This window comes from bacterium (assembly GCA_029210965.1).
Lineage (GTDB): Bacteria > BMS3Abin14 > BMS3Abin14 > BMS3Abin14 > BMS3Abin14 > JALHUC01.
Window position 1 is genome coordinate 1 of record JARGFZ010000021.1, and the last position, 46,361, is coordinate 46,361.

Here is a 46,361-nt window from a genome sequence, read left to right on the forward strand (position 1 = left end):
GATACCCGCCAACGGAAAAAATGACCCCTCCCGCACCCCGACCCGGGACTGAACAAAACCAATCTCGGATTTCGGGTTTCCCTTTCCCTTGACACTCTATGGCGTTGCTGAGATATTCGATTATTAAATGATTTCAGGGCTTTGATCGCTATTTTCAGGACATTTACCAGGCAAACTAACCGCCACTTGGAGAATTTTCCCGACAAAATGCCTCACCAGACAAAAAACTCCCTCGTAACCATCATCCTTGCGGCCGGGAAAGGGACCCGGATGAAAACCTCCCTTCCCAAGGTGCTGCACACCCTGAGAGGCCGTCCCCTCCTTGAAGCTGTACTTGACACTGCGGCGAACCTGGGGCCGGGGAAGGTGATCGTTATCTCAGGGCATGGAGCTGACACCGTCAGGTCGACGGTGGGGGAAAGGGCCGGCAATCACGAGGTGGTCATCCAGGAACCCCAGTTAGGCACAGGTCACGCGGTTTTCCAATGCCTTGATATGCTTACCGGTTTTGAGGGTACAGTCCTGGTCCTGTCCGGAGACGTACCGAACCTGAAGCCGGAAACGGTAAAAGACCTGGCTCGATCAAGGATCGAGGCCGGATCGGACATCAGTATTCTTACCGGGCACCTTGACAACCCTTCAGGTTACGGCAGGATCATCCGCACTCCTGATGGAAAAATTATTGAGATTCGTGAACAGAGGGATCTTTCCGAAGACCAGGAGAGCATAAAGGAAGTGAACCTGGGAGTGTATGCCTTTGACGCGGCCTTTCTCACCAGGGAACTTCCAAACTTGAGCAGCGACAACGCCCAGGGGGAATACTACCTGACCGATCTTGCCAAAACGGCCGCCCAGGCAGGCAACGGGGCCGCTTCGCACACTACGGGGAACCATTCCGAAGCCCTGGGTATCAATACCCTTCGAGAACTGTCTGGAATGGAGATGGAAATGAACCGGAAATACTTGAATGAGCTCATGGATTCAGGGGTCCGCATCATTGACCCTGATCGGACCTGGATCGACGACACAGTGCGCATCGAGCCCGATGCTGTGATACACCCCACGGTGTTTCTCTATGGCCACACAAAAATAGGGGCCGGAACAGTTATCAACCCCGGGGCTGTCATCACAGATTCCACTGTCGGCCGGGGGGTCCTTATCAAGCCCTACTGCGTGATCACAGGTTCCACCATTGACGACAGTGCCGAGGTGGGACCTTTTGCACATATGCGGCCCGGGTCTGAGATCAGAACATCCGGCAAGATAGGCAACTTCGTTGAAACGAAGCAGGCGGTCATCGGGGTGGGAAGCAAGGTCTCCCACCTGTCCTACGTCGGGGACGCCGAACTTGGCCCTGGAGTCAACATCGGTGCCGGATGCGTTACCTGTAACTATGACGGGTTTAACAAGTACAAAACGGTCATCGAGGAAGGGGTATTCGTCGGGAGCGGCACTATGATGGTGGCCCCCATAACCCTGGGCAAAGGATCCCTTATCGCCGCGGGATCGACATTGACCCAGGATGTACCTCCAGACTCCCTCGCCATCGCCCGCAGCCAGCAATCGGTCAGGGAAGGGTGGGCAGCTGCAAGGCGTGAAAAGCTCACCAGCAAGAGCAAGAAGGAGAAGAACTGATGTGCGGTATCGTTGGATACATCGGGCCTGGAAATGCCACCGACATTCTCCTTGAGGGACTACGCCGACTCGAGTATCGGGGTTACGACTCCGCCGGGATCGCCGTTATCAGTGGTGGGGAGCTGGACATCAGACGAAGCGTAGGCAAGATCATCAACCTGGATGGGGTTATCCGCGACGCTCCACTCAAAGGCTCTACCGGCGTGGGACACACACGCTGGGCAACCCACGGTAAACCAAGTGAAGAGAACGCCCACCCTCACCGGGACTGCTCTGGCAGGATCGTAGTGGTTCACAACGGGATCATAGAAAACTACCGCGCACTGAGGCAGGATCTGTTAAAGAACGGGCATAAAATGGTTTCCGAAACTGACACCGAAGTCATTGTTCACCTCGTGGAAACCCACTACGCTGGCGACCTGGTGGAAGCGGTCAGAAATACCCTCCGGAAACTGGAGGGGGTCTACGCCCTTACCGTCATGCACGCGGATCACCCAAACATGCTCGTAGCGGCGCGCAGCGGCCCCCCCCTTGTCATCGGTCTGGGGGAGGGAGAGATGTTCGTTGCCTCAGATATCCCGGCGGTATTGCATCACACGCGGCAATTCCTGTATCTGGAGGATGGTCAGATAGCAACGGTCACCGCTGAAGCTGTACTTGTAACAGATCTGGATGGAGCCGGGATCACCATGGAGGCGGTCACTGTTCCCTGGGACCCGATCCTCGCCGAAAAAGGTGGTTACAAGCACTTCATGCACAAGGAGATCCACGAGCAGCCGCAAGCCCTGGCCGACACCCTCAGAGGACGATTCTTCGAGGAAGATGGTAATATCGCCCTCGACGACATCGACTTCAAAGACCAGTTCATTGAAGAGATGGAAAGGTGCATCATTGTCGCCTGCGGCACCTCCTGGCATGCCGGGCTTGTAGGTCAGTTCCTTATTGAGGAGCTTGCCGGGATTCCCACCTCGGTGGATTACGGATCGGAGTTCAGGTACCGGAACCCCATTGTCGGGGACCGGACACTGGCAATTGCCATCTCCCAATCGGGTGAAACAGCAGACACCCTGGCCGCGGTGCGGGAGTGCCGGGAAAAAGGCGCTTCCATCCTCTCCATCTGCAACGTGGTGGGCAGCATGATAACCAGGGAATCGGACGCCGTTCTTTACACCCACGCCGGTCCTGAGATCGGGGTAGCTTCCACAAAGGCGTTCACAACTCAGCTCGTGTGCCTCCTTCTCTTCGCCATCTACCTCGGGCGTCGACGCGGTGTTCTCAGCCCTGCCAGAACTGGCAGTATCATGGACTCCCTATTCTCCCTTCCCCACCAGGTGGAGAGCATCGTTGAGGGGGAATCGGCCATCGAGGAACTTGCCAGCCTTTTTTACCATCACACCGACTTCCTGTACCTGGGCCGTGGCATTCACTATCCCATAGCCCTTGAGGGTGCCCTCAAGCTCAAGGAGATCAGCTACATCCACGCGGAGGGCTATCCGGCAGGGGAGATGAAGCATGGACCTATCGCCCTCATCGACGAGGGCATGCCGGTGCTCTTCATTGCGACCCGCGACCGGGTCTACGAAAAGGTCATTTCCAATATGGAGGAGGTCAAGGCCAGGGGAGGTAAGGTCATTGCCGTGACTGACCATCTCGAGGAGAGCCTCAGGGAGTGTGCAGACCACCTGATCCACATCCCGGCTACCGATCCCCTGATAACCCCGATCCTTGCGACCATTCCTCTGCAGCTGCTGGCCTACCACATCGCTGTCCTCAAGGGTACTGATGTGGACCAGCCAAGGAACCTGGCCAAGAGTGTTACAGTGGAGTAGTAATGGACCCAGCTGAACCAGAAATCGTCAAGATCAGGAAAACCATCCGGAAGCGTATTCACGACGTCGTCTTCGCCGAGGACACGGTCCTTATCACCCTCTCCATCATCATCGGATTTCTGGCTGGCCTGGGAGCCTGGGCTTTCCTGGAACTCATCAATATATTCAGGCTTTCCTGGAGTCACTGGGGAGGCTACACAGGTTACATCCCGGGAGATATAAGCAGCATCCTTATCCCCTTTATTCCTGCCCTTGGCGGCTTGCTGCTGGGACCTTTGGGAGCCATCTTCCCCACTGAAGCCAAAGGTCACGGAGTTCCGGAGGTCATGGAATCGGTCATCAGGCAGGGCGGGGTACTCAAACCACGAACAATCTTTATCCGTGGCATAGCCTCGGCCATCACCATCGGAACGGGCGGTTCCGCGGGACGTGAAGGACCTATCGCCCAGATCGGCGCCGCAATTGGATCCTGGGTCGCCCAGGTGTTCAAAATGCCATCCAACAACGTCCGCACTTTGCTCGGCTGCGGCGCTGCCGGAGGCATCGCAGCGGCTTTCAACGCTCCTATCGCCGGAGCCCTGTTTGCCTTTGAGATCGTCCTGGGGGACTGGCACATAACAACCTTCACACCAGTGATCATGTCGTCGGTTATTGCCACCACCACATCAAGGTGGCTCCACGGCGGCAAGGCAATCTTCGATGTTCCCTATTATCAGCTGGTCAATCCGGTAGAGATCATCTTCTACGTTATCCTGGGCCTTCTATCGGGGCTGGTCGCTCTACTGTTCATACACTCCATGGATAAGGTCGAGCACTTCTTCGAGAAACAGATCCCTGTCCACCCGTGGCTGAAACCGGCCCTGGGTGGTCTCCTGGTAGGTTTCATCGGCCTGGGTTTCCCCCAGATCTTCAGCAACGGGTACGAGCCCATGGGCAAGGCCCTGAGCGGGGAGATGATCCTCTGGCTGATGTTCAGTCTCGTCTTCCTGAAGATCATTGCCACCTCCCTGACCCTCGGTTCCGGGGGGTCAGGAGGCATTTTTGCGCCTGCCCTTTACATAGGGGCCATGCTGGGGGGGGCTTTCGGAACCGTCATCAACATGCTGTTCCCCTTCATGACCGCGAAACCGGGGGCTTACGCCCTTGTGGGGATGGGAGCCGTCCTGGCGGCCGCGGCCCACGCGCCCCTGACAAACATCCTGCTTCTGTTCGAATTGACGGGTGACTATCACATCATCCTGCCCATCATGGTAGCGTGCATCATGAGCACCCTTACCATACGTGCGCTCTCGCCCCACAGCATCTTTTCCATCGGACTTCACAAAAAAGGGATCACCATCGAGGCGGGCAAAGAGGTCAATGTCCTTCAAAGCCTTAAGGTCAAAGACGCCATGGCCACGGACGATCTGGAGGTCCTCCCCGAAGATATGTCTTTCAGAGATATCCTTCGCCACATCACGTTGAGCAACCATTCGAACTTCCCTATGATAAACAAGGAAGGACATCTGACCGGGGTCATTTCCTTTCAGGAAATACGTAAGCATGTTTTTGATCCCGATCTGGAGCAGCTGGTAATCGCCAGGGATCTGGCCATACTCTCAATTCCCACAGTCACCCCCTCCGACAACCTCAAAGACGCTCTTTCCCGGATAGCTCTCGGCAACATCAAACAGCTTCCGGTGGTAGATACGAAAGATTCCAGAAAACTTGTCGGTATCCTTACCCGCAGCGATATTATTGGTGCATACAACCGGGCTATCTCCAGATATGAAGACAACGGGTAAGCTCCCCTTCTCCCTCGAAGGCCTCAACCGGAACCAGCAGGAAGCCGTCACCAGATCGGAAGGCCCCCTGCTGGTCCTGGCAGGTGCCGGAAGCGGCAAGACCCGGGTCATCACCTACCGGATCGCTTACCTTCTCCAGGAACGGAAGGTACCGCCCTACGCCATCCTGGCCGTCACTTTTACCAACAAGGCGGCAGGGGAGATGAGAGAGCGCGTCATCGGCCTCACCGGCAAGGAAGGGCGCTCTGTGTGGATATCAACCTTCCATTCAGCGTGTGTGAGGATCTTGCGCCAGCACATCGAAAAACTGGGGATCAGCCGCCACTTTTCCATCTTCGACGACAACGATTCCACAAGAGTCATCAAGGACGTTCTGGCCGAGATGAATATCGACGCCAGGGTCCTGCCTCCACGCCGGGTTTCCTACCTCATCGGCCGGGCCAAGAACGCCCTCGTCGAACCGGACCATATGGCTGAACAGGGGGAGGTGAACCGGGATCACCTTATGGATAAGATCGTGCAGGCCTACAGGATGTACGAGGAACGCCTGCGCAACTCCCAGGCTCTGGACTTTGATGATCTGCTCTATTTTACGTGGAGGCTCTTCGAGGAGAAACCGGAGGTCCTTCAATCCTACGAGAACCTTCTCCACTACCTCCTTGTAGACGAATACCAGGACACCAACCGCGCCCAGTATCAGATCATCCGTCAACTATCCGCCAAGCACAGAAACCTGTGCGTCGTGGGTGACGACGACCAGAGCATCTATCGCTGGCGTGGTGCGGACATCACCAATATCCTGGACTTTGAAAAGGACTTCCCGGAGGCCCATGTGGTCACCCTCGGTGAAAACTACAGGTCCACAGGTAACATCCTGAGTGCCGCATCCAGCCTCATCTCCAAAAACACCGGGCGCAAGGAAAAAGAGCTTCTCGCCATCCGGCCCGATGGGCAGAAGGTAAGCGCGTACGCCGGTATGGATGAACGTGAGGAGGGTGATTTCATCGCCGCCTCCATTCTCGAACTCATTCGGCATGAGAACTTCACTTTCAAGGATTTTTCCGTCTTTTACAGGATCAACGCCCAATCCAGGGCTATAGAAGACAGTTTTCTCAGGATGAACGTACCCTACACCATCGTGGGAGGGGTTCGCTTTTACGACCGCAAGGAGATCAGGGACCTTATATCTTACCTTCGCTTGATCCTGAACCCGGCAGACTGGGGCAGTTTCGAACGCATTGTCAACGCCCCCACCAGAGGGATCGGAAAGACTTCCCTGGAAAAGATCAGAAAGGCCGGGTCCGGCAACCTTTCCCCCGAGGAGGCGATACAGGCCGCCCTTAAGAGTGGAGCTGTGAAGGGTAAAGCGGCCCGAGGTGCGGGAGATCTTCTGGAAGCCCTCGTGATGCTGAGAAATAAGCTTTCCATCAAAATACCACTGGACGAGTTCGTCGTGGCTGTTCTGGACGAAACCGGATACCTGCGGGCACTTCAAGCTCAAGCCACTGACGAAGCCCGCAACCGGGTAGAGAATCTCCATGAGTTTCTCGTGGTAGTAGACGACTTTATTTCCAGTGACCTTTCAGACCAGAAGAATCCCCTTGAGCTACTGGCTTCCTTCCTGGATCAGATATCTCTTGTGGCCGATATCGACAGCCTTAAAGATGAGGGCTCCTCGGTGACCCTGATGACTCTGCATACAGCCAAAGGGCTGGAATTTCCCATCGTGTTCATGGCTGGAATGGAGGAGGACCTCCTGCCTCACTACCGCGCCCAGGGGGAACCGGCTGAAATGGAAGAGGAAAGACGCCTTTGCTATGTAGGTATGACCCGGGCCAAGGAGCGTCTATTCCTTACCATGGCACGCAGGAGGAGACTCTTCGGGCAGTATGACAACACATCTCCTTCCCGTTTCTTTGCCGAGCTTCCCCCTGAAAATGTCGAGCTTCACAGAGACACAACCCATTCTATCCATGGTATTGCTGACACTTTCAGTTCCATCCCCGCTCCTCCCGGCCAGAAAGTGGCCATAGGAGACTTCACCTACGTCCCGGAACCGGTGGAGGGTGAAGACGGCCTGAGGCCGGGAATGCAGGTACGCCATCCCATGTTCGGTACCGGCCAGGTCATGATAGTGGAAGGGTCTGGTGGCGACGCGAGGATAACGGTCTATTTCCCCAGAGGTGGAAAGAAGAAGCTCATCGCAAAGTATGCGAATCTGGAAATTGTGATGGATTGAGGATTCAGGATTGAAGATTCAGTATTAACTTCGCTTGTTCCGGTTAAAGACAATTTCGTCCAGCGCTTTCCAATGCTCAATTCGGAATTCGGAATCATCATTTGCTCCCCACCTTGACATATATACGGTAGGTCTTTTATATAAGGAGTACCTTGTTCCATATGACCTGATCACCATCACCCTTGTCGGGTTGCCAGGAGTGTCTAGTTGAAAAAAATCCGATCCATCAACCTGCTTGTTTTCATCGCCTTTATGCTGTCCATATCTGTCGGTGTCTACGCTCAGGAGGAGGATCGCCCTGACTTCTCCCTGATCGAGTACAAGAGCGGGCAACAGCAATCCTTCAAGGACATCCTCACAACCAGGGTCAATATCATGGTTGTCACATCTACAACTTGCGGTTCCTGCATCAGTGAACTCAAAGCCATGGACTGGATCCGGGCTAAATACAAGGGAGATCTCTCCGTGACAGCAGTCTTCATCGATCGCGGCGGGGAGTTAAGGGTCTACCGGTACCTCGAATACTACAAGTTCGACCTGGAAAGATTCCTGGTAGATCCGGGAGGAGCGGTTCCCTCCAGATTCAATGCCCCGACCGTTCCCACCATGATAATGTTTGACAAGAAGGGAAATGAACGCTTCCGGAAAGTTGGATTTTCCGCGGGGGACGAAAGCCTCATCATCGCCCAGGCCGAGGAGATCATGTTCGGGAAGAAACCGGACACAGGACGCCCCTCGACTGGGCTCGGGACAGGCAGGACGCAGGACGCAGTAAAAACAGATGATACGGCGCAGGGAGTTCCGGATGTGAGGAAGACGACGGGGTGCGCGAGTACAGGATAGAATGTAGAACCCAGAATGCAGAACACAGAAGGAAACAACGAAACCGGCTCAGGCCGGTTTTTTCTTAGGACCTATTCTACGTTCTACATTCCACATTCTACATTCCACATTCTACATTCCGCATTCCGGCTATAACCCGGAATATGGGTTAAACACCTCCATCCTCCTGTCGGTGGCGTTTCCTCCCGCAACCAGCACCCTTCCATCAGGAAGAAGGGTCGCTGTGTGTCCCACCCTGGAGACCTTCATAGTCCAGGGTAACAGGGTAGACTCGCCGGTGGTCAGATCGAGGAGCTCGGCTGAGCGGGAAGCCTCAGCAGTAGGTCCACCTCCAACAATAAGCACTTCATTAGTATTTATTAAAGTCGCTGTATGATTTGCTCTAGGAAAATGTAGGGCATCCTCAAATACAGTCAGTTTTAGATTAATTAAATCGATCACATTGATATCAGAAAGGTATCCAGTCTGTCCTAGACCACCAACCACTACCATCGATTGATTGTCTATATTTGCTAGTGCACTTTTTATTCTACCCACAGGCAGATAAGTTCCACCCATTGCCGACTTTGTTAACAAATCAAAGACTTTTAACTCATCCACATAGGACGAATTCGCATATCCACCGAGGCATATCATTCGTACATTATTAACACTGCACATTACATCCTGTCGTTCACTGTCCAAACTAATAAAAGGAAGAATAGATTCAGTAAATGGAATCTGTGCCATATCAAGCTCATAGCTATTTACCTGCCAACTGTCTTTAACAACCGTATCAAATCCCCCAACCAAAATTATTTCTTTATCATTTAATATGGGGAAATAGTCTGTTCTAAAGCTTGCCAAACTCTTCGGAACCACTATTTCATTTCCCAGATCCACCACCTCATAAAGGTTGTCCTCCACAGCGGAGGCGCCCTTGAACACGAACAGCTGGTTCCCCACCTCATCGTGCAACACAGTGGCCTCACCCCTGGTGTAGGCCAAGCTGGCGGCATAGGCGCTGGAGATAAAACCTTCCACCGAGGAAGCCACAGCTTCGATTGTTCCGGTACCCGTATTTCCCCCAAGGACATAGATAATCCCATTGGCAAAGACCGCCGAATGGTTCTGCCGCGTATATAGAAGTGTGCCCGCATCCGAAAAACCGTTGGCTTTCTGCAGGGATACCGTCGAACCCACGCCCGACACACTTCCCTCCATGATCACCTGGCCGGCCGTAAGGGCCTGAACCGTTATGTTGTCTGTTCCGTCCGCATTAAAAGATGCGCTGTGTCCGGCGTAAGGGAAATCCTCGTACTGAACCTGTGCCCCGCCGTAAAGGAACCTGATGGTCCCTATATAAGGTGTCGATGAGGTTGCCCCGAGAGCGCCCATATCGATGGCGGACTCCCAATCCACCGGCAACTGGAGGTTGATGCTGACAACCTTGTCCTGACCTGTGCCACAGGCAGCACACAGAAAAATGATCACTGCCAGGAAAAACATGGCTGCATTTCGCTCTTTTACCATGTAGCCTCGATCCTTGTACTCCCGCCGGACTCGGAGGCGGCTGCGGCGCCCACAAGAAGAAGGATACCTATGGCTAAAGCATACCTGGTCCAGATCCTGGGCCCTTCACCGGCATTTGATCCTTCCGGCAGATCCTCGCTATAAGCCGGCAGGCTGAAAGGAGCGCCGGCCATGGTGCGGCTGTGGTCCCACTTTTGGCGCACAGGTTCGAGGACCCTGGCAACCTTGAGCGCTCCCGACTCCCTTGTGTCGCCAGCTTCCCACAAAACGATGTGGTCTACAGAACGACCTTCACGGTCAATGAGCCAGATTCTCAGGACATTTCCATCCGGGTCCGGAATGAGGAGGTAATCCACATTCAGCTTCTCTGCCAGAAGGATCATGTACGATCTGTCCCCTGCTCTCAATCTCTGGAGGAAGAAACTGTCCGGGTCATCTTCGGGTCCGGTGGGGAGCAGCTGAAAGCGGACATTGGCAGGTTCGAACCGTTCCGCATCGAGGGTCAGGCTCCACGGTTCATACCCCGGTGCCATCGCCTCGATAAAATGCCTTCCCGGCAGGAGTAAATACCCTGTATCAGGAACCATCCTTCCTGGTTCCCTTCCCCCCACCTTGACAGACGCGTCGGCAGGGCTTCCGTCCACAAACAGAGACACCTGTGCACCGTTAAGAAGCTTTCTCCTGATCCCGTTAAAGATATTTATTGTCTCCGGGGAGTATCTTTCCGAGGGTAATTCTCGTGTTGGCTCAAGGGCCGCTGCCTTTTTAAAACTGTTAATGTAGCTTTTATCACCGGCAGCACGAGCCGCAATACCACTTAGCACCTGGACCTCAAACATGAGATGGGTTCTGAAACCGCTGTCACCCGGGGTGGACAGGAGTTCTTCCGCCTGGTTCAGGACCTGGGTGGCACTGTCGTAGTTAAACTGATAGTAAAACGCCCACGCTTCCTCGATGAGAACCTGTGTCCTGTCCAGAGTGATCCTGTCTGCCGTCCTGTAGGCCGAACGAACGGCCTGCCCCGCCTGACGCCACTCCAGGAGGACTTTGAGGACCTCCTCCCTCCCTTTTACAAGCAGAAGCGGGTCCAGATAAACCTCACTCCGGATCCCATCCCATGCCGCCCGCATTTCCGCCATGGGCATGGGAGGTTCCAGAACCGCCAGTTTACCTGGAACCAGGGAAACAGCTCCGGCTATGGAGGTCTGAAACATTGTCACCGCAAGGATGACAGCCAGTCTTCTAGTGAAGGGTGCGCGGGTCATCATGGGATCTTTTTTCATGGAATGTTTTACTACGCAAGGAAGCTGCCAATCTTTCTTCCTCTTCCTCTCTTTCCCACTGCATCACGGTCCGCATTCCCTGGACCTTCTTTCGAAACCAGGTGATCAGGAACAGAAGCGTGATCAGCCCCCAGATCGTTGCGGTACTGGTAAAAACCGGGATCCAGGTGGCCTTGACCCTGGCGTACTGGTCAAAGCCTGCCAGCAGCTCGGCCATGGACATGTCGAATGCAGCCGCCGTTCCTCCGTTGATCCCACCTCTTTGTAAGGACTCTGACACAAGGCGGGCGACAGCATCCTCCCCGAACCGCTTCGAAATGTATTTAATAAACAGATAGCTGCGAGCATAGGCGGCACCTGCTCGCGATGCCTGGTTGGGGAAGGTGAATTCCAGATCTCTGAAATCAGGGGTCGCGCCTGTTGCCTGAGCCCATCCCAGCTGCACGAGCCTGGACAGGTTCATTTCACCGGAAACGTAAGTGGCTACCCCCTCCTGGAACCACCGGGACAAACGGATATCGTGTCTTGACTCAGCGTCGCCGAGCAGCAGATGAGCCATTTCGTGCTGCAAGATAGACCAGTACCTGCTCCCACCGGATCCCATGGCGCCCGGAGTCATGATGAGAACCATACCCAGTCCCGGATAGGTGAGCGCCCCCGCCCATTCGGGTGCAGGTTTCGTTGTGGGCTGAAGTTTGACGAACTCATCCCTGCTTCCGGCTAAAACGATGGAATAACTTCCCAACCATGGAAGTCCCAGAAACTCCGAGGTGTCCGTGAGGAAGGTCCCGGCACGTTCCAGAACCTGATTCGCCAGGACATCCGAAGGTCCGCGAAAACGCACCGTCAATCGGGGATCCGAAACAGATTTCCATCCTGAATCCTCACCGGCCGCAACAGCTGCACCTGACTGAAATAAGGACAGGCACAACAGGACCGAGGTCAGGATGTGTTGGAAGGTTTTCATGTCAGGCGTTCCCTGAGGTCCTGGAGTTCTACCCCCTCGAACTCCAGCACCTTGGATCGCCCTTTTTCACCGGATACAATGCGGATGCGGCTCCTGGGTACGCCGGTTTTTTTAGCCAATAGCCTGATCAGTGAACTGTTGGCAGCTCCTTCTACTGGTGGTGAAGTCAAACGTACCACCAGGACATCCTCCTTCCAGCCTTCCACTAACTCCCTGGATGCCCTGGGCTTGACTTTGACGCTGATCCTGGCCGATGAAATATCATTCACCGCCCGGACTCTCAGGGCGCCTCGAAAACGACCATGAGAGCCGGGAAAGGTTGGAGGGAATGTTCGGAGGGTGTCAGAAGAAACTTGTGTTCACCGGGACTCAGGGGGAAGGAGGTCACGCTTTCGAAGATCTGGCCCTCTTCCTCAAAGGTAAAGGGGACAGGCACCTCATCCACAGTCGCAAGGATATCAAGAGGGTTCAAGCCTTGGTCGGCCTGATCAGGTACGAACCGGGCAATGATCTGCCATTGCCATTGAGGTGGGCCTGCGTTTTTCCGAATCATGAGAAATTCGGTGTTTAAAACCTTCCACTGACTAAAGATATTGTCCTGGATGGGGGGCATGATACCGGGGGCCGCCACATTCAGGCACGACCACAGCGCTCCGCTAACCAGCAAGGCACCCAGGGCAAATAAAAGGCGGCGATGACGTGCAGCCATGAGAGTGGAACCGGATCTTACCCGGTCACTCCTTATCTTTGCTGACAAGGTACTTAACCTTCTCTTCCTTGCCAATCTCGGCTTCCAGAGCCTCCGTGGTGACTTCCAGCATCTTCAGGTGACTCTGTGCCGCCGCTTTTACTGCAACCTCAAACTGGGCACGTATCCTTTTAACCTCTACGATCTGATCGCTGATCTTAGCCAATTTCCGATGAGAATCCTCGACCGTTTTCTCGGCTTTGAGTTCAGCCTCCTTGAGGATGATCTCCGCCTCTTTCCTGGCAGAGACCTTCATGTCCTCGGTGATCTTCTGGGCTGTCATCATTGTTTCCATGAGGGTCTGCTCGCGCTGCTTGAGTTCCTCATACTGGTTGGAAAGGCGCGCCAGCTTTTCTTTTAGCTTCCCGTTCTCCCTGATGAGTTCTTCGAACTCTGATGCTGCCATCTCAAGGAAGTTCTCCACCTCCCGGGGATCGAGACCCTTGAGCTTGGTTCTGAACTGCTGGCTCTGTATATCGAGAGGTGATAGACGCATGACCGTTCTCCTTTAAGGCTCTCCTCACCTGAGTTTCAGGGCCAGCCCGAACAGGGTCTGAACCAGGAAACTCTGCAGAAAAACAATGGCAAGGATGGCAACGATGGGGGAAAGGTCCATCATACTGCCCCGCATGGGCAAAACCCTTCTTATATATCCCAGTACAGGCTCGGTTATCCGGATCAGGAACTGATAGATCGGGTTGTATGGGTCCATGGTGAACCACGATGCGATAGCCCGTATGACAATAAGCCACATGTAGATGTTCAGGATGATGCTCAGGACTTGCGCGACTGCAGTGATGAAGTTACTTAGGATAAACAACCTGATACCCTCCCCTTTTTACATTAGTAAACTGCCATAACTATATAAATTACTGGGGAAAATGTCTAGATGCGAATGACTGGATACCAGAACGCACCCTTCGACAAGCTCAGGGCAGGGAACGCAGCACGCAGAACGCAGGAAAAAACGGTGAAACGTGAAGGGTGAACGGAAGAGCAAATGAATGATAATTGGTGATTGGTGGTTGGTGATTGGAATACCAGTGCACCGGTGCACATGTGCACTCCATTTCTTCCTTTGGGCTTTGGACTTTGGGCTCCATTTAATCCCTCTGCACCCTGCACCCTGCACTCTACACTTTACTCTGATACTGCTCCTGTAATCCATCATCCCCTTGATTACCTTTACATGGAAAATTCGAGGAGATAAATGTTACAAATAGATAGTTGATGGACTCGCAAAAAGTCCATCAATGCGCCCCGCGCGGGGCGCCCAAATCAATGACTCGCACTGTAAGTCATTGATTTGTAAGGAAAGGGAAAACGACGCTTTTCCCTTTCCGTGGAGCGAAAAGTCCCGGATTGGACTTTTTGCGACTTTATCAAGGTTCAACAAAGTCATTGCGAGCCCGGTGTCTCTCAGTGGGCGCGGCAATCCCGACTAATGAGACTGCTTCCACCGTCGCTCTTTGAGCTATGGCGGACAAGTCACATGGGTGACGGTTTCCTCCTTCGCCAAAGGCTACGGCGGACAAGCGCGATGACCCGTCTTCGTCCTATGGACTTCGCCGTGGCAAGCAAATGCGATTGGATTCCGGGTCTGAGCCCGGAATGACGATCTAAAAACCTGAATCAGGCCTCCCTCTGCGTCCTTCGCGACCTCTGCGTTAAAACCATCGCCTTCATAGTAATCGGGATCGCTTCATCACGACACAGGCGTGATTCGCGATGACAACCTGCGCGACAATTAGCGATGATCCATTTTCGTTCAACTGACTGCGACGTGGCAAACCGATATGCCAATCAATATTTAAAAGGACCTTCCCCTGTTTTTGCATTAACAGCCATTTAAAAACTTTCAGGTAGTTCTGGCAGGTTTTTAAATGGGAAGCAGAAAACAGTGGTCAGGATCGAAGGATACGAACACATCATCCCCCTCCTTGAGGTCCACCGTAGGCGCGATGGTGGTGGTGAGCAGGGTTTCCCCCATCCGGATCTCACCCTCGTAAGCCTCTCCCACGAAGATGAGCGTCTCCACCTTCCCCTTGAAGATATTCCTGCCCCCCGCAGCATCGGTGTCAGCCAGGTTCATGAACTCGGGGCGGACGCACAGCACCGCATCTGTCCCAGGCTGGAGCTTCTGGCTGTTGAGGCCGATAATGGGTCCGATATCGGTGTCGATAACGGCGTGATCCCCCTCAAGGGAGGCCACCTTTCCCCCGACGAGGTTGGCCCGGCCGATGAAATCGGCCACGAACTGGTGATCGGAGTTGAAATAGATCTTCTTGGGGTCTCCGATCTCAACGATACTTCCGGCGCGCATGACCGCGATCCGGTCAGAAAGAGCCAGAGCCTCTATCCGGTCGTGGGTCACGTAGACCGCGGTGATCTGCAGCTCTGTGAGAAACCGTCGCAGTTCCTTGCGGGTCTCCTCCCTGAGCTTGGCGTCCAGGTTGCTCAGGGGTTCGTCGAAGAGAATGACCTTGGGCTCGGCCACCAGGGCTCTGGCCAGAGCCACGCGCTGCTGCTGACCGCCGCTGAGCTTGGTCGCCGGGCGTTTCTCAAAGCCTTCGAGCTGCACGAACTCCAGCACCCTGGCCACTCGTTCCCTGATCTGGGCTTTGGGGGTCTTGCGGTTCTGGAGGGGGTAGGCCACGTTGTCGAAGACGTTCATGTGGGGCCAGATGGCGTAGGTCTGGAACACCATGCCAAGCCCACGCTCCTCCGGCGGGACGAAGATATCCTTTTCCCTGGACCACACAATCTCGTTGCCGATGGAGATCTCTCCGGCATCCGGCGTCTCCAGACCCACGATACATCTGAGAAGGGTGGTTTTACCACACCCGCTGGGGCCGAGGAGAGTAAAGATCTGGTTGGCCGGGATGGTCAGGTCCACGTTGTCCAGCGCCCGGATCCTCTTGCCTTCGGAGTAATAGTCGCGGGTCAGTCCCGTGAGGCGTATTTCCATGATCCCTCTATCTGAAAATCCCGGAGCCGGTGACCCGGCCCCGGGAGCGTTAAGGATTTATCTGTGTCAGGTGAACCTGCTGCCTACATCTCAAAGATCTTCTTGAACTTCTCGCCCCAGCTTTTGATCTCATCGTCGGACAGCTCGCGGATGGGGAGGACCTTCACCGCGTTTATTCCATCGATGGGCGGAAACACGCCCGGGGTCAGAACATACTCGCCCACCTTGTCGGCCAGGAGCTTCATGGCGTCTTTAGAGAGCCAGTAGTCCATGAAGACCTTTGCGGCCTCCGGGTGGGGGGCCTTGGCCGCCAGGGCGATGCCGCGAGGCGAACCGAGGATGGTGTCCACCCTGGCCCAGTCCAGTGGCGCAGGCGCGTGGGTGATGATGTACTTGGGCATGGAGATGGCAATGAGCTTCTCACCGCTCTCCACAGGGGCGGGGGAGGGACCGAAGGAAGCAACGAACATGGGCCTGTTGGCCGCCAGCCCCTTGACAAACTTCATCCATTCATCATCGGAGGCGAAGATCGTCGACTCCTTCATCCCTACGAGCCAGGAGATGGTGGTGGCGTGGGTGGAGGGGTTGGGCATGACGATCTTGTCCTTCCACTTGGGGTCTGTCAGCTCCATGTAGGTTTTAGGGGCATCGGCCGCCTTGACCAGTTCCTTGTTGTAGATAGGAGCGACGTACTCGATGCCGAACTGCATAATGGTATCATCTTTCTGCGCCCAGTCGGGGTAACCCGTCGCGGAGGGGGACCGGTAGGGTGCCAGCACTCCATTATCCTTTAGGATCTGGAGGATGGGCAGGGGGCCCTGGAGAACGTCAGCAGCCAGTTTCCCCGCCTGATGCTCGGTGAGCACGGTGGCCAGGTACTTGGAGGTAGAAATGCGCGTATAGACACCATCCACCCCCGTAGCGGCGTTAAAATCATCCATTATGGGCTCTACCGCAGTGATATTGGCGTAAAAACTGGCTTTTCCTTCCGCTTTGGCCTTGGCGAGGTCAGCAGCGAAGGCGGGTGTGGCCATAAGAACAACCATTAACAGAACAACAAGCTTTTTCATGATCCCCTCCCTTTTACTTGAGACGCGTAATTTCCCTGAGACAACTTTGACAGGGTCGCAAAAGTCCATTATTGGCTTTTTGCTCCTCGGAAAGTGAAAAGTGTCATTTTCACTTTCCTTACAAATCAATGACTTACAACCGCAGTCATTGATTTGGGCGCCCATACGGGGCGCTTTGATGGACTTTTTGCGAGTCCATCAACTTTCAGATTCTCTCACCATTTCAGTATAGCAGGTGATCTCGCACTGTCTAAGGCCCGGCAGCTGCCCCATTTAACTCATCACTGGCAACCGCCAGCATAAAAGCTTTATATCTCCAGACACAAACCGTGTAAACTGTGAAAATCAAAAGGAAAAAAGCTACCCCGATTTTTCATCTCTCCGAGAAAGAACAAAAAAAAGCCGGCGATTGCCGGCTTTGATCGATCAATGGGGTGGACAGAGGGGGTCGAACCCTCGACCTCTGGAACCACAATCCAGCGCTCTAACCAACTGAGCTATGCCCACCATACGTTTTCTCCAGTTCCACTGCTCTGGAGAGCAAACTAACTATCACGGCTATTGAAAGGTGTCAATGTACAGGACATGGAGAAAACGTATCTGGAATTTCATACACAATTATTGCCGGGTAGCAGGTCAGTCCCTTTTGGAGCCCGGCAATAATTGTGTCCCCGGATGCATGGGATCGTTCAGGATCACCGAGTTGCCGCTGGCCTTGCCTTCCGCCTGGCCGGGCAGGGAGAAACGCTTTCCCGCCCCCTGACTGGAGTTAAAATTCTTGGTATGGGTTTCGGTGTTTTTATGCTGGTAGTAATCGACACCGAAGCTTGATTCGGCCGTCCACCCTTTGCCGTTACCGCCGAAATTTTCGGAAGCAGAGTATGCTATGCCGGCGGAAAGGAATACGACCAATAACGCTATCATTACAACATGGATTCTCATTTCGCCTCCCAGGTCAGTTGTTAAATATTCACTCAGGTGCTGCTGATAGTACAGAATTCCCGCCGGCATTCAAGACACGGGGACACGGCGAGGGGGTGACTCGGGGAAAGATCTATTCTCCGCTTCGCCCGGCAGGCAAACTTGGATTCTGATTCTCGCACGCACGCAATCACGCTCTACGCACGTACGGAATTTTTTTCTGGATTCTGCGTTCTGCGTTCTGCGTTCTGCGTTCTGCGTTCTGCGTTCTGCGTTCTGCGTTCTGCAAAGGATGATCCTGCACCTACATTCCCTGCCAAAGTTTAATTATTCTTTCCACTGTCTGTTCCTTCACCTTCACCATCTCATCCTTGCTGCGGCAGTCGATCCTTCCCCCGGCGGCGCCGGGGTGACCATCTCCGACGTTCAGTTCCCGCATGATCTCCCCGATATCCTTTTCATGATCCCGGGCGTTCATCAGGAAAGAGAGAGACATGGAGAGAGTGAGATCGGTGGTCTTTTTCCCCATCTGGAAGGTATTGCCCACCATGAGAACCGCCAAAGCCTCCGGATATCTGATGAACGCCGCATTGCGGATGATCTCCGGTTTCCGATTGTGGCGGGTCAGATCGATGACCACCACTTCCCGCCCTGTGTCCATCTCATGAAAAGAGGTATCCTGGTCGATGAGAACCAGGCTCTTCTCCTCCATTCTGGCATAGGTCTCGACCTTTTCCAGGACTTCCGGAATCTCCAGAACCCCGCCCATGGATCTTTCTCGCAGGAGCCGGACCATCCTTCCAAGGAAGTCATGGAGGCCTTTCTTGTCCGAGTACGCAGCAAAAATAGCATTGGAGAGTTTCCTCTCCACCGTGGGCTCCCGCCACTCTTCCATAGTGCTGTAATCGAAAGAGTCCACACGGTCGGTGCCTGCCACGGTGTCGGCCATGAATTGGGGGAATTCAGTCTCAGTCCTGAAGTATTCGTAGACGACCCTTGCGCAGGAGGGCGCAGCCTCGAACCGGCCCGGAACCGTTTCCGGGTCGATCTCCCTGAGCCTGAGGTCTGCCAGGTTTCCGGGGTGGTGATCGAACCACATACCCACCCTCATGGGGCAGGGCAGGTCACAGGCGATGTCCGATTCGGAGGTAGGGATCCGACTGTTCTGAATGGCAACCGGCCCGGCAAAAAAGAACCGGTCTATTCCCGTGGCAAAAGAAACAATGGCTGCGCTGACAACGCCATCAAGGTCGTCGTGGGTGACTATACGGGAAAGAGCTATCTCAGATCTCAAATCTCAAATCTCATAGAAAAGCTGCCTCTCGCTCATGAATGAGTTTTTCACCCAGCTTTCAGGATTTACCCTGCGGTAAAAAACATCGCTTTTATGATAGCTGTGCTTTACCCAGACTACAGCTTTCCTCTGCGTCCTTCGCGACCTCTGCGTTAAAACCATCGCCTGTATAGTAACCGGGATCCCTTCCGTGGTCGCTTTAAACTGCGTCGTGGCAGGCAAAGTGTTCGTCATTGCGAGCCCTGTGTCTTTTCAGTGGGCGCGGCAATCCCGACTAATGAGACTGCTTCCACCGTCGCTCTTTGAGCTATGGCGGACAAGTCACATGGGTGACGGTTCGCAATGACAAAAGCATTATTTTTTACTTTTGGCTTTGATCTTCCCTGTCGTTTTAGCTTTTGGTTTTGCAGCAGCTTTTGACTTTGACTTAGCTGCTGTTTTCGATTTAGCTTTGGGTTTGGCGGTAGCTGTGGCTTTTGCTTCGGGTTTGGCTTTCGCTTTGCCCGTTCCCCGTTTCCGGTTCGCTGTGGCTGTTTTCTTCTGCGTGCTGCGTGCTGCGTCCTGCGTCCTGCCTTTACTCCAAAGATAGATCGCGTACTCGTAACCGTCCAGCAGCACCCGAAAGGATGCGAGGTTGACGTTGTCGTCAACGGAGGAAACCCTCCAGAAGGATTTGCCGTCCGAGAAAACCACACCCACCTCGATCTGGGAGGAGGTACCGATGTCACCTTCAATGAGGCGCACCTTGAAATCCAGAACGCGAACGGTTGTGATCTCGGGAAAGAGCTGTCCGAGGGATTTTTTCAGGACGTTGGCGAGGGCGTCTACGGGTCCAACACCCAGGTCGGCCTCATGCATCTCCTGATCCCCGGCCCGAAGGGTGACGGTTGCTTCGGGCCTGAACCCATCGTCTATGAGCCGGTAGGTGCCGATGACATCGAAAGGTGGAGAGTACTCATCCAGGAACCTGAGCATCTTCAGTTCAGCGGTGGCATCGATAACGTTGAGGTCGGGCATAGAGAACCTCCGGTTCTAGGTACAAGGTACAAGGTACAAGGTACAAGGTACAAGGTACAAGGTACAAGGTACAAGGTACAAGGTACAAGGTACAAGGATGATTATACATTAGTCCTTAAGACTTTCCACTTTTTGTAAATAAAGCGGCCCGTATAAGCCGCTTTATTACCACTGCAATCACCGGATTTTTCTTCTCTGTTGGTACCTGTCTAAATAATTACTATGGGATTCCCTTGTCCCCTATTTCTTGTATCTTGTCCCTATCTTTACGATGCCTTGCGTTCCCCCTGAGTGCCGTTGAGCTTCATAACAGACAGCTCGATACAATGCACCGTGCACACCTTGACGCAGTTGCCGCAGGCGACGCACTTGTCATGATCGAGGATCACCTTCTTGTCCGCGCCGTCCACGAACAGGGCATCAGTGGGACACACCGCAGTACACGCGCCGCAGTGAACGCATCTGTCTTCGTCCTTCCGGATATTCTCCGTTACCTCTTCGATGATGACATTGGCAGATCTGAGAAAATCCAGCCCCTTGCTGAAATCTTCCTCCGAACCCTCCAGGCTCATGATGACGAAGGCATCCTGACGAGGCAGAACTTTCGCTTCGAGAATATTGAACACCAGGTCGGAAACTTTCGACAGGCCGTGAATGATCGGCTTGTTCCAGGTTTTTTTCGTGAACTTCAGTATCAGTGTCTTTTCCATGATTATCCCTCCGGGATAGTTTATGCGGCCGTCAATAGCACACCATCTGAGGCGTTATCAGGTCTCGGCAATCCTCGGAATACCTGGGTACGTATGCCTCCGGTTACCTCAACCCTCTGGCCTTGCATCTGGCCCACTCTGAACGGCCTCGCTAATTATTTATTTTCGTCAATGCTAATTATGCTTTCAAATGTTTACTTTGGACTTTGGGCTTTGGTCTTTGGACTCCCAAGTGGAACCAGTTCCACTTGGCCCTTGGCCCCTATCGTTTCACCCATGATCACCACAGCTCCCGTAATACCGGTCACTGACAGAGCCCAGTCAAGAGCCTTCTCCATGTCTTCGGAGTGGCGGATCCTGTTTCCAAGCTCCGTGGCGACGGCGTCGGCAAGGGCCCCGGAAGGAGAGATCACTGTTGCGGCATCCGCACGGCCCAGGCTCAGGGAAGGACCCACAGTACCGGAGGAGGTACAAACCGCGATACCCTGGGATGGATCCACCGACAGGGCGACCCGGCCGCTCAAGGGCGACGGCCCGGCCCACAAGCCAACGGAACTGATGGAACCTCCCATCATGTAAAGATCACCGCCGTTCTCCACCATGACCCTGGTTGTGTGACCGATGAGATCCCTTGCAACCCCTTCGGCGATACTACCCGCAACGGCGGCCATGGGACCGATCCCGACGGCGTTGGCAGCACTCACCATGCGGGCCACAATGGAACGGGTTGGCACCGGTTCCTTCCACATCTTGAGAGTGGTGGCAAATAACGGATGGGCCGCGATATAACCTTCTATGACGGCTCTGAGTGAGCTGATCGACTCCAAAACCTTGTCCGTCAGATCTCGATCCGCCGCTATCCAGAGATCGGTCTCGTCAACCACCACCCTGAAGGAGGTTAAACCTTCAGGGGCGGCTTTTTCCCTGTAAGTACGCTCTGTATAAGCCGTTTGAGTCATATTTTACCTGGTGGTCGGACCCGGCAAGGTGCACTGCGGCACTCCGAGGACGAAACCTTCCTCCAGTATCCACCGTTTCAACTCCTCGGCCACTTCCAGCGCCATGGAGTAGCTGGACAGGGGGGTTGTGGGGATCTCTTTCCCATTAAAGCGCATGGTTCCGCTGCGAAGCTCCTCGTAGCTGACCTCGCCGAGGATCTTGCCGGTGCCTTCCGGGTAGTCCACCGCGTAATCCACAATGTTGGTCACGATATCCTTGTCCCTGACCCCCGTAAAGCGGGCCATCTCTTCATCCAGGATGGGGATAGGGATACCCATGCCAATGAAGAGACTGATGCCATAGCCGAGCATGCTGGCGCCCCGCAAGTACCGCTGCTTCATTCCCTTGAGGTCTCCGAGGACCGAGATCGTGCCTGCGGGAGTTCTCGTGGTGCCGTTGTCGGCTCTGGGGGCGTTGGGGTTATGCTGGGTCCCATGCCAGATGACGTGCCCCTCTCCCCCTCCCAGAAAGATCCTGGTCCCCAGACCGATAGTCCGGTAAAGGGGGTCGTTGAGCAGGGGCGAAAGCTGTCCGGCGCTGGAATAGTTCGCGTTGCTGGCATCCGGTCTCAGCACACCCATGTAGGTGTAGACGGTTCGATCACCCTGATTCACCGCGCAGTTGTAGTTCTGGTAGGCGTTCCTGGGGTTTAATAAAATAGCGTAAGGCATCTCTGCGAGGGTCTTTTCCATCTCCGCCTTCTTGGCCGGATAGCAGTCTGTACCGTAGCCTTCCACCCTGAGGTTCACTGTTTTACCTGCTACCAGATCCTCGATGACGTGGGCGCCTCCATAGGGGAAGCTGCCCGGGTAGACCTTGTTTAAAGGATCGTCCTCCCTGGACTCTGTGGCACCGAGGTAGGTGTCCACGGCAGCCATCCCGGCGTAGGCCGGCACATCGTTCATCCACACCCTGGAAGATTTTATCTTGGGCGACGTGTGACCGAAATTGAACATTGCGCCGGAGGAGCACATCATCCCGAAGGTCCCGGTGGTTACTACATCCACCTCTTTTGCAGCCTTGGCCGGTCCCACTTCATCCACCAGGTAGGACATCTCGCCTGCAGTAAGTACAACCGCTTTACCGGACCTGATGCGTTCGTTGATCTCCTCGAAGCTCTTCGTTGTTTTAGCCATCTTGTTACTCCTTCGTTTTGCGGTTATCTGCGAACAGTATACTGTGAGCTGTTCACTGTTCTTGCAGACTGGAAAGGCCCGCCAGAACTGAAAAACCCCACCTGTGACAACAGGAGGGGCAAAAGCTTTTACCCAACTCCTTATCTCCCAAGGTTCCTTGCGGGAATTAGCACCGGGTGCCACGCGTAAAGCGTGACCGGTTGCTGTGGCTTCAAAGGGCCCGTCCCTCCACCACTCTGGATAAGGTGTATCTATGTGAGGGGGGAGAATCACACAACTCAACCAGACAAGTCAAGAATTTTTTATCCTTTCCCGAAGATTGTACTTAAATGGGTGAGAATCAATATTGATGACTTCGCAAAAAGTCATCAATGCGCCCCGCGCGGGGCGCCCAAATCAATGACTCACTCCGTAAGTCATTGATTTGTAAGGAAATAGAAAACGACGCTTTTCCCTTTCCGTGGAGCGAAAAGTCCCGGATTGGACTTTTTGCGACTCTATCAATATTAATATTCTAAAACTGGACATGAACCCATTCTTGATATTAGACTGGGAGGAAGAAGGTGGGAGTGGGAATAGGGAATAGGAGGAATGCATCTGTTGCTTTTCTTCTATCTTCTCTATTCTGTCTTTTTGCACCTCCCCTATCCCTCCTTCCTTATTCCACAAACAAAGGATTCTTATGCCTTCAGATGACAAACCCATAGCCTCCTGTCCCCTCAACGATGTCGAGGCTTTCGATTTTCCCTTTTTCATTAAAAAGGGCGTGGGGGTTGAATCCGACCAGCTGCTGCTTGAGATCCACCTGTGGCACATGACCTCCGACGAAAAGGCGGTGATCGGGGAACTCCTCCAGATCAACGAAAGTAAGGACCTGCAGGACGCAGGGTATAAAACAGACGACCGGGGAGTGTACATCATCGGGGAAGCGGAGAGTTGGATGCCTGGACCGGAGTTTGGTCCCATAGAATAAGGAAGGAGGAATGTGGGGCAAAAACGCTGTCTTCATCCTTCTGACATATTGGAGAACCCCATGCTTACTGCCAAAAAGATCAAGGCTCACTATGATTTCACCCTGGAGGAGGAGAAGCTCCTCGCTGATCTGAGCACGCGGATGAAGAACTACCGCGACCGGTTCGGTCAGGAGCTCATGGCCTCCTTCATGGTCCACGAAAGCATGGCTGGTTTCTTTCCTTCTGAAGAAAAGGAAAAACACCACGCCATGACCTTCGCTGGCTGGTTTATGCGCCTCTTTTCAGGAACTTACGACGAATCCTATTTCCAGAAGCTGAGAAAAGTGGGGCAGGTGCACGTGGACATCAAGCTGGACGGGCATCTTGTTAACGCTGCCATGACTACTACACGGCAGCTGTTGGCCGGATATATCGAGCGGGAGGTCCCGGCTGAGGATATGGAAAAGACCAGGATAGCCATCACCAAGATCCTGGACATCAATCTGGACGTCATGACCAGTTCCTACAGGCAGGCCGAACTGAAGAAGTATTTTATTTACAAAAAGGCGGAATCCTATCTCATAAGCCTCATGGAGCGGTTCACCCACGGCCTGAACCTCGTCCTGGCCCTCGCCCTCGCTATAGTTTCCCTGGAGGTAATCTGGCTGTTCGCCCGCGACGTAACGAACGTCTTTCGCGGCGACAATCTGGAGACCAGCGTGGTCACCGCCCTGGGCTCCCTGCTCATCATCTGGATGATGAGCGAGTTGATGTCCACTGAGGTTGACCACCTTAAGGGCAAGAAGATCGCCATCAAGGTCTTTATCGGCACTGTCATCATCGCCCTCATTCGAAAAGTGCTCATCGGGTCGCTGCAGCATGCATCTCTCACCGAATACGGGACCAAGGTCGGTACTCTTTTCATCCTGGCATTGGTTTACTGGCTGGTGGCCAGGGCCGACCGGCCGTGAACCAGCCTGGGGCCACCTTCAAGGAGGTTACCGGGGCCATACTCATAGGGGGGCAAAGCCGACGGTTGGGGCGCGACAAGGTGCTGCTGCACTACCAGGGAAAACCGCTGGCCCTTCACCTCCACGGAATTCTCACCAGCCTTTTCCCGCGGGTCCTCCTCATCGGACACCCCAGACCGGAACTGGAAGACCTGGGTTTTACCTGCCTTCCTGACCTCGTCTCGGACAAGGGTGTCCTCGGGGGCATTTACACCGCCCTCAGCGCTGCCGCTACCCCTCACGTATTCATCGCCGGGGCCGACATGCCTTTTCTCACTCCCGCCCTGATATCCACCATCCTCAGTCACCGACACCTTGCCGACGCCGTGATACCCCGTGGTCCCAGGGGATTGGAACCGCTGTGCGCGGTCTACTCAAAATCCTGCGCTGACGTTATGGAGAAGAACCTGGGGGATGGCACCCTCAAGATCATGGCGGCACTTGAAAATATGACGGTGCTGTCTCCCGAAGTTTCACCCGATAACGGGGAGCCGGATCCTTTCATTAACATCAACTATCCGGAGGATATGGAAATACTGAATAACAACTAATCTCATATCTCAAATCTCAAAAATCAGGAAACCACCCTAAGGTAGTCACATCGTATAAGACTTTGAGATCTGAAATCTGAGATCTGAGGTTCGCCCTCCCCTTTCCCCTCTATTCTGGGTGTAATAACAAAAACTATTTTTGACTATATATATAAGCTTATGTTACTATTTCAGGTGTAGTTACTTTAGCATTCGAGTGCCTTTAATTGCCTTCCCCTTATGGAGGATTAATATATGGGTCGTATTTACGACAGCATAACGGAACTTATCGGGAATACTCCTCTTCTCAGGTTAACCAAAGTAGCTGATGGAGCAAAAGGCATCGTCCTTGGAAAAATGGAATCCCTCAACCCCCTTTCCAGCGTCAAGGACCGTATCGGTTTAGCCATGATCGAGGCAGCTGAAAAAGAGGGATTAATAAAGAGTAACACTGTCATCGTGGAACCCACATCAGGCAATACAGGTGTAGCTCTTGCCTTTGTAGCCGCATGCAAGGGGTACCGGCTCATCCTCACCATGCCCGAGACCATGAGTGTTGAAAGGAGAAACCTTCTCGCCGCCCTCGGCGCGGAGCTGGTCCTCACCCCCGGCAGCGAGGGGATGAAAGGCGCCATCGAGCGGGCCCAGGAGATCGTTGACACCACACCGGGCGCCATCATACCTCAGCAGTTCGAAAACCCGGCCAATCCGGATATTCATCGCCGGACCACCGCCGAGGAGATCTGGGAGGACACCGGAGGAGAGGTGGACATTCTTGTCGCTGGCGTAGGAACGGGGGGAAGCATCACCGGTATTGGTGAGGTGCTCAAGGAACGGCGGCCGGGGTTTACGGTCATTGCTGTTGAGCCCGAGGACAGTCCCGTCCTGTCCGGTGGAACGCCTGGACCACACAAGATTCAGGGCATCGGGGCCGGTTTCGTCCCAAAGGTGCTCAACACCAAGATCATCGATGAGATCGTCACTGTCAAAGCTGAGGATGCCTTTGAGACATCACGCAGACTGGCAAAAGAGGAAGGTATTCTCTGCGGGATCTCCGCCGGCGCCAACGTATGGGCCGCCGTCCAGGTAGCCAAACGCCCGGAGAACAGCGGGAAAACCATTGTCACCATCATTTGCGACACAGGGGAAAGGTATCTTTCCACACCACTTTTCCAGGGGTGAGCGATTCTAGCAAGCAGCAAGCAGCAAGCACGCAGAAAAGAAAACACGGTTCCTGTAATGCGGTAAAGGCTTATTAACCGCAAATAGCTGGAACCTGAAACTTTAAACCTGGAACCTGAGCGAAGCGAGCATATGAGATCTGAGTTAATCATCGCCGCGATCACCGCGCTTACCTTTCTCTCCTGCCAGCCTTCCAAAGAGGCCGCCAAGCCTCCTGTTCGGCTGGGTCCAGATGTAGAGCGTCTTGCAGGAGAGATCCTCGCTCCCATGGCAAACCCTGTCACCCTTCAGATCATCCGCGGCGGCAAAGGTGAAACCATGGGTGAAGAGGCTCAGGCTCTCGTGGACCTCGTAGCCCGGATATCACCAAATGTGAGCATGAACAGGTTGGATATCGCCATACGTCCCGATGGGGTCGACCTGGGGGTCTCCCACGGACCCGTTATCGAGATGAAAGGAAAAGCGCCAGGGATTTTAAGATACTACGGCTATCCCGAGCGCAAGGAGACGCGTCCCTTCCTCGAAGGCATCCTTTCGGCATCTGGCCACCAGGTAAATCTGGCGCCTGAAGCTGTATCCTATATTTCAAAACTGGACAAGGAGATTCTGATCCGCATTTTTACCACCCCGGACTGAACTTTCTGTCCCGAGCCGGTCGGGCTCGGATACGCTTTCGCAGGTCTCAGCGACAAACTGACAGTCCTGGTCTACGGCAGTCATGAATACCCGGAGCTGAGCCAGAAATTCGAGGTTGTCACCGTCCCCAAGATCTGGGTCAACGACAAGATCTATATCGATGGAGCAGCCCCCACCAGGACTATGATGACAACAACATTTGTGAGGATGATAGAACAGGCGTTGGACGAATCAATCCCGCGGGGTAAACTTCAGTTGGAAAAGTAAGTCCTGGTCGTAGTCACAACATTAGAAGGAGGAATAGGGAAGGAGGGAGGAGGAATAAAGCGCCCTGCTTCATCCTACATCCTTCCTGCATATATCCAGGTCAAGGGCCTGAAACGAGGTATTTAGCTTTCCGGAATTGAAATTTCCGGCCTGGCTCCCAATTCCATAATAACCGCTGCCGCAAGCGCGTTCCCCCACCTTCCGCACTCCTCCATACTCAACCCCTTCCCAAGACCAGCAAGGAAACCGGCAGCGAAGGCATCACCCCCACCGGTGCGATCTACCGGATCCAGTTCAGGGGCCGGGACTTTTAGAACATCGATCCCTTCCGAGACCAGGCATCCGCCTGTGGGAAGTGTCACCGCCGCTATCCGGGAATCGAGAGCCCTGATCCCATCAACAGGGTTCTCCAGACCGGTGATCATGCGGACCTCGTCGGAGTTCAGAATAAAACCATCCGCGAGAGCAGCCACTTCACTCTCCATGGCACCGTGCCACCCGCAGTACACAGGGATGTTTTTCTCCTTTGCCAGAGCTGCGTAGCCTGCAAGGGTCTGTGTGTCTCCTCCGGACAGATAGATACGATCGCATTGATCCAGCAGCTCTGGATCAACCCTTCCGCACAGATTGGCTCCAGGGGCCCGGACCATGCGCTTTTCTCGCCCCATGGAGAAGATGACCGCAATACCGGTCGTTCCATCGACCCTGTTAACACCCCGGGTTTTCACCCCTGCCTTCCGGAGATGCTCAAGGTGGGCTGTCCCAAGAAGATCACTACCTGCGGCTCCGGCCAGAGCAACTTCCTCCCGGAGATTTGCCAGCCACCAGGCTGTGTTGGCCGCACTACCGCCGAAACCGGCATGAGCCTCATCACAGGTTATTTTCTCGTGGGGGCCGGGGAGGCGGTCCAATGGGAAGAGGATGTCGTAATTTATGTTGCCTACAACCAGGATCATAAGGGCAATCTCAGATCTCAGATCTCAGGATGCAGCCAAGTGAACTACCACAGGCTTACGCCCGTGGCATCCTTAAAGGCCAAGCTTCGCTTGCCCGCTGTCTTCTTCACCTTGCATGCGAACATAGTTTCGAATCGTAGCTTCGTTTATGTCGACTGTGGATACAAAATAGCCAATCGACCAAATACCTGGGACTCCCCAATATACTTTGTCCAAATGGGGAAACTTCTCCCGCAACTTTCGCCCGGTGTTGGATTTGATCATGTTCACCACCTGACATACTGGATACTTCGGTGGAATCGAAACAAACATATGTATATGATCAATGTCCGTGTTTACTTCCAATATCTCAATCTCTGGATGGACACGGCTAACCTGAAGCACCACCTTGCGAAGATACTCTCCAACACCGGACTTCAGTATCTTCCTGCGGTATTTGGTCGATATGACTATGTGGTAACCCGTGTAGTAGACTGCATGCGCTTGTTTGCGATACTCCATCCACGTATTCTAACCGAAGACAGCGGGCACTTCCATCTACGGGCTTACGCCCGCAGAATTACGAATGAGTATTAAACAGGAAGCTATAGGAGCAAGCGTTGTTTGAGGTTTGAGATTTGAGATTTGAGATCCTCCTATCGCGCGACGACAAACGCGCGGTTGAATTCCCCGGACCTGAGCAATTGGTCCCGGAACCGTTCTGCCTCTTCACGGGTGGTAAATTTACCCACCCGTACTCTGAAAAAGTTCATGTCCCCCCGTTCGAAAAGAGACAGATCGGCCGCACCATGTTCATCCATCATGCGGCGCACCAGCCCTTCGGCGTTTTCCTTTACTGTGAAAGCTCCAACCTGGACTGAAAATTCACCCGCATTGTAATCTAATCGGGGTCGCAGGGTAATTTCGTCAGTTTTTCCCTGGAGAATTTCTTCCCCCAGGGCTGTGACTACAACAGGTGCCACTCCTTCGTTCAACATGTCGAGCTGTCGGGCGGCTGCCCTTGAAAGATCAATGACACGGTTGTCGACGAAAGGTCCCCTGTCGTTGACCTTCACTACGATCGACTCACCCTTTCCATCGGTTCTCTTCACCTTCGCGTAGGTGCCCAGGGGCAGGGTCCGGTGGGCTGAAGTGAACTTTTCCATGTCGTAGATCTCTCCACTGGCCGTCTTCCGACCGTGGAATTTGGTTCCGTACCACGAAGCCATACCCTTTTCGACATACCCTTTGGAAGACCCCATAACCCGGTAGGTCTGGCCCATGACGCGGTAGGTCTGGCCACCAGAGGCCAGAGCAGCTTCAGAGGGCGGAGGGCGCAGGGCGCGGGGCGCAGCGCAGGAAGAGAGCGCGACTATCGCGGCGAGAAGGAGGGAAGGAAGAAGGAGGAAGGAGGAAGTAAACCTCATCTTACGCAAATTTCTTTCCAATGCGTTGATAAACGAAACACACAACAGCTTATCTACAATCGTTGCCTTTCCCTCGTCCTTCATCCTTCCTCCTTCTTCATCTTACTCCACTACCGTCACCTTCTCCAGCACCACGTGCACAGAGGGCACATCCTGGAACCCCCTGAAATTACCGGTCTTGACCTTCCCGATCTTCTCTACCACATCCATCCCCTCAACAACCTTGCCGAAAACCGCATAACCGAACCCGGAAGAGGTCTCATTGGTGTGGTCCAGAAAGCCGTTGTCCACAAGGTTAATGAAAAACTGGGCTGTAGCGCTGTCCACCACGTTAGTCCTGGCCATGGCGAGTGTGCCCTTCAGATTTTTAAGCCCGTTTCCGGCCTCATTTTTGACAGGCGGCAGGGTTTCTCCCATCTGCATGTTTTCATCGAACCCTCCACCCTGGACCATGAAACCTTCGATCACCCTGTGGAAGATCGTACCGTCATAGAAACCGTTCTGGACATATTTCAGAACATTTTCAACCGTGATGGGGGCCTTCCCTGAATCCAGCTCAGCCACGATAACTCCCATCGATGTCTCCAGTTTTATCTTCGTCATCTTGTCTCCCTTCACTTGGGGCACAGCCTTGCCATCGTCCTTTACCCCGGTCAGATTAATTTTCGCATTGAGGGCCTTTGCCATAATTCCGTAAGGATGGTCCTTGAGAAACTCCCAGTAGATGTTTTTCCCCTTTCCGGGAGCCACAGACTTACCAACATCTCCTGACAACGACTCCGGGGAAACTTTTAGGGGACCACGGCCATCCGAAAGGGTGACATCCACATCCACAACCTGATCGCCGGGAAGATCAAAGCCCACTACCGCCCTGCTGCCTTCGAGACGGACGACTATGTTCTGTGCCTCTTTCTGTACCTCGGCCGCAAGGGTATAGCCTGGTAGTAGCATCGTCACTGCCAGCATGAGGGTAAAAACAGGACACACAAACGACACTGTTCTCTTCATTGGTATGAACCTCCGTGTAATATGAATCTCAGATCTCAGAATAATCCAAATATGGCCATCGCGAACCCTACTATAGTTCAACTTCCTAATTCATCCTCCCCCTAGCGAGTGGGGAGGGCCGAGGTGGGGGTGAAAGGAACATCCCCGTGTGAAGCGATCCCGATGAGCGGGATTGCCGCGCCCACTGAAAAAACACTGGGCTCGCAATGACATACTTTTATTTCACTGTTCACGTTTCACGATTAACGTTTCACGGTTCACTGGTCCCAACCTTTGCCTTCACAAGATCGTATACCACACGGTTGACCGGAACGGGGAGGTTCAAAAGTTCCGCCCTCCGGATGACCTGTCCCGTGATCGCATCTATCTCCGTTTCCCTTCCCCGTTCAATATCCTGCAGCATGGAACTTAAATGGGAATCGGTGGATGGAAGCAGCTTGCTGAAAAACAGGTCAAGGTATTCATCTGCCGATCCCCATGCCAGCTGCACCTCCCGGGAGGCCACTGAAAAAGCTTCCTTGACAAGAGCGATAAGCAGAGCCCGTGCGTTTTCCTGCCTTCCCAACTCCCCGTAGGGCACATTGAGCAGAGCGGATAAAGGGTTGAGACCGACGTTATAGAGCACCTTGCCCCACAGAGCAGCCTCAATGTTGTCAACTTGTTCCGTCGGGATCCCACACGCTGTCAGCAAAGCGGCCAGTTCCCGTCCAGTTTTCTTTTCCGCCTCGGTTCCGGGCCCGCCGATAAGAACATCGTCGGCCCACACTGATACGTGTACGTGACCGGGCCTGGTCACCTCAGCGCCAAAAATCACCCGCCCGCCAAAGCTGCGCTGCGGACCGAAAACCTCGCGAACCTGCTCCAGATTTCCCAGACCGTTCTGGAGGGATATCACAAGTGTCGTGTCACCAACCAACCCGCTTCCTGCCAGTTTCTGAACCGCTTCGGCAGTATCGCTGGACTTTACACTGATAAAAACAGCTGTCACACCTGGACTGCTATCGATACCGGTAATATCGGTAAAGGTTTCTAGAGTGTCGACCAGGTGTTCCCCGAGAAGTCCGTCGATGACAAGGCCGCTCTTGCGGACAGCCTCCATGTGCGGGTTTCTCCCCACCAGGCTGACCGAGTAACCGTTTCTGGCAAGCATGCCGCCAAACACTGAGCCGATGGCGCCGGCGCCGTAGATTATGAAACGATGGTGACCATCCTTTGGTTCATTTATCAATTTGTCACCATCGTTTCATAATCGTGAGACACGGAGACTCGGAGAAGGGGGGACACGGGGAAAGATCTTTCTTTCCGCGTCGCCGCGTCACCGCGTCCCCGCGTCAAGCGATCTACTTCTTCGTTAACTTCCGCCACAACTCCTCCGCCCCGTCACGCCCCTTTTCCTTGTCCCTTGTACCTTGTATCTTTTCCCTTACTCTATACCAGTCGCAGAAGTTGATCCCTTTCGGATCCCCAACCCTTTCCGCGGAAGGCTCCGAACATCGGCTGTCTACCCAGTGCAGGCAGTTCACACAGGAATGAAGATAAGCATCGCAGGAGGGGCATGTGTCTCTGAACCCCACTTTATCCGGAAGTTCTGCTACGACCCTGCAGGCTGCGCATGTTACTTTCATTTCCGGCTCCTTAACTCCTTCAGAACCGCATCCGCTTGTTTGACTGATTTTTTTACCCACTCTCCCAATATCCGGCCGGCCTCATCGGAGGGGATCCTTTCCAGAGCCTCACCCTTCTCCATTTTATACCGCAGTACATGGTGAATGGCGATACCGGCTGCCACCGAAACGTTAAGACTCTGGGAGAATCCGCTCATGGGGATAACGAAAAACCCATCCACCTGATCAAGAACCTCGGGGTTGGCCCCTTCCAATTCGTTGGAAAACACCAGGGCCACCCTTCCAGAAAAGTCTGTCTGGTCGAGAGGAAGAGCATCCTCACCGAACGCCCCGGCGAGGACCCTGAAACCTTTTTTCTTCAGAATTTTCAGGCAGGTGGACACATCCTCATGCCGGTGAATGGTGAGCCATTTGTGGGAACCCTGGGTCAGAGTTCTGAATATTTTACCCTCTCCCGGCTGCGGAACCACGTGTATATCCTGAATACCGAAAAACTCGCATGTTCTTAAAATGGCGCTTATGTTGAGGTCTTTATGGAGGTTTTCAAGAACCAGGGTGACTGAAACGACGCGGTTTGAGAGCACCTCTTTGAGGCGCTCAAGACGTTCAGGGAGGAGATAGGGTTCTAATATTTCGCGATCAGTCATAATAATTCCGTAATTTGTGATTTGTGATTCGGAGAACATGTACAGCCTTATACTACCCTTTTGCTTATCGATTCACGATTTACGAGTCACCACTCACGGCCTCTTACCATTTCATCACCACCATATCCCTCATCGCAGCTCCAAGGTAATCCGCAGCCACGGGGCACTTTACCGTGAACAGCATGAAGATGCGACCGTCCTGTGTCAGCTCGGTAAGGGTCTCGAAATTACCCTGGCCCTTGGCGATCACAAGGTCAGCTCTTTCAAAATGGTCCCGGAACAGGGCCGAACACTCATCGAGGATCGTCCCCGGCGTTCCGGCTCCGGTGCTTATAAGCCTTGCATGCAGGTGGATGCCGGCCAGAGCGGCATCCGAAACGGTAGCGTCGTTGATTATGGCACTTCCCTTGGCGGCGTAAACCACCCGGTCCGGCCCAAGCAGCCCCAGCAGGGGACGGTCAAACACGGTCTCCCCAGCGTTGTCCCCAATGTACAGAATGGTCCTGGCTTTGGAAACTTTTCCTCTCATTTCATCTACACTGTTTTGGAAAAACGGTTTTTCAAGGAACTGGACCAGGGTCTCCTCCATGTCGAAGTCCCCCCCGTGTTCCCCCGTCCCGAAATCGATGACGTTGCCTGCAATGGATATTCTGACCGCCGTATCAAAGGGGTCCGAAGATTTTTGAACGAGCTTTTCCAGCTTCGAGAGCAGCTTGAGCGCCTCCCGGGTATACCTGACCTTCATTGCCAGGAAGGGATCCTCAACCCCGCACATTTGGCTTGCGAATTGGTAAAGGGGGGTGCTCACGGCAGGTGGGCTGAGATCGTTGTTCCAGGAACGGTTCAACTCCAACTTAATACCTTCGAGGACCTTTTGCAGGGTTTCCTCATCGGCACCGGCGGCCTTGGCCGTTGTTTCCATCTGTTTCAGCAGGCATGGCCTGCAATCGGGGTGGATTTTCATAGTTTAATTGGTGAAAAGCCTCGCATCAACAGGAACCGGGATCCCTTCCGTGGTCGCTTTAAACTGCGTCGTGGCAGGCAAAGTGTTCGTCATTGCGAGCCCTGTGTCTTTTCAGTGGGCGCGGCAATCCCGACTAATGAGACTGCTTCCACCGTCGCTCTTTGAGCTATGGCGGACAAGCGCGATGACCCGTCTTCGTCCTATGGACTTCGCCGGTGCAAGCAAATGCGATTGGATTCCGGGTCTGAGCCCGGAATGACGACCTAAAAACCAGGATTAAACCTCCCTCTGCGTCCTTCGCGAACTCTGCGTTAAAACAATGTCGCTTTTAACTGCTGGATTCCGGCTCACGACTTCATCGCGTCCGGAATGACGATCATGGAGGTTATTACTTCGATACTTTGTTACCTGGCCACCTGGTTACGAATTTTTCTCCTGGGTACTGGCTTCTGGGTACTGGCTCCTGGGTACTGGCTTCTGGGTACTGGGTACTGAATTATTAATACAACTTCACCCCCGCTTCCCTGTACTCTTCAAATTCGATCACGAAGCTGGTGCCCTTATCCGAGTTGATCCGCATCTCACCAGACAGCTGCTCCACCAGCATCGTCACCAGCTGCAGGCCGAGGGATTGTGTTTTTCGAATATCAATATCCTCGGGAATGCCCACACCGTCGTCGTTGACCTCAAGATGGAATTTGCCTTCACCAGCCTGCCTGAAAATGATCGTCACCTCGCCCTCCCGACCGTCCGGGAAAGCGTGCTTGAAAGCGTTAGTGATAAGTTCGTTGATGATCAAGCCGCACGGTATCCCCGTATCCACCACCATCAGCATATTTTCAGCCTGGATATTGAGCTTTACCTTCCCCAGGTCCACTGCATAGGACTTGAAGAGGTTGTTCACAAGGTTGCGAATATAGGTGCCGTAATCCACCTGGGCGAGGTTCCTGGACTGGTAGAGCTCCTCGTGGATGAGAGCCATGGTAATGACCCTGTTTCGGCTTTCCTTGTAGACCCCTTTAACACTGTCATCTGTGATGTGGTAGCTCTGCAGATCCATCAAACCGGAGATCACCTGGAGGTTGTTCTTCACCCTGTGATGGATCTCCTGAAGCAGAACCTCCTTTTCCCTCACGGAAGATCTGAGGATATCCTCTGAGTGCCTGTCCTGGGTGATATCTCTGAAATAGATCACCCTGCCGAGGTACAGGCCATCCTCGTCCAGCATGGGCGCCGCATACTCTTCAAATATCTGCCCGTCCTTGAGGAGGATCTCGCCCTGATATCGCACATCTTTCTGGTCCATGAGATTCCGTCTTTTTTCCAGGAACCCATCAGGGTCGGCGATCTTGTCCAGGACCGACTGTACGGCCTGCTCATCGGAACCTGAGTCCAGTACTTTTTGAGGAATGCCCCACATCTCCATATAACGATGATTACAGGAAATAATACTGTCTTTCTCATCCAGCACCAAGATTCCGCTCATGGAAAGTTCCATCTGGGTCCGGAGGATAGCGTTGGTTCGCCACAACTCGCTCTGGGCCTCTCTGAGGCTGGTCACATCGCGGATCACCGAGATGCGGTGGGGTTCTCCAGCGATATCGACTTTTTTAGCGGAAATGGAACTGATGAAAACGGACCCATCCTTTTTGAAAAACCTTACCTCCTGCTTGTCAAGATGCTCCTGATCCCTGAGCTCCTTTAAAAAGGTCTCCCTCGTTTCATCATCGATCCAGATCCCGGCGGTCCTGGTGGTGCGACCGATCATCTCTTCCCGGGTAAAACCGGTGATATTCGTAAACCCTTCGTTTATGTCCACAAAGGTCTCGTCCCTCATTCGAATAACCGATATGGCATCCGGGCTCAGCCTGAATACTGTGCGAAAGTGCTCTTCACTGGACTGGAGGGCTTTATATAAAAGCTCCAGATGATCTGTCATCTCGTTGAAGCTTGCCGCGAGCATCCCCACCTCATCCCCGGTGATCACGGGCGCTTTCGCTGAAAGATCCCCCTTTGCAACCAGGGCCGCGGCGTCCCTCACCATGAGAATGGGGCGGACGATCTTTCCAGACACGAAATAACTGCCAAGCAGCACAATGGCAGCAATACTCATACCCAGCAAAAACAAACTCCACCCCAGGCGGCGAGCCGGACCAAAGGCCTCGCTCTGGTGGATCTCCGCCATGAGGAGAAGATCGAGATCCTCCAGCCAGTGATAAACCCCTATGACCCGTATACCCTGGTAGTTCCTGTATAGGCCCCTGCCGTCAGCTCCCTTGACCCCGGCATCGATCCCCATGGAATGGACACCTCTCGGGTAGTCCTCCCGTCCGAACCTTTTGGACGAAACGGAGTTATTGAACTTGTCCACGAGGTAGGCCTCACCGGAACGACCCAGACCTGCCCTTTCCAGGAAGACCTTGTCTATCCTGTCAAGGTCAAGCCGTGCTGCAAAAACACCGAGCTTCTCGCCATAGAGGGAGACCAGGGGGGTTGAGATGACGATATTCGGGCGGTGGATCACCGGGGATGTAAAAACCTTCTGGACATAGGTGTCCTCGAGACCCTTTATGAAATACCCGTCGTTGATGCGATAATCCCCCTCATGAGTTTTTTCGGTGGACAGAAATACTCTCCCCCCATCCCGGGTGAGGAGAAATACTTCCCGTATATCCTCATTGCCGCCCTTGAACCAGGCGAGGGTTTTAGACATACTGTCGTATGCTTCAGCAACCTCATCTGCACCCCTGATACCCAACATGAATGCCCGCAGGGGACGCCTTAAAGATTCCGCTCCCGCAATATTCTCTACATCGCTTTTTAATCCCGAGATCCACCATCTGAGGTTCTCTTCCTTTATGGAGGCGATGCCCTCCAGTTTATCGTAGATACTTGATTCAAGAGTGGTTCGAGCGAGATAATAGGAACTGTAACCCACCAGAAGGGCCCCCGGGATGGCGAGCAAAGCGAAGGTGGTTACAAGGCGGGTGGTCAGTTTTTTAAACAGGTATTTCTTCATGACAGGTACGGTTCCGGCACTTACGGCTGGTACATCTTCACAAAGGTGATCTTCCCCCGGCTGAGCTGCAGGACCACTGCGCTCTTGGCAGGATCACCGCTCACAGGGTAGTCGATAAGGCCGGAGAGTCCCGGGTAGGGGGGCAGTTCATAGAGCGCCTTGACCAGATCGGCCGGTTCGGTTGATCCGGCCGCGGCGGCCGCCTGGAAAAGGATCTGAAAGGCGTCGTAGGTCAAAGCGGCGGTGTTATTTGGAGCTTCCCCGAAAAGGGTTTTGTATTCCTTGACGAATTTCCGGTTGGCCTCACTGTCCACCGTTTCCGACCAGTGGGACACCTTGTAGGCGTTATCGAATCCCGGTATCGAGGCAAGCTGAAGTTCATCCCAGGCATCGGTGCCCAGCAGAATCACGTTTAAACCTTGATCTCGAATCTGAGGGCCCTGAATAAGCACGTCGTTATTGTGATTGGGCAGCAGAATGAGTTCCGGGTCGGCTTCCCTGATGGCAGCAAGTTGGCTTGAAAACTCCTCCTGGCCGGAAAGGTAGGTCTGGGACGCGACAACGGTGCCGCCAAAGAGGGTAAACCTGGAGCTGAACCGTTCAGCGATGCCGCGATTGTAGGGCCTGGATATATCGTAAAGGATCGCCGCCCGGCGGACAGCCAGGTTTCTATAAGCAAAGGTGGCAAGAACCTCGCCCTGAAAATCGTCCAGAAATCCTATCCTGAACACATGATCTTTCCCGGCCGTGGTCCCGGGGTTAGTGGACATGGGAGAGATCATGAGGATCCCCGAACTCTGGGCAATTTCCGCCACCGGTATGGCATCTCCACTGTGCTGCGGGCCGATGAGGACATGGACACCCTTCTGATTTATGAGATGTTCAGCCGCGTTTACAGCCTCTTCAGGGTTATTGTCGATCCCAACTGTGGATATCCGCAAGGCAACTCTCTTCCCGCCTACTATTATCCCCCCTGCCTCCTCCACCTCCTTCTCGATCATGTTGACGATGTTAAAAGTCGCTTCACCGCAGCAGGTCTGGGCCTTGTCCCTGTTATAGACAAAGACGCCTACTTTCAGTTCCGCCGGTGGGGAGGGAGGTTTATTGCAAGAGATCAAAAAGGATAGTGCGAGGGTCAGATAAAGGATCAGCAGTTTGGCCCGGACCACATTTGAATTTGAACGCACCTCAGGTATGATGCCGCCCCTCCTGGCTGATCATTGAACATCCCCCTAAACAATAACCTGTTACATCACGCGCAACCACTTTAATCCCAAAGGATTTCCTCGTCAACCCGGGAGTCTGTTCCGGGATTTTGTCATGACTCTCTGACAGAATCCCAGCTGCGGGTTGAGCCTTTCCCATACAGAGCGCAATGCAAAAAACTCAAGCCCCCTGGCCTTCTTCAGAAACAACTCTCTTGACGTAAATCGCTGCCGCCATCCCTTCATCGACGGCATACCGGCTCTGACCCACAGTGAACACAAATGATGGATAGCGGCGCTGAAGGGTCACCGACTCACCGGGTAAAATGCCCAGGGCCATGAGTTTTTTCAACCTCTCGGAATCACCTGTATGTACATAAGCGATAGCTCCACTCTCTCCCTGGCGCAGGTTGCTCATGGGAACGACCATCTGATCCACCCGGGTCTCGGCGCGATGGCAGCAGTCTCCGATGGGAATAGCCCTATCGTGGGGGCAGCTTCTGGGATGGCCCAGGAGCTCGCAGATCTTTTCCTCCAGCTCCGGCCTGATGAGCATGTGCTCAAAGCGGCAGGCAACATCCTCGATCTCATCTTTTTTTATCTCAAAGATGTCCAGAAACATCCGCTCGCTGAGACGGTGCCGCCTTATGGTCCTTCTGGCCTCCTCGAAGCCTGCATCGGTCAACTGGATCCGGTCTCCATCGACCTTGACAAGGCCCTTGTCCTTAAGGATCGTGATGGGTTCTTGTAGAACCGGCACCGAGCCCACAACGATCTCATCCAGGGGAACCGACTCCTTGCCGCCTTCCTCGAGCTTGACCCACAGGACTTCCAGTATCTCGTCTAAAAATTCTTCGGCAAAATTACTAAGTTCCACCATGGTATGTTCTCCTGTAAAGTGATCTCAGACCTCAGATCTCAGATCTCAGATCTCAGATCTCAGAAACAATTCTATCACTGGTGAGACCAGAATTGCAGTAGTTTGAGATTTGAGATGTGAGATTTGAGATCCCCATAATCATCAATTCTCAGTTTCTTTATAGTCTTATCCCCAACGCATTCAAAGCCCAGTTCACAGCCCCTCCCACCACGAAAGCGAAAGGAAACACGAACACTGCCACCGTGGTCGCCATCTTCCAGCCCCGCTCCTTGAGCATGACCAGGAACTGGGCGATGCAGGGCAGGAACAGGGTCAGGGTAATGGTGGCCACAGCCAGCTGATTGCCGGAAAGAGCGCCTGTCTGGTGAACATCGTAAAGGCCGGCTACCCCGTAATCCCTTCTGAAAAAACCGTAGAGGAAAGCCTGGGCCGCCTCATCCGGGAGCCCGATCCAGTTAGTGGGAAATTTCAACAGCCACAAGGCCTTCTCAAAGAGACCGGTGATGTTGCCAACCCATATGAGGACGGAGGCCAGGAGGAAGAGAGGCAGGATCTCCATGAAATACCATCTCATCCTGCTTGAGGTCTTTATCCAGACGTTGGAAAACCTGGGCATCCTGAGGGGAGGCAACTCCATGAAAAAGTCGGGTGTCTCCCCGGGCAGAATCTTGGCCGTCAGGTAACCGATGAGGAGAAATACCACACCGACAGTCCCGATCCAGGTAACGATCACCCCCGGTGAATCAGCGGCGAGACCGAATATCACGCCCAGCTGCGCTGAACAGGGGATCGCCAGTGCCAGAAGGACGGTAGCAATAACTCGCTCCCTGACCGATTCCAGGGTTCTCGTGACCATGGTTGCCATAGTCCCGCAGCCGAAACCGAGAGTCATGGGTATGACGGCGCGCCCGGAAAGTCCGATCTTTTTAAACAGCCTGTCTATGAGCAGGGAAAGTCTCGGAAGGTATCCACTGTCCTCCACCATGGAAAAGATGAGGAAAAAGGCACCTACAATGGGCATTACGAGGGCAACGGCGTAGCGTACTCCCAGGGTGAGGACTCCGTAGTCCATGGCTATCAGATCCTGGAGAGGTTTCCACGGGATCAGCCTTTCGGTCCACCCGTTGACAAAGGGAACAAAAAACTTCTCGAAGAGGTGCCCCTCCAGAAAATCCACAACGGTTCCGGCTCCAAAACCTCCCACGAAACGGTAAAACCCGAAATAAAGGACCAATAGCAAGATAGGGATTCCGGTCCATGGAGAGATCAGCAGCCGGTCCAGCCGGGCACTCGCTTGCCCGCCGGAAACCTCACCTTTTGTTATAACCCCTTCAAGGATCTGATCGGACCTGCGCTGGCGACTCATGGTCAGGAAGTAGCCGACAGGGTGCTCCAACTGTTTTTTCAGGAGGTTCAGTACCGAAAAGACTTGTTGTGCCCTGTCCGAACCATGGGTGGACAGGAGCCGCAGTACGTCTTTGTCTTCCTGCAGCGCGAGAAGGGCCGTGGCCCTGTGGGAAAAGGTGGTGTCGGGCATGACACTGGAGATCTCCCTTGCGGCCATTTCAATGGCAAGACCGTAATCGATATTGATCCCATCTGATCTTGCCGAATAAGCAGCGATAACCTCTTTGAGAGATCTTATTCCCTTACCTGAGATCCCGACAGTCGCCACTACCGGGATGCCCAGCTTCTCCTGGAGCTTTTCGACATTGATCTCCACACCCACCTGCTGTGCCTCGTCCATAATATTCAGCACGAGGATGACAGGCAGACCCGCTTCGATAAGCTGCAAGGTAAAGGGAAGCATCCTGTTAAGGTTCTTGGCGTCAACCACGTGAAGGATCACATCCTGGGGATCCTCCATGAGCATGCGCCTGGTCACCCTTTCCTCTTCGGTGATGGGAAAAACGGTGTACATGCCCGGCGTGTCGACGACTGCGCATTCCTGCCCTGCGAATCGCATCCGACCGTTGGAAAGGGCCACGGTAGTACCCGGATAGTTGGACACGATGACATAGCTGCCGGTCAACCTGTTAAACAGGGCGCTCTTTCCGACGTTGGGGCTTCCCACCATGAGCACGCGGCGACCGGGCTCTTCGACCTGTCCGGATCTGCGGCCTCCGCCTCTGCGGCGATGGCGCCTGGAAAATAATCCGCGCTTGGTCTCAGGTTCATCATCATGATGATGGCGGCAACGGCCGCAGTGTATTTTACAGTCGTGCATCATAAGCCCTCTACGTGCTCGAGACCTTCCCTGAAGATGGTGGCCACATGCGCGTCGCTAATGGAATATAAAGCATTTTTGCCGTCCTTCCTGAACTTCACAAGACGGCTGTTTCGAAGTATGCGGAGTTGGTGGGAAACTGCAGAGTCAGTGAGATCAAGACCCTCAGCCAGATCCCTGACACAGGATTCGGAGCCTACCAGAGCCATGAGGATCCGAACCCTTGTCCGGTCACCCAGAACACGAAAGGTCTCGGCCAGGTCATAAAGAGCCTCTTCGAAGTCTTTTCGTTTCCGCATCGCCTCAAAAGGGTCTTTCCCTATTTCCGGGCTCATCACTTCCTCCATAACAGGCTTTCAATCCTCACCTAAACATGAACGATTGTTCATATGAACGATTGAACAAGTAACAAATTAAACCAACTCAGTCAAACAAAGAATTTCCCTTGAGAGCTGAGATTTAAGGTATAAGATTCTATTTTGATTTACCCCGGGAAAGGCAGCCAGTTCCCTCAAAGTTCCCAGGTATGGCAAGCATGGTCACAGGCTGACCTGAATATCAATGCCGTGGAGGTTATGACCGCTGATGACGCCTCGTTACCAGTTCAATCGCCTGGAGTTCGCAGGCTCCCTGGGCGACCTGGGCACGCTCCTCCCCATCGCCATCGCCATGATCGTGGTCAACGGCCTGGACGCCACTGGCCTCTTGTTGTCCATAGGCCTTTTTTACCTTGTTGCCGGGATCTATTACAGAGTGACCGTCCCGGTGCAACCCATGAAGGTGATCGGAGCTTATGCCATCGCCTCCGGTCTCACCGCCTCTCAGATCACGAGCTCCGGTTTGCTCATAGGGGCCTTCCTTCTCATCGTCGGGGTCACAGGGGCTATAACCTTCATCGGCAAATTCACCCCCAAAGCGGTGGTCAGGGGCGTCCAATTCACCACCGGAGTCCTGCTCATGGCTGAAGGGGTGCGTTTCATGATCGGCACCTCCAGATTTCAGGTGCTGAGCCTCACTGCCGAACCGTACCTGGGTGTGCAGGCACTGGGGCCAGTACCCATCGGGATACCTATCGGGATCCTGGCTGGCGCAGCCACTTTGCTCCTGATTAAAAACAAACGCTTCCCGGCAGGTCTTGTTTTGGTATTCTGTGGCCTGATCCTTGGGCTCATCCTTGGCACCCACCAGGGATTCGACAACCTGCGGCTGGGCATCAATCTGCCCCGCCTCCTGCCCTTCGGCTGGCCAAACAGAGCCGACCTCACATTGGCCATGCTGATCCTGGTGCTGCCCCAGGTTCCCATGACCCTGGGTAACGCGGTCATCGCCAACGCAGACCTGTCAAAGGATTACTTCGGTGAGGATTCATCCCGAGTCACCTACAGGTCCCTGTGTATCAGCATGGCTCTTGCCAACTTTCTGAGTTTCCTGATCGGTGGGATGCCCCTTTGCCACGGAGCTGGCGGCCTGGCGGCTCACTACCGCTTCGGGGCTCGTACCGCCGGCTCCAACCTGATGATCGGATCCGTTTTCCTGGCATTGGCCATTTTTTTGGGCAGTCATACGGTTACACTGATGTTCCTGATGCCCATGGCCATGCTCGGCGTATTATTGATCTTCGCTGGCGGTGAGTTGGCCCTGACCATCCTGGACCTGAGGCAACGCAGGGACCTGTTCGTTTGCCTTCTGATGCTGGGTATAACTCTGGCTTCTAACCTGGCGGTGGGATTTGCGGCAGGTTTCGCAGTGGCATACGGCTTTCAATCAAGGAGGCTCTCCATATAGCTGCACCCCTGCCTCAAACCCCTTGCGGGGTCATGGAGACAACGTTTTTTTGCCATCGATGACCCGGAGGCGGCCCGCTGGTAGACCGCATATACCGCAGAGGAAACTGAATTTTGGAAAGCACGGTTACTATAGATGCGATGTTTCATGCCCTTGCCGTCATTCCGGAAATCGCGGCCAATGCGTGATTGTCCGGAGTGACGGGCAAGTGCGACCCGTCTTCGTTCTTCGAACTACGCCGCGGCAGGCTTAGAGTAAACGAACATGGTTCGTCAATCCGGACAGATTAAAACGATGGTCTGGGATCCAATTGCATTAGTCATCGCGAACCCTACTATAGGCAACTTCCTAATTCTTCCTCCCCTTGCTAATAGTCCCATTTCCTTACTCTCCCTCTCCCCTGGAGGGAGAGGGCCGACCAAAACCAATCTCGGATTTCGGGTTAAGTCTCCATCCTGCAAAGCCGCCAGTCTTGCACATTCCACATATTTTAAAGTAGTATAGTCACACACTTTTTGAGCATTCTCCTGAGTGTATTTTTGGGGTCGCCGCCTGTAATTTAACCTTGTTTAAGATACAAGCTGCGGCCCCGGATTCCTGAAAGTGTGAAAGGCGAGACCTGACCAGGGGTTTCCTGGACCATGACCAGGATTTTAATCCCTCCTTCCCTATTCCTCCTTCAGGTTTACTCATTCCCCTATTATTTTAACAAGTACTCGTTTCCTCCTGCGTCCATCAAACTCCCCGTAAAAAATCCGTTCCCAGGGCCCGAAATCCAACTGGCCATCCGTGATCGCCACCACCACCTCCCGGCCCATGATCTGGCGTTTGAGGTGTGCGTCCCCATTGTCCTCACCAGTGAGGTTGTGCCTGTATCGGCTTATGGGGGCGTGGGGGGCCAACTCCTCGAGCCACCTTTCGTAGTCCGCGTGAAGACCTGACTCGTTATCGTTAATGAACACCGACGCGGTAATGTGCATGGCGTTCACCAGCACCAGGCCTTCCTTTATGCCGCTCTCCTCGAGACACTTCTGAACGTGGGGAGTGATGTGGATAAATTCACGCCTGTTGGGCACATCGAACCACAGCTCTTTACGGTAACTTTTCATGAGGTCCTCCTTTGAGTATATTCAAAATTCAGGAATCACGTCTTCACCCAGACTTAAGTCTTCCTCTGCGTTCGAAGCCTGTCATGCCAGAGGCGTGACGTACTCCGCGTTAAAAAATCAACGCCTTTACAGGAACCAATCCTTTTCTGAGATTGCCACGTCCCTCTCGTCTATCTCGATGCTTTTCGCAATGACAGACAGCAAATGATTTGCAATTTTTTTTCACAAGCCTTACATTTCAGCCCTATGGATAGAACTGCGAGACATATATCCGGCTGGAAGATCCGCACAGCCAGACTGCTTCATCCTGTTCCGGTTTTTTTCATCGTAACAACCCTCACGGCGTTGGTCTACACTGTCCCCAACCTGCGTCAGACCTATCAAACCAGCACCATTTCGGTATTGGGTATAACCACCTTTGTTTTCAATATTCTTCTCCCGGTGGCCACCGGGTTTATCGCGGCCTTCGGTGTCTATTTCGGCCTTTCTGACCTGAGGCGGAAAACCGGTGATAGTGAAAGGTTCCTGAGCACCAAAGAGTCCTACACCGCGGATGACAGGTCAAGAGCCATCGCCAGACACCTGCCCACAGCAGCTATTACTATGGATGTGACCGGAAAGTGCACCTTTCTCAACTTTGCCGCCGCCGATCTTTTCCACATCTATCAACCGGAGGATCATTATATTATTGATCAGTTCATCGACTCCAACGGTTTACGGGGCAGCATAGAGGAAGTTTTCAGGGGCAATACCATCACGGTTGACAGAACAGGGATCCTGCTCGACGACCCCGAAACAGAGCGGACATGGGAAATAACAGGAATTCCCTTTACCAGGAACGATGAGGTCATCGAGGCCTTGCTGCTGATAGAGAACAGAGCCCAATACCGCATGCTCGAGGATGAGCTCATTCGTACCGAGGATAGATACAAAAACATATTTAACCATGCCCCCTGCAGTATCTTCTTCGTGGACAGCCAGGGATATTATCTGGACGCCAACCCTGCCGCACTGGAAATGCTGGGCTACTCTCTGGAGGAGCTCACGACTCTCACAACACGGGAACTGAGCTCTGATTCTGACAGAAGGCAGAGGCGGCTCAGGGAAGCACCCGGCTGGGTTGAAGATGAAACAAGATATCTGCGTAAGGATGGAAAAATGGTTGAGGCCGAGCTTCTGGGAAGCAGCTTCCAGTCAGGCACTGAAACATATTTCATCGGCATCGCCAAGGACGTTACGGCCAGGAATGAACTCCAGCGGAACCTGTCGGCAGCCAAAGCGCGTCTCAAAGCTGTCCTTTCCCTGGAAACCCGGCCCCTGATCCTTCTCGACGCCCAGGATCGCATCGCAAACGTCAACAGTGCCGCTATCGATCTGCTGGACTGCCCACCTGAAAAGCTCCTGGGTATGCCCCTGGAAGATCTGATCCAGGGCGAGCCTCCTCCTCTTCAGGAATCATCTTCCGCATCCTCCTCACCATGTATTTTTGATATTCCCCTGGGATCTGCCAGGAACCTTTCCGTCATACGCTTGCCCCTGGGCAGTTCAACCAATACGGGATCCCTTCTCCTCCTTTCCGGCGGTCCCCTCCCCGTAAAAAACAGCAAATCATAAAGCGGCCGGTCTTCGAATCCCAATCAGCTAAAAACTTTAACGCGGTAAAAAACATCGCTTTTTATAGTAACCGCGCTTTCCCAGGATTACAGCCTTTCTCCGCGGTTCTCTGCGGTGCGGCCATGATCGGCCGCTCTGCGTCACCCTGCGTTAAAGCTTTTATCGTACTTTACAGAAATACCACTGGATTCCGGACAATCACGCATTGGCCGCGATTTCCGGAATGACGGCAAGGGCATGAAACATCACACTATAGTAACTGTGGTCTTTCCCAGGATTAAGCCTCTCTCTGTGTACTCTGTGCCTCTTCTATGAGTAGGCCGGTCCTGTCAACGGGAAACTGGTCTATTGCCGACATCGGAAGCCCTTGCTTACACCCTGCT

The 46,361-nt window shown here is 53.7% G+C and carries 41 protein-coding genes, 1 tRNA gene and 1 riboswitch; of the genes, 12 read left to right on the plus strand and 30 right to left on the minus strand.

Features of this window, described 5'->3' with window-relative positions:
- The first annotated feature begins 207 nt into the window (after positions 1–207).
- The 5 genes from glmU (at position 208) to P1S59_09125 (ending at position 8,330) form a co-directional block, all read left to right on the plus strand.
- Positions 208–1,635 (plus strand): bifunctional UDP-N-acetylglucosamine diphosphorylase/glucosamine-1-phosphate N-acetyltransferase GlmU, encoded by a 1,428-nt coding sequence (gene glmU / locus P1S59_09105; protein MDF1526410.1) that lies wholly within the window; start codon positions 208–210, stop codon positions 1,633–1,635.
- The gene (gene glmS / locus P1S59_09110; protein ID MDF1526411.1) at positions 1,635–3,464 is read left to right on the plus strand and encodes a glutamine--fructose-6-phosphate transaminase (isomerizing); all 1,830 of its coding nucleotides are present in this window, start codon (positions 1,635–1,637) and stop codon (positions 3,462–3,464) included. The genes glmU and glmS overlap by 1 nt, the downstream gene beginning before the upstream one ends.
- Positions 3,465–3,466: 2 nt before the next feature.
- Positions 3,467–5,248, plus strand: coding sequence for a chloride channel protein (locus P1S59_09115; GenBank protein ID MDF1526412.1), 1,782 nt, complete (start codon positions 3,467–3,469; stop codon positions 5,246–5,248).
- On the plus strand, positions 5,232–7,487 hold the full coding sequence (locus P1S59_09120; GenBank protein ID MDF1526413.1) for a DUF3553 domain-containing protein: 2,256 nt from the start codon (positions 5,232–5,234) through the stop codon (positions 7,485–7,487). Before P1S59_09115 ends, P1S59_09120 begins: the two co-directional genes overlap by 17 nt.
- A gap of 207 nt (positions 7,488–7,694) precedes the next feature.
- Positions 7,695–8,330 carry a TlpA disulfide reductase family protein gene (locus P1S59_09125; GenBank protein MDF1526414.1) on the plus strand — a complete coding sequence of 212 codons (636 nt, stop codon included), beginning with the start codon at positions 7,695–7,697 and terminating at the stop codon, positions 8,328–8,330.
- Between the two features lie 129 nt (positions 8,331–8,459).
- Here P1S59_09125 and P1S59_09130 read toward each other — a convergent pair whose 3' ends face one another.
- The 16 genes from P1S59_09130 to P1S59_09205 form a co-directional block, all read right to left on the minus strand.
- Positions 8,460–9,818 (minus strand): kelch repeat-containing protein, encoded by a 1,359-nt coding sequence (locus P1S59_09130; protein MDF1526415.1) that lies wholly within the window; start codon positions 9,816–9,818, stop codon positions 8,460–8,462.
- A 17-nt stretch (positions 9,819–9,835) separates the two neighbouring features.
- On the minus strand, positions 9,836–11,125 hold the full coding sequence (locus tag P1S59_09135) for a hypothetical protein (protein MDF1526416.1): 1,290 nt from the start codon (positions 11,123–11,125) through the stop codon (positions 9,836–9,838).
- Positions 11,085–12,092 (minus strand): peptidase MA family metallohydrolase, encoded by a 1,008-nt coding sequence (locus P1S59_09140; protein MDF1526417.1) that lies wholly within the window; start codon positions 12,090–12,092, stop codon positions 11,085–11,087. Before P1S59_09140 ends, P1S59_09135 begins: the two co-directional genes overlap by 41 nt.
- Positions 12,089–12,361, minus strand: coding sequence for a DUF167 domain-containing protein (locus P1S59_09145; protein ID MDF1526418.1), 273 nt, complete (start codon positions 12,359–12,361; stop codon positions 12,089–12,091). Before P1S59_09145 ends, P1S59_09140 begins: the two co-directional genes overlap by 4 nt.
- 11 nt (positions 12,362–12,372) lie before the next feature.
- On the minus strand, positions 12,373–12,849 hold the full coding sequence (locus P1S59_09150) for a hypothetical protein (protein ID MDF1526419.1): 477 nt from the start codon (positions 12,847–12,849) through the stop codon (positions 12,373–12,375).
- On the minus strand, positions 12,827–13,336 hold the full coding sequence (locus tag P1S59_09155) for a DivIVA domain-containing protein (GenBank protein MDF1526420.1): 510 nt from the start codon (positions 13,334–13,336) through the stop codon (positions 12,827–12,829). The genes P1S59_09150 and P1S59_09155 overlap by 23 nt, the downstream gene beginning before the upstream one ends.
- 24 nt (positions 13,337–13,360) lie before the next feature.
- Positions 13,361–13,660 carry a YggT family protein gene (locus P1S59_09160; GenBank protein ID MDF1526421.1) on the minus strand — a complete coding sequence of 100 codons (300 nt, stop codon included), beginning with the start codon at positions 13,658–13,660 and terminating at the stop codon, positions 13,361–13,363.
- A gap of 1,059 nt (positions 13,661–14,719) precedes the next feature.
- A complete protein-coding gene (locus P1S59_09165; GenBank protein MDF1526422.1) occupies positions 14,720–15,808 on the minus strand; it encodes an ABC transporter ATP-binding protein in 1,089 nt (362 codons plus the stop codon).
- An 83-nt stretch (positions 15,809–15,891) separates the two neighbouring features.
- Entirely contained in the window at positions 15,892–16,878 is a 987-nt protein-coding gene (locus tag P1S59_09170) for an extracellular solute-binding protein (GenBank protein MDF1526423.1), read from the minus strand.
- Between the two features lie 430 nt (positions 16,879–17,308).
- Positions 17,309–17,385 (minus strand) — tRNA-His (locus P1S59_09175).
- A 129-nt stretch (positions 17,386–17,514) separates the two neighbouring features.
- On the minus strand, positions 17,515–17,820 hold the full coding sequence (locus P1S59_09180) for a hypothetical protein (GenBank protein ID MDF1526424.1): 306 nt from the start codon (positions 17,818–17,820) through the stop codon (positions 17,515–17,517).
- A 283-nt stretch (positions 17,821–18,103) separates the two neighbouring features.
- On the minus strand, positions 18,104–19,093 hold the full coding sequence (locus tag P1S59_09185; protein MDF1526425.1) for a hypothetical protein: 990 nt from the start codon (positions 19,091–19,093) through the stop codon (positions 18,104–18,106).
- Between the two features lie 354 nt (positions 19,094–19,447).
- On the minus strand, positions 19,448–20,110 hold the full coding sequence (locus P1S59_09190; protein ID MDF1526426.1) for an alpha-isopropylmalate synthase regulatory domain-containing protein: 663 nt from the start codon (positions 20,108–20,110) through the stop codon (positions 19,448–19,450).
- 266 nt (positions 20,111–20,376) lie between these two features.
- Entirely contained in the window at positions 20,377–20,820 is a 444-nt protein-coding gene (locus tag P1S59_09195) for a 4Fe-4S binding protein (protein MDF1526427.1), read from the minus strand.
- Between the two features lie 194 nt (positions 20,821–21,014).
- The gene (locus tag P1S59_09200) at positions 21,015–21,779 is read right to left on the minus strand and encodes a UPF0280 family protein (protein ID MDF1526428.1); all 765 of its coding nucleotides are present in this window, start codon (positions 21,777–21,779) and stop codon (positions 21,015–21,017) included.
- 3 nt (positions 21,780–21,782) lie between these two features.
- Positions 21,783–22,955, minus strand: a complete 1,173-nt coding sequence (locus P1S59_09205; protein MDF1526429.1) for a homocysteine biosynthesis protein — start codon at positions 22,953–22,955, stop codon at positions 21,783–21,785.
- A gap of 137 nt (positions 22,956–23,092) precedes the next feature.
- Positions 23,093–23,202, minus strand: a riboswitch (SAM riboswitch).
- A gap of 435 nt (positions 23,203–23,637) precedes the next feature.
- Here P1S59_09205 and P1S59_09210 point away from each other — a divergent pair.
- The 5 genes from P1S59_09210 (at position 23,638) to P1S59_09230 (ending at position 27,266) form a co-directional block, all read left to right on the plus strand.
- Positions 23,638–23,928, plus strand: coding sequence for a hypothetical protein (locus tag P1S59_09210; GenBank protein MDF1526430.1), 291 nt, complete (start codon positions 23,638–23,640; stop codon positions 23,926–23,928).
- 60 nt (positions 23,929–23,988) lie between these two features.
- Positions 23,989–24,879 carry a phosphate-starvation-inducible PsiE family protein gene (locus P1S59_09215; GenBank protein MDF1526431.1) on the plus strand — a complete coding sequence of 297 codons (891 nt, stop codon included), beginning with the start codon at positions 23,989–23,991 and terminating at the stop codon, positions 24,877–24,879.
- Positions 24,876–25,469, plus strand: coding sequence for a molybdenum cofactor guanylyltransferase (locus tag P1S59_09220; protein ID MDF1526432.1), 594 nt, complete (start codon positions 24,876–24,878; stop codon positions 25,467–25,469). Before P1S59_09215 ends, P1S59_09220 begins: the two co-directional genes overlap by 4 nt.
- A gap of 234 nt (positions 25,470–25,703) precedes the next feature.
- Positions 25,704–26,630 (plus strand): cysteine synthase A, encoded by a 927-nt coding sequence (gene cysK, locus P1S59_09225; GenBank protein MDF1526433.1) that lies wholly within the window; start codon positions 25,704–25,706, stop codon positions 26,628–26,630.
- 132 nt (positions 26,631–26,762) lie between these two features.
- Complete coding sequence (locus P1S59_09230) at positions 26,763–27,266, plus strand: hypothetical protein (GenBank protein ID MDF1526434.1); 504 nt, start codon at positions 26,763–26,765, stop codon at positions 27,264–27,266.
- A 389-nt stretch (positions 27,267–27,655) separates the two neighbouring features.
- Here P1S59_09230 and P1S59_09235 read toward each other — a convergent pair whose 3' ends face one another.
- From P1S59_09235 to P1S59_09295, 13 genes are all read right to left on the minus strand, one after another.
- Entirely contained in the window at positions 27,656–28,489 is an 834-nt protein-coding gene (locus P1S59_09235) for a PfkB family carbohydrate kinase (GenBank protein MDF1526435.1), read from the minus strand.
- A gap of 72 nt (positions 28,490–28,561) precedes the next feature.
- On the minus strand, positions 28,562–28,990 hold the full coding sequence (gene tnpA, locus P1S59_09240; GenBank protein MDF1526436.1) for an IS200/IS605 family transposase: 429 nt from the start codon (positions 28,988–28,990) through the stop codon (positions 28,562–28,564).
- A 134-nt stretch (positions 28,991–29,124) separates the two neighbouring features.
- The gene (locus P1S59_09245) at positions 29,125–29,979 is read right to left on the minus strand and encodes a septal ring lytic transglycosylase RlpA family protein (GenBank protein MDF1526437.1); all 855 of its coding nucleotides are present in this window, start codon (positions 29,977–29,979) and stop codon (positions 29,125–29,127) included.
- Between the two features lie 18 nt (positions 29,980–29,997).
- Positions 29,998–30,498, minus strand: a complete 501-nt coding sequence (locus tag P1S59_09250) for a peptidylprolyl isomerase (GenBank protein MDF1526438.1) — start codon at positions 30,496–30,498, stop codon at positions 29,998–30,000.
- Positions 30,499–31,153: 655 nt separating this feature from the next.
- Positions 31,154–32,131: a 2-dehydropantoate 2-reductase gene (locus P1S59_09255; GenBank protein ID MDF1526439.1), complete on the minus strand. Its 978-nt coding sequence runs from the start codon at positions 32,129–32,131 to the stop codon at positions 31,154–31,156.
- 112 nt (positions 32,132–32,243) lie between these two features.
- Entirely contained in the window at positions 32,244–32,528 is a 285-nt protein-coding gene (locus tag P1S59_09260) for a hypothetical protein (GenBank protein ID MDF1526440.1), read from the minus strand.
- Positions 32,525–33,175: an RNA methyltransferase gene (locus P1S59_09265; protein MDF1526441.1), complete on the minus strand. Its 651-nt coding sequence runs from the start codon at positions 33,173–33,175 to the stop codon at positions 32,525–32,527. The genes P1S59_09260 and P1S59_09265 overlap by 4 nt, the downstream gene beginning before the upstream one ends.
- Before the next feature lie 103 nt (positions 33,176–33,278).
- Positions 33,279–34,139 carry an ARMT1-like domain-containing protein gene (locus P1S59_09270; protein ID MDF1526442.1) on the minus strand — a complete coding sequence of 287 codons (861 nt, stop codon included), beginning with the start codon at positions 34,137–34,139 and terminating at the stop codon, positions 33,279–33,281.
- Positions 34,140–34,638: 499 nt separating this feature from the next.
- Entirely contained in the window at positions 34,639–37,158 is a 2,520-nt protein-coding gene (locus P1S59_09275) for a histidine kinase dimerization/phosphoacceptor domain -containing protein (protein MDF1526443.1), read from the minus strand.
- A gap of 20 nt (positions 37,159–37,178) precedes the next feature.
- Entirely contained in the window at positions 37,179–38,345 is a 1,167-nt protein-coding gene (locus P1S59_09280) for an ABC transporter substrate-binding protein (protein ID MDF1526444.1), read from the minus strand.
- Between the two features lie 199 nt (positions 38,346–38,544).
- On the minus strand, positions 38,545–39,243 hold the full coding sequence (locus P1S59_09285) for a metal-dependent transcriptional regulator (protein MDF1526445.1): 699 nt from the start codon (positions 39,241–39,243) through the stop codon (positions 38,545–38,547).
- Between the two features lie 157 nt (positions 39,244–39,400).
- Positions 39,401–41,473: a ferrous iron transport protein B gene (gene feoB, locus P1S59_09290; GenBank protein MDF1526446.1), complete on the minus strand. Its 2,073-nt coding sequence runs from the start codon at positions 41,471–41,473 to the stop codon at positions 39,401–39,403.
- A complete protein-coding gene (locus P1S59_09295) occupies positions 41,470–41,805 on the minus strand; it encodes a metalloregulator ArsR/SmtB family transcription factor (protein MDF1526447.1) in 336 nt (111 codons plus the stop codon). The genes feoB and P1S59_09295 overlap by 4 nt, the downstream gene beginning before the upstream one ends.
- 250 nt (positions 41,806–42,055) lie before the next feature.
- Here P1S59_09295 and P1S59_09300 point away from each other — a divergent pair, with 250 nt between their 5' ends.
- Complete coding sequence (locus tag P1S59_09300) at positions 42,056–43,255, plus strand: putative sulfate/molybdate transporter (GenBank protein ID MDF1526448.1); 1,200 nt, start codon at positions 42,056–42,058, stop codon at positions 43,253–43,255.
- Between the two features lie 689 nt (positions 43,256–43,944).
- On the opposite strand, the gene P1S59_09305 is transcribed toward P1S59_09300, so the two are convergent.
- Positions 43,945–44,364: a secondary thiamine-phosphate synthase enzyme YjbQ gene (locus P1S59_09305; protein ID MDF1526449.1), complete on the minus strand. Its 420-nt coding sequence runs from the start codon at positions 44,362–44,364 to the stop codon at positions 43,945–43,947.
- A 246-nt stretch (positions 44,365–44,610) separates the two neighbouring features.
- On the opposite strand from P1S59_09305, the gene P1S59_09310 reads away from it, so the two are divergent.
- Positions 44,611–45,978: a PAS domain S-box protein gene (locus tag P1S59_09310; protein MDF1526450.1), complete on the plus strand. Its 1,368-nt coding sequence runs from the start codon at positions 44,611–44,613 to the stop codon at positions 45,976–45,978.
- Positions 45,979–46,361: the final 383 nt, after the last annotated feature.

What these genes read in the sequence shown, in the direction of transcription:
- glmU (MDF1526410.1), top strand. Translation starts at nt 208, where the DNA reads ATGCCTCACCAGACAAAAAACTCCCTCGTAACCATCATCCTTGCGGCC.
- glmS (MDF1526411.1), top strand. Translation starts at nt 1,635, where the DNA reads ATGTGCGGTATCGTTGGATACATCGGGCCTGGAAATGCCACCGACATT.
- P1S59_09115 (MDF1526412.1), top strand. Translation starts at nt 3,467, where the DNA reads ATGGACCCAGCTGAACCAGAAATCGTCAAGATCAGGAAAACCATCCGG.
- P1S59_09120 (MDF1526413.1), top strand. Translation starts at nt 5,232, where the DNA reads ATGAAGACAACGGGTAAGCTCCCCTTCTCCCTCGAAGGCCTCAACCGG.
- P1S59_09130 (MDF1526415.1), bottom strand. Translation starts at nt 9,818, where the DNA reads ATGTTTTTCCTGGCAGTGATCATTTTTCTGTGTGCTGCCTGTGGCACA.
- P1S59_09135 (MDF1526416.1), bottom strand. Translation starts at nt 11,125, where the DNA reads ATGAAAAAAGATCCCATGATGACCCGCGCACCCTTCACTAGAAGACTG.
- P1S59_09140 (MDF1526417.1), bottom strand. Translation starts at nt 12,092, where the DNA reads ATGAAAACCTTCCAACACATCCTGACCTCGGTCCTGTTGTGCCTGTCC.
- P1S59_09155 (MDF1526420.1), bottom strand. Translation starts at nt 13,336, where the DNA reads ATGCGTCTATCACCTCTCGATATACAGAGCCAGCAGTTCAGAACCAAG.
- P1S59_09165 (MDF1526422.1), bottom strand. Translation starts at nt 15,808, where the DNA reads ATGGAAATACGCCTCACGGGACTGACCCGCGACTATTACTCCGAAGGC.
- P1S59_09170 (MDF1526423.1), bottom strand. Translation starts at nt 16,878, where the DNA reads ATGAAAAAGCTTGTTGTTCTGTTAATGGTTGTTCTTATGGCCACACCC.
- P1S59_09180 (MDF1526424.1), bottom strand. Translation starts at nt 17,820, where the DNA reads ATGAGAATCCATGTTGTAATGATAGCGTTATTGGTCGTATTCCTTTCC.
- P1S59_09190 (MDF1526426.1), bottom strand. Translation starts at nt 20,110, where the DNA reads ATGCCCGACCTCAACGTTATCGATGCCACCGCTGAACTGAAGATGCTC.
- P1S59_09195 (MDF1526427.1), bottom strand. Translation starts at nt 20,820, where the DNA reads ATGGAAAAGACACTGATACTGAAGTTCACGAAAAAAACCTGGAACAAG.
- P1S59_09200 (MDF1526428.1), bottom strand. Translation starts at nt 21,779, where the DNA reads ATGACTCAAACGGCTTATACAGAGCGTACTTACAGGGAAAAAGCCGCC.
- P1S59_09205 (MDF1526429.1), bottom strand. Translation starts at nt 22,955, where the DNA reads ATGGCTAAAACAACGAAGAGCTTCGAGGAGATCAACGAACGCATCAGG.
- P1S59_09210 (MDF1526430.1), top strand. Translation starts at nt 23,638, where the DNA reads ATGCCTTCAGATGACAAACCCATAGCCTCCTGTCCCCTCAACGATGTC.
- P1S59_09215 (MDF1526431.1), top strand. Translation starts at nt 23,989, where the DNA reads ATGCTTACTGCCAAAAAGATCAAGGCTCACTATGATTTCACCCTGGAG.
- cysK (MDF1526433.1), top strand. Translation starts at nt 25,704, where the DNA reads ATGGGTCGTATTTACGACAGCATAACGGAACTTATCGGGAATACTCCT.
- P1S59_09230 (MDF1526434.1), top strand. Translation starts at nt 26,763, where the DNA reads ATGAGATCTGAGTTAATCATCGCCGCGATCACCGCGCTTACCTTTCTC.
- P1S59_09235 (MDF1526435.1), bottom strand. Translation starts at nt 28,489, where the DNA reads ATGATCCTGGTTGTAGGCAACATAAATTACGACATCCTCTTCCCATTG.
- tnpA (MDF1526436.1), bottom strand. Translation starts at nt 28,990, where the DNA reads ATGGAGTATCGCAAACAAGCGCATGCAGTCTACTACACGGGTTACCAC.
- P1S59_09245 (MDF1526437.1), bottom strand. Translation starts at nt 29,979, where the DNA reads ATGAAGGACGAGGGAAAGGCAACGATTGTAGATAAGCTGTTGTGTGTT.
- P1S59_09250 (MDF1526438.1), bottom strand. Translation starts at nt 30,498, where the DNA reads ATGACGAAGATAAAACTGGAGACATCGATGGGAGTTATCGTGGCTGAG.
- P1S59_09260 (MDF1526440.1), bottom strand. Translation starts at nt 32,528, where the DNA reads ATGAAAGTAACATGCGCAGCCTGCAGGGTCGTAGCAGAACTTCCGGAT.
- P1S59_09265 (MDF1526441.1), bottom strand. Translation starts at nt 33,175, where the DNA reads ATGACTGATCGCGAAATATTAGAACCCTATCTCCTCCCTGAACGTCTT.
- P1S59_09270 (MDF1526442.1), bottom strand. Translation starts at nt 34,139, where the DNA reads ATGAAAATCCACCCCGATTGCAGGCCATGCCTGCTGAAACAGATGGAA.
- P1S59_09275 (MDF1526443.1), bottom strand. Translation starts at nt 37,158, where the DNA reads ATGAAGAAATACCTGTTTAAAAAACTGACCACCCGCCTTGTAACCACC.
- P1S59_09285 (MDF1526445.1), bottom strand. Translation starts at nt 39,243, where the DNA reads ATGGTGGAACTTAGTAATTTTGCCGAAGAATTTTTAGACGAGATACTG.
- feoB (MDF1526446.1), bottom strand. Translation starts at nt 41,473, where the DNA reads ATGATGCACGACTGTAAAATACACTGCGGCCGTTGCCGCCATCATCAT.
- P1S59_09295 (MDF1526447.1), bottom strand. Translation starts at nt 41,805, where the DNA reads ATGAGCCCGGAAATAGGGAAAGACCCTTTTGAGGCGATGCGGAAACGA.
- P1S59_09300 (MDF1526448.1), top strand. Translation starts at nt 42,056, where the DNA reads ATGACGCCTCGTTACCAGTTCAATCGCCTGGAGTTCGCAGGCTCCCTG.
- P1S59_09305 (MDF1526449.1), bottom strand. Translation starts at nt 44,364, where the DNA reads ATGAAAAGTTACCGTAAAGAGCTGTGGTTCGATGTGCCCAACAGGCGT.
- P1S59_09310 (MDF1526450.1), top strand. Translation starts at nt 44,611, where the DNA reads ATGGATAGAACTGCGAGACATATATCCGGCTGGAAGATCCGCACAGCC.